The organism is Staphylococcus sp. HMSC14C01, assembly GCF_001808085.1.
GTDB classification, from domain to species: Bacteria; Bacillota; Bacilli; order Staphylococcales; family Staphylococcaceae; genus Staphylococcus; species Staphylococcus hominis.
In genome coordinates this window covers 1-57,671 of the sequence record NZ_KV792027.1, presented here as the reverse complement: position 1 = coordinate 57,671, position 57,671 = coordinate 1, and the positions used below count along the sequence as shown (strand labels likewise).

General features: G+C 29.6%; 54 protein-coding genes and 3 pseudogenes (1 of these 57 running past the window's edge). 45 read left to right on the top strand and 12 right to left on the bottom strand.

The window, feature by feature from the left end:
* Both HMPREF3131_RS04590 and HMPREF3131_RS04585 read left to right on the top strand, forming a co-directional pair.
* Positions 1 to 389: the 3' portion of a cation:proton antiporter gene (locus HMPREF3131_RS04590; RefSeq protein WP_017176020.1), read on the top strand. 1,651 nt of this gene lie to the left of the window's left edge; only the last 389 of its 2,040 coding nucleotides appear in the window; its start codon lies beyond the left edge, outside the window; its stop codon occupies positions 387 to 389.
* Between the two features lie 189 nt (positions 390 to 578).
* The gene (locus HMPREF3131_RS04585) at positions 579 to 1,226 is read left to right on the top strand and encodes a metal-dependent transcriptional regulator (RefSeq protein ID WP_049382098.1); all 648 of its coding nucleotides are present in this window, start codon (positions 579 to 581) and stop codon (positions 1,224 to 1,226) included.
* A 41-nt stretch (positions 1,227 to 1,267) separates the two neighbouring features.
* Here the strand turns inward: HMPREF3131_RS04585 and HMPREF3131_RS04580 are convergent, their stop codons facing one another.
* Positions 1,268 to 2,011 (bottom strand): M50 family metallopeptidase, encoded by a 744-nt coding sequence (locus HMPREF3131_RS04580; RefSeq protein ID WP_049413762.1) that lies wholly within the window; start codon positions 2,009 to 2,011, stop codon positions 1,268 to 1,270.
* Positions 2,012 to 2,189: 178 nt separating this feature from the next.
* Here HMPREF3131_RS04580 and tarA point away from each other — a divergent pair, with 178 nt between their 5' ends.
* Positions 2,190 to 2,948 (top strand): N-acetylglucosaminyldiphosphoundecaprenol N-acetyl-beta-D-mannosaminyltransferase TarA, encoded by a 759-nt coding sequence (gene tarA, locus HMPREF3131_RS04575; protein ID WP_017176017.1) that lies wholly within the window; start codon positions 2,190 to 2,192, stop codon positions 2,946 to 2,948.
* Between the two features lie 47 nt (positions 2,949 to 2,995).
* On the opposite strand, the gene tagH is transcribed toward tarA, so the two are convergent.
* Complete coding sequence (gene tagH / locus HMPREF3131_RS04570; RefSeq protein WP_017176016.1) at positions 2,996 to 3,790, bottom strand: teichoic acids export ABC transporter ATP-binding subunit TagH; 795 nt, start codon at positions 3,788 to 3,790, stop codon at positions 2,996 to 2,998.
* 314 nt (positions 3,791 to 4,104) lie between these two features.
* On the opposite strand from tagH, the gene HMPREF3131_RS04565 reads away from it, so the two are divergent.
* The 12 genes from HMPREF3131_RS04565 (at position 4,105) to HMPREF3131_RS04510 (ending at position 18,556) form a co-directional block, all read left to right on the top strand.
* Entirely contained in the window at positions 4,105 to 4,917 is an 813-nt protein-coding gene (locus HMPREF3131_RS04565) for an ABC transporter permease (RefSeq protein WP_070436494.1), read from the top strand.
* Between the two features lie 222 nt (positions 4,918 to 5,139).
* A complete protein-coding gene (gene tarB, locus HMPREF3131_RS04560; protein WP_070436493.1) occupies positions 5,140 to 6,234 on the top strand; it encodes a teichoic acid glycerol-phosphate primase TarB in 1,095 nt (364 codons plus the stop codon).
* Positions 6,231 to 7,295, top strand: coding sequence for a glycosyltransferase family 2 protein (locus HMPREF3131_RS04555; protein WP_017176013.1), 1,065 nt, complete (start codon positions 6,231 to 6,233; stop codon positions 7,293 to 7,295). The genes tarB and HMPREF3131_RS04555 overlap by 4 nt, the downstream gene beginning before the upstream one ends.
* 105 nt (positions 7,296 to 7,400) lie before the next feature.
* Positions 7,401 to 7,799, top strand: coding sequence for a glycerol-3-phosphate cytidylyltransferase (gene tagD / locus HMPREF3131_RS04550; protein ID WP_017176012.1), 399 nt, complete (start codon positions 7,401 to 7,403; stop codon positions 7,797 to 7,799).
* A gap of 306 nt (positions 7,800 to 8,105) precedes the next feature.
* A complete protein-coding gene (locus HMPREF3131_RS04545) occupies positions 8,106 to 9,833 on the top strand; it encodes an ABC transporter ATP-binding protein (protein ID WP_019834902.1) in 1,728 nt (575 codons plus the stop codon).
* A gap of 154 nt (positions 9,834 to 9,987) precedes the next feature.
* A complete protein-coding gene (locus HMPREF3131_RS10980) occupies positions 9,988 to 12,159 on the top strand; it encodes a bifunctional glycosyltransferase/CDP-glycerol:glycerophosphate glycerophosphotransferase (protein WP_019834903.1) in 2,172 nt (723 codons plus the stop codon).
* Positions 12,160 to 12,441: 282 nt separating this feature from the next.
* Positions 12,442 to 13,674 carry a NupC/NupG family nucleoside CNT transporter gene (locus HMPREF3131_RS04535; protein ID WP_048761273.1) on the top strand — a complete coding sequence of 411 codons (1,233 nt, stop codon included), beginning with the start codon at positions 12,442 to 12,444 and terminating at the stop codon, positions 13,672 to 13,674.
* Positions 13,675 to 14,188: 514 nt separating this feature from the next.
* Positions 14,189 to 15,022 carry a YitT family protein gene (locus HMPREF3131_RS04530; RefSeq protein WP_019834904.1) on the top strand — a complete coding sequence of 278 codons (834 nt, stop codon included), beginning with the start codon at positions 14,189 to 14,191 and terminating at the stop codon, positions 15,020 to 15,022.
* Positions 15,023 to 15,207: 185 nt separating this feature from the next.
* On the top strand, positions 15,208 to 15,999 hold the full coding sequence (locus tag HMPREF3131_RS04525) for an ABC transporter ATP-binding protein (RefSeq protein ID WP_017176007.1): 792 nt from the start codon (positions 15,208 to 15,210) through the stop codon (positions 15,997 to 15,999).
* 221 nt (positions 16,000 to 16,220) lie between these two features.
* On the top strand, positions 16,221 to 16,601 hold the full coding sequence (dhaM, locus tag HMPREF3131_RS04520; protein WP_017176006.1) for a dihydroxyacetone kinase phosphoryl donor subunit DhaM: 381 nt from the start codon (positions 16,221 to 16,223) through the stop codon (positions 16,599 to 16,601).
* Positions 16,602 to 16,716: 115 nt separating this feature from the next.
* Entirely contained in the window at positions 16,717 to 17,220 is a 504-nt protein-coding gene (locus HMPREF3131_RS04515; RefSeq protein ID WP_017176005.1) for a hypothetical protein, read from the top strand.
* Between the two features lie 268 nt (positions 17,221 to 17,488).
* On the top strand, positions 17,489 to 18,556 hold the full coding sequence (locus HMPREF3131_RS04510) for a YkvI family membrane protein (RefSeq protein ID WP_049379654.1): 1,068 nt from the start codon (positions 17,489 to 17,491) through the stop codon (positions 18,554 to 18,556).
* Between the two features lie 134 nt (positions 18,557 to 18,690).
* Here the strand turns inward: HMPREF3131_RS04510 and HMPREF3131_RS04505 are convergent, their stop codons facing one another.
* Complete coding sequence (locus HMPREF3131_RS04505; protein ID WP_017176003.1) at positions 18,691 to 19,197, bottom strand: GNAT family N-acetyltransferase; 507 nt, start codon at positions 19,195 to 19,197, stop codon at positions 18,691 to 18,693.
* Between the two features lie 93 nt (positions 19,198 to 19,290).
* On the opposite strand from HMPREF3131_RS04505, the gene HMPREF3131_RS04500 reads away from it, so the two are divergent.
* The 7 genes from HMPREF3131_RS04500 to HMPREF3131_RS04470 all read left to right on the top strand — a co-directional run bounded on the left by HMPREF3131_RS04500 (position 19,291) and on the right by HMPREF3131_RS04470 (position 26,728).
* The gene (locus tag HMPREF3131_RS04500; RefSeq protein ID WP_017176002.1) at positions 19,291 to 20,214 is read left to right on the top strand and encodes an NAD(P)H-binding protein; all 924 of its coding nucleotides are present in this window, start codon (positions 19,291 to 19,293) and stop codon (positions 20,212 to 20,214) included.
* A 14-nt stretch (positions 20,215 to 20,228) separates the two neighbouring features.
* The gene (gene graR, locus HMPREF3131_RS04495; protein WP_017176001.1) at positions 20,229 to 20,903 is read left to right on the top strand and encodes a response regulator transcription factor GraR/ApsR; all 675 of its coding nucleotides are present in this window, start codon (positions 20,229 to 20,231) and stop codon (positions 20,901 to 20,903) included.
* Complete coding sequence (locus tag HMPREF3131_RS04490; RefSeq protein ID WP_048683078.1) at positions 20,896 to 21,936, top strand: sensor histidine kinase; 1,041 nt, start codon at positions 20,896 to 20,898, stop codon at positions 21,934 to 21,936. Before graR ends, HMPREF3131_RS04490 begins: the two co-directional genes overlap by 8 nt.
* A 253-nt stretch (positions 21,937 to 22,189) precedes the next feature.
* Positions 22,190 to 22,951, top strand: a complete 762-nt coding sequence (locus tag HMPREF3131_RS04485) for an ABC transporter ATP-binding protein (protein ID WP_017175999.1) — start codon at positions 22,190 to 22,192, stop codon at positions 22,949 to 22,951.
* Entirely contained in the window at positions 22,941 to 24,830 is a 1,890-nt protein-coding gene (locus HMPREF3131_RS04480; RefSeq protein ID WP_070436492.1) for an FtsX-like permease family protein, read from the top strand. The genes HMPREF3131_RS04485 and HMPREF3131_RS04480 overlap by 11 nt, the downstream gene beginning before the upstream one ends.
* 261 nt (positions 24,831 to 25,091) lie before the next feature.
* Positions 25,092 to 25,709, top strand: a complete 618-nt coding sequence (locus HMPREF3131_RS04475; protein ID WP_002449132.1) for a DUF47 domain-containing protein — start codon at positions 25,092 to 25,094, stop codon at positions 25,707 to 25,709.
* A 14-nt stretch (positions 25,710 to 25,723) separates the two neighbouring features.
* Positions 25,724 to 26,728 carry an inorganic phosphate transporter gene (locus HMPREF3131_RS04470; RefSeq protein WP_017175997.1) on the top strand — a complete coding sequence of 335 codons (1,005 nt, stop codon included), beginning with the start codon at positions 25,724 to 25,726 and terminating at the stop codon, positions 26,726 to 26,728.
* Positions 26,729 to 26,797: 69 nt separating this feature from the next.
* On the opposite strand, the gene HMPREF3131_RS04465 is transcribed toward HMPREF3131_RS04470, so the two are convergent.
* A complete protein-coding gene (locus tag HMPREF3131_RS04465; protein ID WP_017175996.1) occupies positions 26,798 to 27,580 on the bottom strand; it encodes a CHAP domain-containing protein in 783 nt (260 codons plus the stop codon).
* 445 nt (positions 27,581 to 28,025) lie between these two features.
* Here HMPREF3131_RS04465 and HMPREF3131_RS04460 point away from each other — a divergent pair, with 445 nt between their 5' ends.
* From HMPREF3131_RS04460 to HMPREF3131_RS04440, 5 genes are all read left to right on the top strand, one after another.
* On the top strand, positions 28,026 to 28,694 hold the full coding sequence (locus tag HMPREF3131_RS04460) for a Bax inhibitor-1/YccA family protein (protein ID WP_017175995.1): 669 nt from the start codon (positions 28,026 to 28,028) through the stop codon (positions 28,692 to 28,694).
* 302 nt (positions 28,695 to 28,996) lie between these two features.
* Complete coding sequence (locus HMPREF3131_RS04455; protein WP_070436491.1) at positions 28,997 to 31,135, top strand: helix-turn-helix transcriptional regulator; 2,139 nt, start codon at positions 28,997 to 28,999, stop codon at positions 31,133 to 31,135.
* 149 nt (positions 31,136 to 31,284) lie between these two features.
* The gene (locus tag HMPREF3131_RS04450; protein ID WP_070436490.1) at positions 31,285 to 31,644 is read left to right on the top strand and encodes a transcriptional regulator, SarA/Rot family; all 360 of its coding nucleotides are present in this window, start codon (positions 31,285 to 31,287) and stop codon (positions 31,642 to 31,644) included.
* A 143-nt stretch (positions 31,645 to 31,787) separates the two neighbouring features.
* Positions 31,788 to 32,504: a YebC/PmpR family DNA-binding transcriptional regulator gene (locus HMPREF3131_RS04445; protein ID WP_017175992.1), complete on the top strand. Its 717-nt coding sequence runs from the start codon at positions 31,788 to 31,790 to the stop codon at positions 32,502 to 32,504.
* Positions 32,504 to 32,995, top strand: a complete 492-nt coding sequence (locus tag HMPREF3131_RS04440) for a cupin domain-containing protein (protein WP_017175991.1) — start codon at positions 32,504 to 32,506, stop codon at positions 32,993 to 32,995. Before HMPREF3131_RS04445 ends, HMPREF3131_RS04440 begins: the two co-directional genes overlap by 1 nt.
* A 93-nt stretch (positions 32,996 to 33,088) precedes the next feature.
* On the opposite strand, the pseudogene HMPREF3131_RS04435 reads toward HMPREF3131_RS04440, so the two are convergent.
* A pseudogene (locus HMPREF3131_RS04435) lies at positions 33,089 to 34,192 on the bottom strand (5-methyltetrahydropteroyltriglutamate--homocysteine S-methyltransferase).
* Between the two features lie 214 nt (positions 34,193 to 34,406).
* Between HMPREF3131_RS04435 and HMPREF3131_RS04430 the strand changes: the two are divergent.
* From HMPREF3131_RS04430 to HMPREF3131_RS04420, 3 genes are all read left to right on the top strand, one after another.
* Positions 34,407 to 34,964 carry a ribonuclease FAU-1 family protein gene (locus HMPREF3131_RS04430; protein ID WP_017175988.1) on the top strand — a complete coding sequence of 186 codons (558 nt, stop codon included), beginning with the start codon at positions 34,407 to 34,409 and terminating at the stop codon, positions 34,962 to 34,964.
* Positions 34,965 to 35,056: 92 nt separating this feature from the next.
* Complete coding sequence (locus tag HMPREF3131_RS04425; protein ID WP_017175987.1) at positions 35,057 to 35,911, top strand: LysR family transcriptional regulator; 855 nt, start codon at positions 35,057 to 35,059, stop codon at positions 35,909 to 35,911.
* Between the two features lie 46 nt (positions 35,912 to 35,957).
* The gene (locus tag HMPREF3131_RS04420) at positions 35,958 to 37,178 is read left to right on the top strand and encodes a sugar efflux transporter (RefSeq protein ID WP_017175986.1); all 1,221 of its coding nucleotides are present in this window, start codon (positions 35,958 to 35,960) and stop codon (positions 37,176 to 37,178) included.
* Between the two features lie 185 nt (positions 37,179 to 37,363).
* Here the strand turns inward: HMPREF3131_RS04420 and HMPREF3131_RS04415 are convergent, their stop codons facing one another.
* A complete protein-coding gene (locus HMPREF3131_RS04415) occupies positions 37,364 to 38,053 on the bottom strand; it encodes a DUF1129 family protein (RefSeq protein WP_017175985.1) in 690 nt (229 codons plus the stop codon).
* A 122-nt stretch (positions 38,054 to 38,175) separates the two neighbouring features.
* Between HMPREF3131_RS04415 and HMPREF3131_RS04410 the strand changes: the two genes are divergently transcribed.
* The 4 genes from HMPREF3131_RS04410 to HMPREF3131_RS04395 all read left to right on the top strand — a co-directional run bounded on the left by HMPREF3131_RS04410 (position 38,176) and on the right by HMPREF3131_RS04395 (position 40,170).
* Entirely contained in the window at positions 38,176 to 38,628 is a 453-nt protein-coding gene (locus HMPREF3131_RS04410; protein WP_019834911.1) for a GNAT family N-acetyltransferase, read from the top strand.
* 67 nt (positions 38,629 to 38,695) lie between these two features.
* The gene (locus tag HMPREF3131_RS04405) at positions 38,696 to 39,073 is read left to right on the top strand and encodes an SA0632 family lipoprotein (protein ID WP_017175983.1); all 378 of its coding nucleotides are present in this window, start codon (positions 38,696 to 38,698) and stop codon (positions 39,071 to 39,073) included.
* A 154-nt stretch (positions 39,074 to 39,227) separates the two neighbouring features.
* The gene (locus tag HMPREF3131_RS04400) at positions 39,228 to 39,524 is read left to right on the top strand and encodes a hypothetical protein (RefSeq protein ID WP_017175982.1); all 297 of its coding nucleotides are present in this window, start codon (positions 39,228 to 39,230) and stop codon (positions 39,522 to 39,524) included.
* Positions 39,525 to 39,624: 100 nt separating this feature from the next.
* Entirely contained in the window at positions 39,625 to 40,170 is a 546-nt protein-coding gene (locus tag HMPREF3131_RS04395) for a GNAT family N-acetyltransferase (RefSeq protein ID WP_017175981.1), read from the top strand.
* A 228-nt stretch (positions 40,171 to 40,398) separates the two neighbouring features.
* Here HMPREF3131_RS04395 and HMPREF3131_RS04390 read toward each other — a convergent pair whose 3' ends face one another.
* From HMPREF3131_RS04390 to HMPREF3131_RS04375, 4 genes and pseudogenes are all read right to left on the bottom strand, one after another.
* Entirely contained in the window at positions 40,399 to 40,965 is a 567-nt protein-coding gene (locus HMPREF3131_RS04390; RefSeq protein ID WP_017175980.1) for an LOG family protein, read from the bottom strand.
* Positions 40,962 to 41,417: a YaiI/YqxD family protein gene (locus HMPREF3131_RS04385; RefSeq protein WP_070436489.1), complete on the bottom strand. Its 456-nt coding sequence runs from the start codon at positions 41,415 to 41,417 to the stop codon at positions 40,962 to 40,964. The genes HMPREF3131_RS04390 and HMPREF3131_RS04385 overlap by 4 nt, the downstream gene beginning before the upstream one ends.
* A gap of 23 nt (positions 41,418 to 41,440) precedes the next feature.
* Positions 41,441 to 41,893, bottom strand: a pseudogene (locus tag HMPREF3131_RS04380) (hypothetical protein); the annotation flags it as partial.
* A gap of 141 nt (positions 41,894 to 42,034) precedes the next feature.
* Entirely contained in the window at positions 42,035 to 42,904 is an 870-nt protein-coding gene (locus HMPREF3131_RS04375) for an undecaprenyl-diphosphate phosphatase (RefSeq protein WP_019834913.1), read from the bottom strand.
* 286 nt (positions 42,905 to 43,190) lie between these two features.
* On the opposite strand from HMPREF3131_RS04375, the gene HMPREF3131_RS04370 reads away from it, so the two are divergent.
* Together HMPREF3131_RS04370 and HMPREF3131_RS04365 are read left to right on the top strand one after the other, a co-directional pair.
* A complete protein-coding gene (locus tag HMPREF3131_RS04370; protein WP_070436488.1) occupies positions 43,191 to 44,834 on the top strand; it encodes an ABC transporter ATP-binding protein/permease in 1,644 nt (547 codons plus the stop codon).
* Positions 44,818 to 46,485 carry an amino acid ABC transporter ATP-binding/permease protein gene (locus HMPREF3131_RS04365; RefSeq protein ID WP_019834915.1) on the top strand — a complete coding sequence of 556 codons (1,668 nt, stop codon included), beginning with the start codon at positions 44,818 to 44,820 and terminating at the stop codon, positions 46,483 to 46,485. The genes HMPREF3131_RS04370 and HMPREF3131_RS04365 overlap by 17 nt, the downstream gene beginning before the upstream one ends.
* 115 nt (positions 46,486 to 46,600) lie before the next feature.
* Here the strand turns inward: HMPREF3131_RS04365 and HMPREF3131_RS04360 are convergent, their stop codons facing one another.
* Complete coding sequence (locus HMPREF3131_RS04360) at positions 46,601 to 47,038, bottom strand: global transcriptional regulator MgrA (protein WP_002449577.1); 438 nt, start codon at positions 47,036 to 47,038, stop codon at positions 46,601 to 46,603.
* Between the two features lie 222 nt (positions 47,039 to 47,260).
* Between HMPREF3131_RS04360 and HMPREF3131_RS04355 the strand changes: the two genes are divergently transcribed.
* The 3 genes from HMPREF3131_RS04355 to HMPREF3131_RS04345 all read left to right on the top strand — a co-directional run bounded on the left by HMPREF3131_RS04355 (position 47,261) and on the right by HMPREF3131_RS04345 (position 50,121).
* The gene (locus HMPREF3131_RS04355) at positions 47,261 to 48,184 is read left to right on the top strand and encodes a CobW family GTP-binding protein (protein ID WP_019834916.1); all 924 of its coding nucleotides are present in this window, start codon (positions 47,261 to 47,263) and stop codon (positions 48,182 to 48,184) included.
* A gap of 122 nt (positions 48,185 to 48,306) precedes the next feature.
* Entirely contained in the window at positions 48,307 to 48,606 is a 300-nt protein-coding gene (locus HMPREF3131_RS04350; RefSeq protein ID WP_019834917.1) for a hypothetical protein, read from the top strand.
* Between the two features lie 141 nt (positions 48,607 to 48,747).
* Entirely contained in the window at positions 48,748 to 50,121 is a 1,374-nt protein-coding gene (locus HMPREF3131_RS04345) for a cryptochrome/photolyase family protein (protein ID WP_049379643.1), read from the top strand.
* A 129-nt stretch (positions 50,122 to 50,250) separates the two neighbouring features.
* On the opposite strand, the gene HMPREF3131_RS04340 is transcribed toward HMPREF3131_RS04345, so the two are convergent.
* On the bottom strand, positions 50,251 to 50,868 hold the full coding sequence (locus tag HMPREF3131_RS04340; RefSeq protein WP_019834919.1) for a DUF1361 domain-containing protein: 618 nt from the start codon (positions 50,866 to 50,868) through the stop codon (positions 50,251 to 50,253).
* 384 nt (positions 50,869 to 51,252) lie between these two features.
* On the opposite strand from HMPREF3131_RS04340, the gene norA reads away from it, so the two are divergent.
* The 6 genes and pseudogenes from norA (at position 51,253) to HMPREF3131_RS04310 (ending at position 57,472) form a co-directional block, all read left to right on the top strand.
* On the top strand, positions 51,253 to 52,416 hold the full coding sequence (norA, locus tag HMPREF3131_RS04335) for a multidrug efflux MFS transporter NorA (protein ID WP_061544168.1): 1,164 nt from the start codon (positions 51,253 to 51,255) through the stop codon (positions 52,414 to 52,416).
* 167 nt (positions 52,417 to 52,583) lie between these two features.
* Entirely contained in the window at positions 52,584 to 53,069 is a 486-nt protein-coding gene (locus HMPREF3131_RS04330) for a hypothetical protein (protein WP_049382110.1), read from the top strand.
* Positions 53,070 to 53,214: 145 nt separating this feature from the next.
* On the top strand, positions 53,215 to 53,670 hold the full coding sequence (ybaK, locus tag HMPREF3131_RS04325) for a Cys-tRNA(Pro) deacylase (RefSeq protein WP_172457931.1): 456 nt from the start codon (positions 53,215 to 53,217) through the stop codon (positions 53,668 to 53,670).
* Positions 53,671 to 53,817: 147 nt separating this feature from the next.
* Positions 53,818 to 54,573 (top strand): DeoR/GlpR family DNA-binding transcription regulator, encoded by a 756-nt coding sequence (locus HMPREF3131_RS04320; RefSeq protein WP_070436487.1) that lies wholly within the window; start codon positions 53,818 to 53,820, stop codon positions 54,571 to 54,573.
* Positions 54,574 to 54,575: 2 nt separating this feature from the next.
* Positions 54,576 to 55,496: a 1-phosphofructokinase gene (gene pfkB, locus HMPREF3131_RS04315; protein WP_002449570.1), complete on the top strand. Its 921-nt coding sequence runs from the start codon at positions 54,576 to 54,578 to the stop codon at positions 55,494 to 55,496.
* Between the two features lie 5 nt (positions 55,497 to 55,501).
* Positions 55,502 to 57,472: pseudogene (locus HMPREF3131_RS04310) on the top strand (fructose-specific PTS transporter subunit EIIC).
* Positions 57,473 to 57,671 lie beyond the last annotated feature (199 nt).

Sequence of the window (57,671 nt, the reverse complement as noted above, 5' to 3'; positions counted from 1 at the left end):
TTTTGAAACGTCATATTCGTACACGTACAAATGCAGCTTCATCATTAAGTGTTACTGAAAACTTAATGGAACTTTCTAAAATCAATAAAAGAGTCCATTATAATGTTGTAAGCCGACTTGTTAAAGAGGCAAATGAAGATAATAAATTAGAAGTGGGTATGATATGTGATGGATATTTAATGAGAATAGACAACTTATCACCATCTAACTTCTTTAACACACGTTCTGAAGATTCAATTACTAAAATTAAGTTGAATGCTTTAAGAGAGCAACGTCGTATTTTAACTGAACTTATTAGTGATGAAGAGATTACAGAAGCGACAGCTTTAAAATTACGTGAGGCAATTAACTATGATGAAATGGTTATTGTAGACAGTTTAACTGATTAATTTAATAATTCAATAATGATTAATACTAAACCTAAGACAACTCGCTATGTCTTAGGTTTTTTTAGTATAAATGGAAGGTTTAAAATTGAAATTTAAGATGTATTCCTCTTATTGTAAGATGATAGAAGACAACTACATTACTCAACCATTCGTGATACAATAAGATGAAACTGTTTATGAGGTGAAATCATGTTAACTGAAGAAAAAGAGGATTATCTCAAAGCAATTCTAACTAATGGTGGTGATAGCGCTTTTGTTTCAAATAAAATACTATCTCAATATTTAGATATAAAACCACCTTCTGTAAGTGAAATGGTAAATCGTTTAGAAAAAGCTGGATTTGTTGAAACTAAACATTATAAAGGGGTAAAACTCTCTAAAGAAGGTCTCTCTCATACACTCGATATTATAAAAAGACATCGTTTATTAGAACAATTTTTAATTGAAGTGTTAAATTATAATTGGGAAGAAGTACATCAAGAAGCGGAAATTTTAGAGCATAAAATTTCTGACTTATTTTTAGAAAGGATAGATAAACTGTTAAATTATCCTGAAACTTGTCCGCATGGAGGAGTTATTCCAAGAAATTATATTTATAAAGAAAAGTATAATGACTCATTACTTGAATATGATGAAGGAGACATAGTAAACATTAAACGTGTTCGCGATAGAACGGATTTACTTGTTTATCTATCCAGTAAGCATATTTCAATTGGAGATAACATTGAAATAGTATCCAAAGATAAAACCAATAAAGTCATGATTATAAATAATAATACAACTATGACGATTCTAAGTTATGATAATGCAATGAATATATTTGTGGAGAAAAATTAAACAAACCGTCATCTATTCAACTTGAATATGATGAGCCGTTTTTAAATCATAAATTTGTATATTAAATATAAAGAGAAAACGTTAATCATAATCCAAAATAGACTATAAAATAATGTTGGTAAATGTGTCAATTCAGCTAAAGTATTACCATCCCAATGTGTTTTTACTCTTTGGAAAGTCAATAATATAATTGTCCAACTAGATTGCAAAACTTCTCCTAATAGGACACCTAAGATAAGATGGCATAGGAGGACTACGATATAAAAAATCATAAATTGATTATTGTCTTGCAATAAAAAATACAATAATGAAATTAAAATGATTAAAACGATAATGGGAGACAATTTTCGAGATGTTAAATTAAGGTAATACACAAATATCAAACTATATAAGATTAAAAATAAGCTTGGATAGTTAAAATGAATGGTCCAAAAACCTATCATTAACATGATTGGTGGCATGACATATCCACCTAATGTCGTAATACATTGTCCAGTAACTGATTTAGATTGTGTTATTGCATAGCCTTGTTGTAACGTTTCTTTACGTTCACTAGGGCGTACAACAATGACAAGATCTTTAGCATGCCCCCCACTTAACTTATTAAATAGAATGTGACCCATTTCATGAGTCAGTACTGGAATATAATTTAAGTAAATATCTAAATATTGACTAAAAGAACAATGTCGATTTTGATGAATAATTATATAAAATATTGCTATAATAATGACTAAATAAATATTTAAGATAACAGTCGTAGTTAAAAATTGTTGCAAATAATCCATAATCAACCTCACGTTAATAGTATGACTTCTATTATAAATCATTAAGATAAACTGGACCTTTAGACTTTAGACGTATTTTTGAATACAATGATAAAAATAATATATGATGAATAAGTTGAGGTTATTATAAATTCATTACAACATATAAAGAGGGTAAGAAAGCAGGGAGTTAACGTAAATGTATAGTTCAAAAAAGAAAAAAAACGATAAAGTAGATATATTAGGCGTACAATTCGATAATGTGACAATGTTGGATATGGTTGAAAATATTAAACATTTTTTTGAAAATAATACAAATGATAACTTGTTTATTGTAACTGCTAATCCTGAAATCGTAGTGTATGCTTCTGAACATGTAACCTATAGAAAGCTTATAAATAGTGCAAGTTATATCATTGCGGATGGTACAGGTGTAGTTAAAGCTTCTAATAGATTAAAACAACCATTAAAGCGACGTGTACCAGGTATTGAACTTATGGAAGAATGTATTAAATTTGCACACGAGCAAAGTCAAAAGGTATACTTGTTAGGATCAAAAAATGAAATTGTTGCGCAAGCACAACATAAATTACAACAGAAATATCCTAATGTTACTTTTGAGTATCATCATGGGTATATTGATCTGTCAGATGAAACTGTAGTGAAAAGAATTCAACGTTTCAATCCTGACTATTTGTTTGTTGGAATGGGCTTTCCAAAACAAGAAGAATGGATTCAAAAAAATGAAAGTAATTTTAAGCATACAGTAATGATGGGGGTAGGTGGCTCGTTAGAAGTGTTTAGTGGTACTAAAAAAAGAGCGCCCCGTCTTTTTAGGAATTTAAATATTGAATGGGTATACCGATTACTTATTGACTGGAAGCGAATAGGTCGTATAAAAAGTATTCCTAAATTTATGTTTAAAGTTTGGAAATTGCAGAATAAGAAGAAAAAATAAAAGAGGATGAGACTTAAGCCTATGAATCGCTTAGGTCTCTACCTCTTTTACTTTACAACAAACCGTTTTTCATCAAGTTGTTGTCTAAATGCTTTTTGATCTTTTTTAGATTTTTTCTTAAAATCTTTTAAAAATTGCTCATATTTAGGTAACACTGTATCTAATTCACCAAATTCTTTTAGCTTTCCACCTTCAATCCAAGCGATTTTAGTACAGAATTCACGCACTTGTCTGATATTATGACTTACAAAGAAAATCGTTTTATTTGCTTCTTTAAACTCATATATTTTATCTAAACATTTTTGAGTAAATGTTTGATCGCCAACAGATAGTGCTTCATCGATAACTAAAATGTCAGGATTAATCGTTACATTGATAGAGAAACCAAGTTTCGCACGCATACCGCTTGAATAGTTTTTAACAGGTTGATAAATGAATTCGCCAAGCTCACTAAATTCAATAACTTGAGGCATAAGTCTTTTAATTTCTTTCTTTTTAAACCCCATACAAAGCATTTTAAATTCAATATTTTCAATGCCCGTCAGTCTCCCATTTAAACCGGCATTAATGGCGATGACACTTACTTCACCATGACGATCTATATTTCCAGAACTTGGAGATAATGAACCACCAATCATATTGCTTAACGTGGATTTTCCTGAACCATTTATACCTACTAAACCAATCACATCACCTTCATAAGCAGTAATAGACACATCATTTAAAGCAAAGAAGGTTTTGTTTTTATTTTTAGGAATTAACGCATCTTTGATACGTTCTTTATTATTGCGATATATTCGATATTCTTTTGTCACATGATTTATGTTAACAGATACGCTCATGATTTTTCCTTTCTTATGATTTATTATATAGATTATAATACATCACTCAATAGTTGTTAAATTTATTAACCTAGTGTAAAGTGTATATGAGATTTTGTATCTTTTTTGTAAACAATATATTAATTTTACTTTCTTTTCTGAATTAAGTCTATCCTAATAAAATTTTCGACGAATAAGTTGCGTAAATATATAATGGATTTATATGAATCATTTTAAACGTTGATTTAGAAATTTTATAATAAAACGATTTTAATCAGTAGTTAAAGAAATTAAAAGCCATTATGAATTTACAATTGAAAGTGTGGTTTATTTCAATGTCGGCAGTAGGAACTGTTTTTAAAGAACATATAAAAAACTTTTATTTAGTGCAACGACTTGCACAATTTCAAATTAAAATAACAAATACAAATAATTACTTAGGTATGGCTTGGGAATTACTTAACCCAGCACTTCAAATTATGGTGTATTGGTTTGTCTTCGGTATGGGAATTCGTAGTAATCAACCGATACATGACATTCCATTTATTTTATGGTTACTAGTAGGAATTAGCATGTGGTTCTTTGTTAACCAAGGTATTCTTGAAGGTACGAAATCAGTATCTATGAAGTTTAACCAAGTAGCGAAAATGAATTTTCCTTTATCAATTATTCCAACTTATATCGTAACAAGTAAATTTTATGGCCATATTGGCTTATTAGCACTTATTATTGCAATTTGTATGGGAAATGGTATTATGCCGTCTATCCATATTGTACAATTGTTAATTTACGTACCACTAACATTTTTCTTTGTGGCTTCTGTAGCACTTTTTACTTCAACACTTGGAATCATTGTTCGTGACACACAGATGATTATGCAAGCATTACTAAGAATTTTATTCTATATGTCTCCTATTTTATGGATACCAAAAGATACTGGAATTAGTAGCGTAATTAATGACATTATGAAATTTAACCCTGTATACTTTTTAGCTGAGTCTTACCGTGCAGCAATTTTATTCCATCAATGGTACTTTATTGAACATTGGAGATTACTTCTTTATAATATGATTATTATTTTAGTATTCTTTGTATTAGGGTCTATATTACATCGTAGATATCGAGATCATTTTGCAGATTTCTTATAAAATGTGTGCTAGATAAATCAATACTTACATTTATTAGTAGAGAGCCTGAAATGTATTAGATTGCATTTCAAGCTCTTTAGTATATATATCATGAATAAATATAAAATATCGACGATGTCGATAGAGATGTATGTGAAAAGGATAAGGAGTAGAGACAAAATCAATGTATTTCTGTCCTACTCTTTCTTTATAAATTATTTTATTAACGAGTAAGGGGATTAAATGATGACAAGAGTAGTGATAAAAAATATTTATATGACACTTATTACTATCGTAAACCAAATTTTTAGATTTAAACGACTAAAATCGAATCATATTGCGATTTTAATGACATTTCCCGAAGACGTTATGCCAATAATTGAGCAATTAAATCAGAAAGGTTATGAATTAACAGTCATTGCTAAAGAAAAAGAATGGGCTAAGCTAAAGCAATTTAAAAATGTATCTTTTGTTCCTGCAGGAAATAATCATATAGTGAGACATATCAAGACGATAAGTACAGCAAAAGTGATTGTGATTGATACATATTATCTTATGCTCGGAGGGTATCATAAGAAAAAAGGACAGACCATCATCCAAACATGGCATGCTTCAGGTGCTTTAAAAAATTTTGGTTTAACGGATCATCAAGTAGATTTAAATAATAAAAAAATGGTTCAACAATATAAAAGCGTTTATAAGGCTACTGATTATTATTTAGTCGGTGGAGAAGAGATGAGTAAATGTTTTGAAAGTGCTTTTGACGCTAAGCGCACTCAAATGCTTAAGTTGGGTCTACTTCGATTAACCAAATATTTTAAACTAGACCTTAAGACGGAGCAAAAAAAGTTAAAAAAATATTATAATATTCCTAATAAATTAGCATTATATGTGCCTACTTATCGTGAAAATCAAATGGATAATCGTCAAATTGATAAAGTATATTTTGAAAAGCAATTACCCAACTATACTCTCATTAATCAACTTCATCCATCAATCCCTAATAGTGAGCATATTGCGCCAACATCAGAACTAATAATGATGGCTGATATTATTATTAGTGATTATAGCTCTCTACCAATAGAAGCTAGTTTACTCAATAAGCCTACATTATTTTATGTATTTGACGAAGAAGAGTATGAAGAGGTACGTGGATTGAATCAATTTTATCGCGATATTCCAACATTTTATAAAGTGAAACATATAGATGAATTAGTGACTAAGATTAAATATAATGAAAAAGAAATAAAACCATTATTTAAAAATTGGCATAAATATAATAGTGAAAAAAGCTTAGAAAACGTATTGAAATTTATTGAAAAGTTGGTGAAAGAATGAAATTAGCGGTTATTATTCCAGTATACAATGCTGAAAATACAATTCGAAAAGCAGTTAAATCGATTGATACAACACATGACGTAGAAATTATTTGTATTAACGATGGATCAACAGATCGTACAAAACAAGTGTTAACTGAATTGCAAAAAGAAGTTAAACATCTCATTGTTTATCATCAAGACAATCAAGGAGCGGCAAAAAGTAGAAATATGGGTCTTTCTGCAATGTCAGATGATATCGATGCGTTTATGTTCTTAGATGCAGATGATCAATTTTTACCTGGAAAAATGGATCAAATGATTCAATATTATGAAAAAAATGAGCATCTAGATATTGTGATTGGGCAAATCGGTAGAGGATTGAATGGCGACTGGAAAGTTATTCCAACACACGAAGACATTCATCGTGAAGCAATAGTTTCTTTAGCAGAAGCGCCAGAAATACTTCAATCTATTGGACCAGGTGGCAAGTTATTCAAAGCTAAATTTAATACACTAAGATTCGATGAAGATGTAGTATTTTGTGAAGAACATACATTTGTCACTCGTGCTTATTTAATGGCAAGGGATATCCAACTAGTTCCTTTTATAGTATATGGATACAATGAGCGAGAAGGTTCTATTACAGATCAACGTGCAGATACGTTTATATCTTACTTAGAAGATGCTAGAAAAGTTCGATGTGAAGTCATGGATATGTTATTACTTGTCAACGAAAAAGCATATTATAGTTATCGAATGGATGACTTAATTGTCAGCTATCTCATTCAAGCATATTTAATAAAATACAGTAAAGTGACACTTCAAATTATAGACAAAATCACTCAATATATCAGAGATATGCAACATACAAATTATTCTGGAGAAGCGTTGTTTAGAATAGTACAAGCCGTAGAGCAAAGTGCGACTCATTGGACACGTGAGACATATGAGTTATGGAGACATACACTTATTGATGTAGGAATTGGGAGACCTGGTTTTTTACGTTTTCAAGCACAAGTAATGCCTAAAAAATTAGCATTCAGTGGAAAGCAATCATTGAAACGTATAATGAATAAGTAAATGAGAAAGGGTCTGGTCAATATAAAATTAATGGTATGTTAAATATATTTATGCTAAATTAAGATTATTAATTAATGTTAAATATTTGTAAAGGAGAAAGGAAATATGAGAAGAGTCATTACATATGGTACATATGATTTATTACATTATGGTCATATAGAATTACTAAGAAGAGCTCGTGAAATGGGTGATTATTTAATTGTAGCTTTATCTACAGATGAATTTAACCAAATTAAAAATAAAAAATCTTATTATGATTTTGAACAACGTAAAATGATGTTAGAATCTATTCGTTACGTTGATTTAGTGATTCCAGAAGATGGATGGGGTCAAAAAGAAACAGACGTTGATCGTTATGATGTTGATGTGTTTGTTATGGGCCATGACTGGGAAGGTCAATTTGACTTCCTAAAAGACAAATGTGAAGTTGTATACCTAAAACGCACGGAGGGTATTTCAACAACTAAAATTAAACAAGAGCTATACGGAAAAGATGCAAAATAATAATGTATTGAAGGCATATATAAACGCCTTAGAAGTTTAGCTATGTCTCAATCTTTGATTAAATCAAGTAGATAACAATAATTTGTTTGATTTGACTCATCCTTTTGGGAGTGAACAGTGAATTCAAAACGAATTCTAGGGCACTCCTATTTTTATGTAATAAAACATTTTAAATAAAATGCTATACTAAGAACAATCAATCAAATTACCAGTTAAAATACATTTTAATGTACATTTAAATTAGGATAAACACTAAATATAATATCAAAAATACAAATACAAATTGATGATTAAAGAGGTTTATTTATGAAACAACACAATCCATTATTTTTTCTATTTAAACGATTGTCTTGGCCTTATGGTTTAATAATAACTGCTGTTATCATTTCTTCGTTAGGAAGTCTTAGCGGATTATTGATTCCACTGTTTACAGGTCGCTTAGTAGATAAATTTTCTACTAATAATATTAATTGGAATATTGTCGTTCTATTTGCAAGTATATTTATCATTAATGCATTACTTAGCGGTTTAGGTATTTACCTCTTAAGTAAAATTGGAGAAAAAATGATTTATGGTATTCGTTCATTATTGTGGGAGCACATGATTAAACTGAAAATGCCATTTTTTGACAAAAATGAAAGTGGTCAGTTGATGAGTCGTTTAACTGATGATACTAAGGTCATTAACGATTTTATCTCTCAAAAATTACCACAATTACTACCAGCTATTATCACATTGATTGGTTCTATTATTATGCTGTTTATTATGGACTGGCAAATGACTTTACTGACTTTCATAGCTATTCCAATATTTATGGGTATTATGATTCCACTTGGAAGACGTATGCAAAAAATTTCAAAACATACCCAAGCAGAAATTGCCAATTTTAGTGGGTTATTAGGTCGTGTATTGACAGAAATGCGTTTAGTAAAAATTTCTAATACTGAACAAAAAGAATTAAATAATGCACATTATAACTTAAATGAAATATATAAATTAGGTTTAAGACAAGCAAAAATAGTAGCGATTATTCAACCTATTTCAAGTGTAATTATGTTATTAATGATAGCCATTATTTTAGGATTTGGTGCCATTAGAATTGCTACAGGTGCTATTACAGCAGGTGCTTTAATAGCTATGATTTTTTATGTGATGCAGTTATCTATGCCGCTTATGAACTTATCTACACTCGTTACTGATTACAAAAAAGCTGTAGGTGCAAGTCAACGTATTTATGAAATTATGCAAGAACCCGTTGAACCGATGGAACAGTTAAAACCCATTGCTAATATCAACATTGAGAATGGAGCACTTGAATTTAATAACGTAGAATTTAAATATGATGTAAAAACGATTCTTGATCATGTATCATTTCGTATACCTCAGGGTGACATTAGTGCTTTTGTTGGTCCTTCAGGTTCTGGGAAAAGTACTATTTTTAATTTAATTGAACGTATGTATGATATCGATAATGGTGATATTACATATGGCAATGAAAGTATTTATGATATTCCAATTACAAATTGGCGTAGCAAAATTGGATATGTCATGCAGTCAAACTCTATGATGACAGGAACAATTCGAGATAATATCTTATATGGTATTAACCGTAATGTCTCTGATGAAGAACTAATTAAATATGCAAAACTAGCAAACTGTCATGACTTTATTATGCAATTTGATGAAGGATACGATACATTAGTGGGCGAACGTGGATTAAAACTGTCCGGGGGGCAACGACAACGTATTGATATCGCTAGAAGTTTTGTGAAAAATCCAGACATATTGTTACTTGATGAAGCTACTGCAAATCTTGATAGTGAAAGTGAACAAAAAATTCAAGAAGCTTTAGAAGTATTGATGAAAGGTAGAACAACAATAGTGATTGCACACCGTCTGTCTACGATTAAAAAGGCAGGTCAAATTATTTTTATTGATCAAGGACGTGTGACAGGTGAAGGTACACATGACGAATTAATGAAATATCATGAGAAATATCATCAATTTGTGACTACACAAAATTTAAATAAATAATGGATGTCGAACATCCAAATATCACGATGATAAAGTAATCTATAATTTTACAGTGTAGATGAAAAAATCTTAGACTGATAAGATATAGTTAGTACACAAACACATTGCTTAAAAATTAATTGAATAAACATAAATAAAATTGGAGAGAATGATATTGAATAAACTATCAATAATTATTACATATTTTAATAGTGAAGAATATATTGAAGATTGTATTAATAGCTTAAAAACTCAAAGGAATCAAGATTTTGAGATCATTATTGTAGATGATGGTTCTACGGATCATTCAACACAAATCTTAAATAAAACGTTAGCATCTTATGATAAAGATGTGACGTTTATTCAACTTGAAACAAATACTGGTCATGCACATGCTAGAAATATCGCTTTAGACTTAGCAAAAGGTCAATACGTGATGTTTTTAGATGCGGATGATCAATTAGCCTCATATGCTATTGAATATTATTTAAATCATATTAATGGTTTAGATACATTAATTGCACCGGTACACAAATTTACAATGCAACGTCCTCAATATGTAGATAAAGATAAGATACGTTTGCAGTATCGATCACATCATTCATATCCTAATTCAATTTTACGAAAAGAAACTGCATGTAATATTTTATTTAGAAATGCAATTATTAAAGCACATGACATTAAATTTAATGAAGATTTAAGCATTTTTATTGATAATTCATTTGTATTAGATTATCTGAAATATGCTGAACATTTTGTTAGAATTGTTAATTTTCCGTTTTATTATCGTGGTGAAGTATATGATCCATTTAATGGTAATACATTAAGTGATCAAGATTTTATTGATAAATTTGAAGACTATACAAATAGTTTCTTTGATGCTATACAAAGAACTACAAATAAAGAAGTTAAGAAATTTTTAGTCCAAAGAATGAAAAATGAAATTAAAAAAGGTTTTGATCCTTCGCTTAGAGATATTAAAGCAAGATATATTGCTTTAGAACACACTCTAGTTAAAGTAGTAAAAGCACTAAAATGGAATATCATTAAAGATGGTAAGTTGTTATATAATCTTGAAATCATGTTTTTATCTATGGACGACATTGAGAATGCAAGATATGTGAATGAATTACGTAAAAAAACACGTTTATTTAAAAGTATTCTTACAAACAGTAAGATGAAAGAACGTGCTAAATATCAACTTACTGATAATGAAAATATGGTAGATCCACATACGATTGTATTTGAGTCATTTGGTGGTAAAAATTACAGTGATAGTCCAAAGTATATATATGAATATATGCAACAACACTATCCACAATATAAATATATTTGGGTCTTTTCTAAGCCTAATAACAATATTATTCCTGGAAATGCAACTAAAGTGAAAAAAGGATCCAAAGAATATTATGAGGCTTATGCTAAAGCGAAATACTGGATTTCGAATGCTCGATTACCATTGTATTTAAATAAAAAAGAGAATCAAATGTATATTCAAACTTGGCACGGTACACCGTTAAAACGTTTAGCAAATGATATGAAAGTGGTAAGAATGCCAGGAACAACAACAGCAAATTATAAAAAGAATTTTTATACAGAAGCATCTCGTTGGAATTATTTAGTATCTCCAAACCGTTATTCTACGGATATCTTTAAGTCTGCTTTTTGGATGAATGAAGAAAGAATTTGGGAAATTGGCTATCCAAGAAATGATGTATTAGTTACAAGACAAAATGATACTGAGTATATAGAACAAATTAAAAAAGATTTAAATTTACCAAAAGATAAAAAAGTCATTATGTATGCGCCAACTTGGAGAGATGATGAATTCGTTAAAAAAGGTCAATATTTATTTGATTTGAAAATAAATTTAGCTAATTTAAAAGAGCAAATTGGAGATGACTATGTCATTTTACTAAGAATGCATTATCTTATTGCAAATGCATTAGATCTAACTGGATACGATGACTTTGCTATTGATGTTTCAAATTATAATGATATTTCAGAATTATATTTAATATCTGATGCGCTTATTACTGACTACTCGTCAGTGATGTTTGATTATGGTATTTTAAAACGTCCTCAATTTTTCTTTGCTTATGATATCGAAAAATACGATAAAGGTCTTCGTGGCTTCTATATGAATTATATGGAAGATTTACCAGGAGAAATTATTACAGATGAATTTAAACTTGCTGAAGAATTAAAACATTTAGATACACATAAAGAAAAATATAAAGATAAAATTGAAGCGTTCTATAATGATTTTTGTTCAATTGAAAAAGGTCAATCTTCTAAATTTATAGCAGACTATATTCATAATGATATTCATGAAAATGAATCATAAAATCAAATGACATAAAGAATGGGAAAAATTTACTTTGAATTCGTTTTCCCATTCTTTTTCTATATAACCGTATTAAGTTTAAATGGTATTTATGATAAATAACATCAAAAAAGAAAAATAGACAATTATTTTATTAAATATGTTATTTTAACGAACATTTTCTCGTGGTATAATGTTAAATGTATTTTTTACAGAACATTAGTTGTTATTTTATGAAAATAGTACGGTTCTATTTAAGGGTAATGTGATACATATTAATTTTAAAATGTGGGTAGGTGTCTTATGTTTTTACTAATAAATATCATTGGATTACTTGTGTTTTTAGGAATAGCAGTTTTATTTTCTAGAGATCGCAAACATATTCAATGGAAGTCTATATTAATCTTAGTTCTTTTAAATGTATTCTTAGCATGGTTCTTTGTATATTTCCAAATTGGAAGATCGATTGTTGAAGGTTTAGCAGCTGCCATTGCTTGGATTATTCAATCAGCTCATACTGGAACAGGTTTTGCATTCAGTAGTTTTACAAGTGGTAAACAAATGGATATGGCAGTGAGTGCATTATTTCCAATTTTATTAGTTGTTCCACTATTTGATATTCTTATGTATTTTAATATTCTTCCTAAAATTATTGGAGGAATTGGTTTTGTACTTGCGAAAATTACACGTCAACCTAAATTTGAATCATTCTTTGGTATCGAAATGATGTTTTTAGGAAATACAGAGGCGCTTGCAGTCTCTAATGAACAACTTAAGCGTATGAACGAAATGCGTGTATTAACAGTTGCAATGATGTCAATGAGTTCTATTTCTGGAGCTATTGTAGGTGCCTATGTTCAAATGATTCCTGGTGAATTAGTGTTAACGGCGATTCCTTTAAATATTATTAATGCAATTATTGTCGCTTCTATTTTAAATCCTGTTACTGTTGAAGAAAAAGAAGATATTATCTATAGCATTAATAATGATGAAAAAATTGAACGTCAACCTTTCTTCTCATTTTTAGGAGATTCAGTATTAAATGCAGGTAAATTAGTATTAATTATTATCGCTTTTGTTATTAGTTTTGTCGCGTTGGCTGATTTTTTAGATCGTTTTATTAATTTGATTACTGGATTAGTAGGCAGTTGGATGGGTATGAAAGGTAGTTTTGGTTTAAACCAAATCTTAGGCGTCTTTATGTATCCATTTGCTTTATTGCTTGGCTTACCATGGGGTGAGGCATGGATAGTGGCACAACAGATGTCCAAAAAAATCGTTACAAACGAATTTGTAGTTATGGGTGAAATTACAAAAGTAATTGACACATATAGCGCACATCGTCGTGCAGTGATATCAACATTCTTAGTTTCATTTGCAAACTTCTCTACAATTGGGATGATTGTTGGTACATTAAAGGGTATAGTTGATAAGAAAACATCAGATTTTGTTTCAAAATATGTACCGATGATGTTATTATCAGGTATTTTAGTTTCACTACTTACTGCAGCATTTGTTGGTTTATTTGCATGGTAAGGTATTAAAATTTAAATCATTTTATAGTCAACCATTAGGAGTGAACATTGAATTCGAAAAGAATTCTATGTCACTCCTATTTTTATTATTCATTTTATTGCATGATAAAAACCAAGCATGCAAAGTGAGGAGACACTTTATATACTTGGTTTTTATGGGAAATGAATATTAATGTACTTGTAACGGTAAGGACTAGGTACTGTCACAGTACTTCGAGCAAAATTTGTTTTGTTACTATAAACAACACAAAGGAGATAACTTCTTGTAATTAAGAAGTTATACATAGTATAGCAAACTAATATTTATAAGTAAACGAAAAATTCAGAAAATTTCCACGTATTTTTTATTAGTACATTAGATTTAAAGATGAATATGTATCTTATTTAAATTAAATCTTTATATTTTAAGATATTTAAAATTTATTAATACATTTATTTTTAAAAAGCATATTGTAGGGAATGATGAGACTATGCTAACATTTTAATCGTTATAGTCGTAAAAGGAGTGAGTGTTTTTGAACAAAAATATAAAAAATATACTTTTAGTTATACTAGGCTCTTTTATCTTTTCAGCAGGAGTCAATGCATTTATTATATCAGGTAATTTAGGTGAAGGTGGCGTCACAGGTATTGCTATTGTATTATATTACGCTTTTCATATTTCACCAGCGCTCACTAACTTCGTTGCTAATGCAATATTGATTGTTATTGGGTATAAATTTTTAAGTAAAAAAAGTACGATATTAACAATTATTGCTACTGTACTTATTTCTGTTTTCTTAAGTCTTACAGAATCATGGCACGTAGAAACAGGTAATGTCATCATCAATGCAGTATTTGGCGGCACAAGTGTTGGACTAGGTATTGGAATAATCGTTTTAGCAGGTGGCACTACAGCTGGAACAACAATATTAGCAAGAATAGCTAATAAATACTTAGATGTTAGTACAGCATACGCATTATTATTTTTTGATTTAATCGTAGTAGTCATTTCTTTAACAGTACTACCGTTAAGTAAAGCATTGGTAACTGTGATTTCACTTTATATAGGCACGAAAGTAATGGATTATGTTATAGAAGGACTTAATACAAAAAAAGCAATGACAATTATTTCTAGCAAACCTGAAGAGGTAGCTAAGGCTATTGATGAACAAGTTGGTAGAGGCCTTACTATATTGAATGGACATGGTTATTATAGTAGAGAAGAAAAAGACGTTTTGTATGTTGTTGTAGCTAAAACTCAAGTAACTCGTGCCAAACGAATTATAAAAAAAATAGATAAGAATGCTTTCTTGGTTATTCATGACGTGCGTGATGTTTATGGAAATGGTTTTTTAATCGATGAATAAAAAAGGGCCCTAAAAATTTGAGGCGTTTTATGTATATCTCAGATTTTTAGGGTTATTTTTTATAATCGTCTCATAGTAAAAAGAATAGTCAAAAATGTGTATAAATGGTATAATAGCAATAATTAATTGAGAACGATTATCAATAGATGTCGTAAATATTTTTTGTACAAAGGTAGGGCCTATATATGAATCGTTTAAATGCATCTCAAGTAGATATAGGATATAGAAATACGACAATTATAAAAGAATTAGATGTTCAAATACGTGATGGTAAAGTCACATCAATTATTGGACCGAATGGTTGTGGGAAATCTACATTATTGAAAGCACTCTCAAGACTGATTGAAGTGAAAAAAGGAGAAGTATTACTTGATAATCAAAACATTCAACATCAATCTACAAAAGAAGTAGCTAAAAAAATTGCAATTTTACCTCAAACTCCAACAGTGACTGACAGTATAACAGTTGAAGAACTCGTTTCATATGGACGTTTTCCTCATCAAAAAGGATTTGGACGATTATCTAAAAAAGATAAAGATGAAATTGAATGGTCATTAAACGTAACAGGCATTACAGAATTTCGTCATCAATCGATTAATGATTTAAGTGGGGGACAAAGACAACGTGTATGGATAGCAATGGCTTTAGCACAAAAAACAGATATTATTTTTCTTGATGAACCTACAACGTACTTAGATATTTCTCATCAGTTAGAAATTTTAGAATTGGTGCAACATTTGAATAAAGAATTAGGGTGTACGATCGTTATGGTCTTACATGATATCAATCAGGCAATTCGATTTTCGGATTATTTGTTAATCATGAAAGAAGGACACATTATAGATAATGGACCTACTGACCAAGTATTATCTAAAGAGATATTAGAAAGTGTGTTTAATATAGATGCAGTATTAGGAAAAGATCCTAGAACAGGGAAACCACTTTTAGTCACTTACAATTTACTTGAAAAAAGATAAGATTGATTATAACTTCAGCAATATAGCTACAATTATTATGATGTTGGATACCTATCTCAGTCATTTTTAATGTATAGGCAGTCAATGACTAATATTTTGTCTAATACACAAATATTCGCGCTTTCAGATAAGTTATTTTATAATGAAAACACACGTTGATTAAGGTTCACTTTAATAAAAAATCAAATTCGTTATTTAATTGATTGACTGGAGTTGAAATGATGACAACTATAGTTATTATTAGTCATAGTGAAGAAATAGCTAAGGGAACTAAAAATTTATTAAATAAAATGACAAATGACATAAATGTGATTGCTTATGGTGGAGTAAATGGTGAAATTGGAACTTCATATGATGATATTGAACAATTGATTAATCAGTTAGATGATGATGCATTATGTTTTTATGATTTAGGATCATCAGAAATGAATATCGATTTAGCAATTGATATGTATAAAGGTAAGTATCATATTTACAAAGTAAATGCACCCATTGTAGAAGGAAGTTTTACAGCAGCAATGTCTTTAAGTGTTGGTAAAACTGCTAATGAAGCGATTCAAGAAGTGAATCGTTCTTCATTTAAGTCTACAGCATTTAAATAAGTAATGATAAATTTTGATGTTTTTTTTATATAAAAAAAAGGTTATAAAATGATTATCCAAAATGAATATGGTAAAATAAATAGCATGATATTGATGATGAAAGTAGGTGGACATTATGCTACAAGAAGATATTAAATTTTACGTTCTGAACGGTAAATTTGAAGAAATTAAAAATATAATGTCCAATATTGATTTTATGGAATTCGAAGAAGTATATATATCCTGTGCTCATGAACAAGAAAACATTATGTTTTATACTTGTATATTAGATATGATGAAGGCTAATGAAACAGCAGAATTACATGATTTAGCATTTTTATTATTAGTCTATCCTTTGAGTGAAGTGGAAGGTGCTTTAGAAGCGGCATATTATCATGCAGATGCTTCTATTCAGTTAACAAATGGTAAAGAAATAAAAAGTTTGCTTCAAATGCTATTATTATATGCTATACCTGATCCAATTATTTCAGATTCTGAAGCGTTTAAAGTAGCTAAACAAATTTTAAAATTAGATCCTAATAATCATGTAGCAAGAAATGTGTTAAAAGATTCAGCTAAACGCATGGATAATGTTATAGTAAATTTTGATGAATTAAAGAAATTTGGAAGTTCAAAATAATATAGTGAAATAAGAGAGTTAGATAATGAATAACCATAGTTATTCATTTTATCTAACTCTTTTTTAATAATATTTTACTTAGTAACTCAAATATAATTTTTTGTGACAAATTATTAAAAATATTAAATTTTTTAAATTGTTTGTAAGGGTATTAACACTAGTATTTAGAAGCGATAAGCGTTGTCTCGCAACGTTTATGCACTGTTGCATAATATTATTAGTACGTTATAATTTTGAATGTGTCAAAAATAAGGAGGTTAATTAATACATGGGGTTGAATAAAGAATCTATAAAAATAGGTTTTGCTTATGTGGGGATTGTAGTAGGCGCAGGATTCTCTACAGGGCAAGAAGTAATGCAATTCTTCACGCCTTATGGTTTATGGTCATATATTGGCGTGTTAATATCAGGATTAATTTTAGGATTTATAGGACGACAAGTCGCTAAAATTGGAACGGCTTTTGAAGCAACAAACCATGAATCAACATTACAATATTTATTTGGTGAAAAATTCAGTAAAATTTTTGATTATATTCTAGTCTTTTTCTTATTTGGGATTGCTGTAACAATGATTGCAGGTTCAGGCGCAACGTTCGAAGAGAGCTTTGGTATACCTACATGGCTTGGCGCGTTAATTATGACGGTCGTTATTTATTTAACACTATTATTAGACTTTAATAAGATCGTAAGAGCGTTAGGTTTCGTTACACCATTCTTGATTGTCATGGTAGTTCTTATTGCTATATATTATCTATTCGCTGGAAGTATCCCTATCAGTAAAGTTAATAGTACAGTAGATCATCCAAGTTTATTCTTAGGTATTATTAGAGGGTTAATGTACGGTGGATTAGCTTTTGCTGTAGGATTTAGTACGGTTGTGGCGATTGGTGGAGATGCATCTAAACGTCAAGTATCTGGTGCCGGTGCTTTATTTGGTGGTGTAGTGTATACTGTTTTACTTGCACTGATTAACTTTGCACTACAATCAGAATATCCACAAATTAAAAATGAACAAATTCCAACTTTAAAATTGGCGAACGAAATTCATCCATGGCTTGGATTAGTTTTAACAGTGATTATGTTAGCAGTAATGTATAATACTATTTTAGGATTGACTTATTCGTTTGCTGCACGTTTCACTGAGCCATACAGTAAAAAATATCATATATTTATTGTTATTATGATGATTGCAGCCTTTATTTTAAGTTTCGTTGGTTTTGCAGATTTAATCAACTTCTTATATAACATTATGGGCGTAGTTGGATTATTTATTGTGGTAGCAGTGCTTATTAAATATTATTTACGTAAAAGTGATAACAAAGACCACATTGCTTAAAATTAATAAAATAAATAATCCATAAAAAAACTGCCTACAAAGTTAAATAACTCATAGACAGTCTAAAGCAATTCGTGTAATTAACACGAATTGCTTTTTTGCATTTTGAACGTAGCGTATAATACATATTGTAATTAAAGTAGTAATTTAGCCATAATATATTTATTAAAATATTGATTGTTGATCAGTAATTTATTTTTAAGTTCGCCTTCAATATTAAATCCAGCGCCTTTAAGTAGCATGAGTGCGTGTGTATTTTCAGGAACGACTGAAGCTTGAAGACGTTTAATATTATGGTTAAGAGCCCAAGCTTCAACAGCATTAATTAAAGCAAGTCCAATACCTTTTTTTTGATAAAATTTAGTAACACCAAGTGTAATGATTGCTTCGTGTTGTGTACGTTCGTATTTTTCAGTAGTGACGAATATACATCCAACGAGTTGATCATCTTCTTCAGCTACATATATGGTATTTCTCGGAGAAGTGATAACACGCTCTAGAAGATTACTAATAGAAGAAACACTAGGGTTAAATTCTCCAGGATTATAAAGTGTATAATCAGATTCATCATATATTTTAGTTAATAATGTTGTCAAAGCTTCAGTATCTTTTATACTAATTTCACGAATAATATGAGCCATTCGGCTTCCTCCTGAGATAGTAATATAACATATATTATACCAATTATTTAAAAAATATACATATTTAGAATTTTAAAAAGGAGTAACAGAATAATGAAACCTAATGTATTATTAGCGGGTGGTAGTGGTTATATAGGTAAGAATATTAGCAGTGCGATAGAAAATGATGCAAATTTGTTTGCTTTATCTAAATATCCAAATACAAAAAAAGAGTTTAATCATAATATAAAATGGCTAAAAAAAGATATTTATAATTATGAAGATGTTAAATCAGCAATGTCAGGTATGAATATTGCAGTATTTTATTTAGATCCTAATAAAAATTCTGCCAAGCTTACTCAAGCAACTGCACGTGATTTAAATCTCATTGCAGCCGATAATTTTGCAAGAGCAGCAGCACAACAAAAAATAAATAAAATTTTGTACGTAAGCGGTAGTCGCTTTGATAATGAGACAATACAATGTTTAAAAAACTATGGTGTTCCTGTAGAAACGACTGAGACCTATATCAAACGCTCTCATATTAATGTTGAGTTACAAGTGTCTAAATATAATGATATACGGACAGCATTAAGAATGATATTACCTAGGAAATGGTCTTTAGAACAATTAGTCGCTTATTTTTTTAAATGGCTGAATGATACACGTGGTACATTTTTACACACGAAATATATAGAAAATCGATATATAATATATACTCGTAATGAGTTTAAGCCTCTATTAGTAATGAAGAAAGAAGTAAATGATAATAGTTTAATTACATTTAATTTAGTAGGCGGTTCAATTATAAAAAAACGTTCTAAAAAACAAGGAAAATTGGAATTTCGTCAAATTAAAGGAACGCGTTTAGTAATTGTTCAACTATATGATTATATTCCTAAATTGTTATGGCCACTCTATTATTTTTTTCAAGCTCCCGTACAAGGTTTAATTATGAGAGGGTTTGAAATTGATTGTCGTATTAGGCATTTCAATGGACGTGTGCAATCAGGAGAAAAAATGAAATATACAAAGTGATAGGATGAAAACACATGCAAATATTATTAGTAGAAGATGATCAGACGCTTTTTCAACAACTAAAGAAAGAATTAGAAAATTGGGATTTTTTTGTTTATGGTGTCAATGATTTTAGTAACGTAATGGAAACATATCATAATGTTCAACCAGAAATCGTTATAATGGATGTGCAATTACCTAAATATGACGGATTCTATTGGTGTCGTCAAATTAGACAAGTATCTAATGTGCCTATTTTATTTTTATCGTCACGTGATAATCCTATGGATCAAGTGATGAGTATGGAATTAGGTGCAGATGATTATATGCAAAAGCCTTTTCATACCAACGTACTAATTGCGAAGTTACAAGCAATTTATCGACGCGTATATCAATTTGGCGCAGAAGAAAGACGTACATTAAATTGGCAAGATGCACTAGTAGATCTTTCAAAAGATAGTATTCAAAAAGGCGATAAAATCATTTATTTATCTAAAACTGAAATGATTATTTTAGAAATGTTAATTCAAAAACAAAATCAAATTGTGACTAGAGATACATTAATTACAGCGTTATGGGATGATGAAGCGTTTGTGAGTGATAACACATTAACAGTCAATGTAAATCGATTACGAAAAAAATTATCTGAGATCGATATGGAAACAGAAATTGAAACAAAAGTAGGTAAAGGATATATGGCACATGAGTAATGTGAAATGGTTTTGGCTATTTCTTAAAACACGAAGTAATTGGATATTTTGGATTATATTTTTGCAGTTTGTGTTTTTAGGGATGGCATATATAGACTATGATATGGCAATTGAAAGTGTAGCGTACATTGTCTTATTAAATATAGGTTTAACTTGTATATTTCTTATTTTTACTTTTTTAAGAGAAGTAAAATTATATCAACATTTTTATAATAATAAGGAAATCGAAGAAATTAAACATAAAGAATTAGCTGAGAATCCATTTCAACAGGAAATGGTGGACTATTTATATCGTAAATTATTGTTTCAAAAAGAAAGAGCTACTGAACAACAAATTCATATACAAGCGTCTGAACAATCGTTAACTGAATTTGTTCACGATATTAAAACACCTGTTACAGCAATGAAATTATTAATTGATCAAGTTGAAGATATGGAACGTAAGAAAGCCTTACTTTATGAATGGTCAAGAGTGAATGAATTATTAGATAAGCAACTTTATTTAACACGTCTTGAATCTAAAAATAGAGATATGTATTTCGAAAAAGTACCATTAAAACGTTTAGTGATCGAAGAAATTCAACTTACGCGGCATATCAGTCAAGTTAAAGGTATTGGCTATGAATTAGAATTTGACACGAATCCAGAAGTATTTACAGATGTAAAATGGTGTCGCATGATGATTAGACAGATTTTATCTAATTCTTTGAAATATTCTCAAGGAAAAGATATTGTGATTCGGTCGTTTGCTAAAAAAGACCATATCGCTTTAGAAATTACTGATTATGGGCGTGGGATTAGTGCTAAAGATTTACCACGTATTTTTGAAAGAGGCTATACTTCTACCGCAAATCGTAATGAAACAACTTCTTCTGGAATTGGTTTATACTTAGTAGAAAGTGTAAGACATCCATTAGGTATTGAAGTAGAGGTCGAGTCGACGGTGGGTGAAGGAACAACATTTATTTTAACGTTCCCTATGCAAAACGAAGTCATAGAAAGAATGTCACAAGAGAAATTAAGTCTATCATAAAGACGTTGTTAAAATAGTATATAAGTGCAATTGTTCGCTTTATCGCAAGGAGATATTGGACTTTACTATAAAAAGTTTGGACTAAAACTTATATAATATTTAAAGTAAATACATAAATTAAGCTTATGGAAATATCATTTTAGTGTAATAAGTGAGTAGAACATTGAGTGAAACCTGGGACTTTATAGTGACGTCTCAGGTTCATCTATATCATTCAATCGTTAAAATATATGATAGTGAGGGACATTCTAAATTGACAATATTACAAGCAAAGCAAATTGTTAAAACATATGGGACAAAACAAACGATACAAGAAGTGTTAAGAGGCATTGATTTAAATATTGAAACTGGAGAGTTTGTTTCAATTATGGGACCTTCTGGATCTGGTAAAACAACATTACTTAATGTTTTAAGTTCAATTGATTATTTATCACAAGGATCTGTAATACTAAATGGAAAACAATTGGAAAAGTTATCAAATAAGGAACTATCAGAAATTAGAAAAAAAGATATTGGATTTATTTTTCAAGAATATAATTTATTACACACACTTACTGTAAAAGAAAATATTATGTTGCCTTTATCAGTACTTAAATTAAATAAGGAAGAAATGAATAAACGTTATAGACAAATTACTGAAGCGCTTAATATATATGATATTAGTGACAAATATCCGTCTGAAATTTCAGGGGGACAACGTCAACGAACATCTGCAGCGCGTGCATTTATTACATATCCTAAAATCATTTTTGCGGATGAACCAACAGGCGCTTTAGACTCTAAGAACACTAGGGATTTACTCACACGTTTTGAAAAAATAAATAAAATCTATGATGTAACTATTATTATGGTTACACACGATCCACTTGCAGCAAGTTTTTCTAATCGTGTTGTAATGTTGAAAGATGGCTTAATATTTACTGAAATTTATCAAGGACAAGATAATAAACAATTATTTTATGAAGAAATATTAAGAGCCCAAAGTATATTAGGTGGCAAGATTTATGAGTTTTAGCTATATTATTTGGAGAAATTTCCTAAGAAATATCAAGCACTATGCTATTTATATGTTTTCATTAGTCATTAGTACCGTTTTATATTTTAGTTTTATTACGATTAAATATGTTCATCATCTCCATATACATGAATCTTTATCTATGATTAGAGAGGGTTCTAAAATAGGAAGTTATTTTCTATTTATAATCATCGTTGTCTTTATTATGTATACCAATATTCTTTTTATTAAAAGACGAAGTTACGAATTGGGACTATTACAGATTATGGGGTTAAATAAAGTAAGTATTATTTATATGTTTATGTTAGAACAATTGTTTATTTTCTTAATCACTGCAGTTTTAGGTGTGATAATAGGGATTGTTGGGTCTAAAATTTTACTTATGATTATATTGAAATTATTAGGTATACATACCTCGGTTTCGCTTGTTTTTAGTGTAGACGCTATAATTCAAACCTTATTTATTTTAATCATTGCATATATTTTAATTATTCTTCAAGCTATCATTTTCTTAAATAAATATTCTGTTACGCAATTAATGGAGTCTGAAGAATATATAGATGAAACAGGTAAACATATTACATTTGGAGAAATTATTCTAGGAATTTTAGGTATTGTTTTCATTTTGGCAGGATATTATTTATCCACACGATTTGTTGAATTATTAGATGATATCGTATTACCTTTTATTATTTTATTTTTAACTGTGATCGGAGCTTATTTCTTTTTCAGAAGTTCAGTGTCTCTTATATTAAAAATAATTAAATCATTTAAAAGTGGAAATGTAACTGTAAATGATGTTATTTTCACTTCTTCATTAATGTTTAGGATTAGAAAGAATGCTTTCTCTTTAACAATCATTTCTATTATTTCTGCTATTACCGTATCGGTCCTATGTTTTGCAGCAATTAGTCGAGGATCTTTAAGTAAAGAAATTTCATTAGAATCACCTTATGAAGTAACAACGAACAACGACATCTTGTCTGAAAAGTTAAAATATCAATTAGAGCAACAGCATATTGCATATAACTATAATTATAAGCAAGTAGTGTACACGCATTTATATAAAGATTATCTATTTGATGTAAATGCAGCTAGACCTTATTCGGTGACTGTAACAAGTGAAGATTACTTTTCAAATGTTTCTTTGAAAAAAGGACAAGCAGATTTAATTATCCCAGAAGATGTTATTCCTGAATTAACTAAACATCGACCACACGGGACAACACTGATTGGTACGAAACGACATCATATTAAAGTTCAACTGCGAAAAGTGATTCATAAAGTTTATTTTAAAGAGAGTATAGATTTAGGTGGACCGACACTCGTGCTTAATAACGAGGATTATCAATTTATAAAACAACATGTTAAAAATAAGGACATCATTTCTCAACATGGTTTTGATTTAAAACATACAAAAGATATACCTAGATTAGAAAAGACTATCAATCACATGAATCAGAATTTAAAAACTAGAAGTCAGATAGCAAGCGAAATTTCAAGTTTAACAGGAATTTTATTATTTGTAAGTTCTTTTTTAGGTGTTGCATTTCTTATAGCAACTGGATGTATTATCTATATTAAACAAATTGATGAAACTGAAGATGAATTAGAAAATTATTCAATATTACGTAAATTAGGTTTTACTCAAAAAGATATGGATAGAGGTCTAAAATTGAAAGTGGCGTTTAACTTTGGACTACCTTTAGCTATTGCTTTACTTCATGCATATTTTGCAGCACTTGTATTTATGAAATTTATAGGATTCACAAATCAAACGTCCATTTTTATCGTTATGATTATTTATACAATCGTATATAGTATGTTTGCATTTATTGCTTATAATCATTCTAAGCGAACGATCAATCACTCAATTTAAGAGAGAATATTTCGAGTTTGTAAAGAATTTGTAAATTTATTGTAGAGATGAAAAATTTATGATATTTTCAATTAGAGACAACTTAGGCGTTAAGTAGAAGTGTATCGTAACTGGTATAACATTATATTTACATAAATTTTACAAAAGCTTTCTAAATAATGTTTTAAAATAAGCTATTGTAAATGTAGCTCATTTTTAAATTGTCTTAAATTAAATAATAAACGTGTGATTGATAGCAATCGCTAAAATGGAGGCATTATAATGTTCACTAAGAAAAAGGATAAGTTTATGGTTCAATTAGAAGAAATGGTATTTAATCTGGACCGTGCAGCTGTAGAATTCGGAAAAATGGATTTTAATACCCATTTAGATTTAAAAGCTTATTCTGATAACATTAAAACGTACGAGTCACATGGTGACGAACTTATGCACAAAGTCATTAGCGACTTAAATCAAACATTTATCACTCCTATTGAACGAGAAGACATTCTATCATTGTGTAATGCAATCGATGATGTACTTGATGCAATGGAAGAAACATCTGGAATGTTTGAAATGTATTCAATTGAATATACTGATGAATATATGGCTGAATTTGTTGACAATATTCAAAAAGCTGTCGCTGAAATGAAATTAGCAGTTGGTTTACTTGTTGATAAAAAATTATCTCACATGAGAATTCATTCAATTAATATTAAAGAATTTGAAACAAATTGTGATGGTATATTAAGACAATCAATTAAACATATCTTTAATAGTGAAACCGATCCAATCACTTTAATTAAAATTAAAGATATTTACGAAAGCTTAGAAAATATCGCTGATAAATGTCAAGCTGTTGCTAACAACTTTGAAACAATTATCATGAAAAATAGCTAAGGGAGTTTTAAATTATGGAATATGTATTAGTCATCACTATAGCTATCGTTGCATTTTCTTTAGTCTTTGACTTTATCAATGGCTTTCATGATACAGCAAATGCAATTGCTACTGCGGTTTCTACACGTGCATTGACACCAAGAACAGCTATTCTTCTAGCGGCAATTATGAACTTTATAGGTGCACTTACTTTTACAGGGGTAGCTGGAACAATTACTAAAGATATCGTAGATCCATTTAAATTACAAAATGGTCTAGTAGTAGTATTAGCGGCTATTATCGCTGCTATTGTTTGGAATTTGGTTACTTGGTTATATGGTATACCAAGTTCTTCATCTCATGCCTTAATCGGCGCTATTGCTGGAGCTGCAATAGCTGCACAGGGGTTTACAGTATTACATTACCAAGGTTTTACTAAGATTATCATTGTATTAATTATTTCACCAATTATCGCATTTTGTGTTGGTTTTATCATGTATACAATTGTTAAAATTATTTTTAAAAATGCGAATCTTACGAGAGCAAATCGTAATTTCCGCTTTTTCCAAATGTTTACTGCAGCGCTTCAATCGTTTTCACATGGTACAAATGATGCTCAAAAATCAATGGGTATTATTACTCTTGCTTTGATTGTAGCGAATTTACAAGATCCATCGAATGTGGAACCAGTATTATGGGTTAAAATTGCTTGTGCCACAGCAATGGGTCTAGGAACTGCAATTGGTGGTTGGAAAATTATTAAAACAGTAGGCGGAAATATAATGAAAATACGACCTGCTAATGGGGCAGCTGCTGATTTATCTTCAGCATTAACGATTTTCGTTGCTTCATCATTACACTTTCCATTATCTACAACACATGTTGTATCGTCATCAATTTTAGGTGTAGGTGCATCAAATCGTGCAAAAGGTGTAAAGTGGAATACAGCTCAACGTATGATTATTACATGGATTATTACATTGCCAATTTCTGCTATTTTAGCAGCAATTATATTTTGGATTTTAAATATTTTTCTTTAAGGTAAAATAACCACAAAATAAGCTTGAGACATGTTTATGTCTCAAGCTTATTTTGTGGTTTGAATCATATTAATGAATATAGTTATAGTTAGAAACTAATGAAGCAGGAATCACACGAGTATCTGTGTTATAAGGGCCATATGTATAATTCATTTCTGAAATTAGAATACTACCATCTGGATTCACACGCTCCACGTATGCTACATGGCCATAATACCCAGCAGTCGATTGCATAATTGCTCCAACAGTAGGAGTATGATTAACAATATAACCATCTGAGGCAGCATTATAAGTCCAATACTTAGCATCAGACCAATATGTACTAATGGGTAATCCAGCTTGGGCGCGACGATTAAACACATACCATGTACATTGCCCAGCAGTGTATAAATTTTGATGGTTAAAGGTTGGTGAAGCATTAGTAGATGATGAGTTTGTAGTACTCGAACTACTTGGAATTTTTAATACTTGACCAGGGTAAATTAAATAATTTTTCAAATTATTTGCATTCATTAAGTTAGTAACTGAAGTTCCATATTTATTAGCGATACGAGAAAGTGAATCACCAGATTGAACAGTATAAGTAGTAGAAGACTTACTTGATAAACTACTTGATGTAGTAGATGTTGTAGTTGACGATCCATTAATAGTTAGTACTTGTCCTGGAAAAATTAAATTACCATTTAATTGATTATTTCGTTTAAGCTCATCAATAGTGGTATTGTATTTGTTTGCAATACTCCATAAAGAATCTCCAGGTTGAACAGTATGTTGTGTTGATGCTTCAGCATGATGAGAGAAAAATGCTACAGCTCCTGACGCAATAGATAACGTAAAAGCTAACTTTTTCAAACTACGTACCCTCCTTGAATTTTAAAATTTATTTTTAGAATTTAATATTGTTAAATTTGTATAATTTACCTTTTTATATCACATGCATATACTATCAAAAAAATATAAGAATATGTGGATTGTTATTATCTTGTAATATGATTAAAAGTAATACGATTTTTTGTAAATAGATAAAAACCCTTGATACAGTAGTTTTTAACAGTTTTATTTAGATAAAATTAAATTGCTTTAAAAAGAAATTTGTAATATTTCTTACAGTAAAATTGAAGCAAGGACGTATCGTGTAAGAGGTAAGTTGAATTGTTTTTAATGATTTAAACTTGTAATAATTTTTGTATTTTCTTGATAAGATACCTACTTAAAAGTAAATAAATTATACTATTTTTTTATTCTCAACAAATATTGTACAATTAATGTAAGATACTATTTAAAAGAGGAGTATAAGATGCCGAGTTCTTCAAATTTAGTAAATCATCAACATCAAAACGCACGTTCAAAAGATAATACTCAACAAAACCATGCATATCGTAAAGTTTGGCTATTTTTTACATATTATTGGCTTATTTTTGGGATTGGCTGTTATTTAGGTCAATATTTGCCTGTAGAATGGCGACGTCCTTTATCAATCACATTATTTGTTATTGTATTAGCGACGTTATTTATTAAAAGAGCACGTAAATATGGTCTTATTATTTCGCATATCTATGCTATTATTATTGGCTTATTATCGTATGCAACATTTTCAATGTATATGCAAAATTTAGGCGCAGACGTTTTTTATAAAAATATATTGTTAGCCATTATAGCGTTCATTGTATTTGGAATATTGGGGTATTTTGTCATTAATGATGCTTCTAGCTTAGGTAAATATTTATTTGTAACATTAATTGCGCTTATTATTGCTAGTCTAGTTGGCTTATTTATTCGTAATTCAATATTCCATATCGTTATTACAATGGTTAGTTTAGTCTTGTTTTTACTATATACATTATTTGATTTTAATCGTATGAAACATGGTAGATTTACGCCAAGAGAAATGGGTTTTAATTTATTTCTTAATTTATTAAATATCATCAAAGATATATTGAATTTAGCAAATCGCTTTAAAAACTAGACATTCATATTTATAATAAGTTGAATATTTAGAAAAGATGTTCTCACATTGTTTTCAAAACATTTTAAATAAAGAGTAGTCTAAAGCTGTTTATTTTATTAAAGTAAGAAGGCAATTATAGAGCATCTTTTTTAAATAATTATGAAATGTATTTAATATAAAATTAAACTTAATTTAATTTTATACGTATTTTTGATTTAGTATTAATGTTGTGATAGATTTACATTTAAACACTTATAAATTAGCATTTTTATATAAACACATTAAAAGAAGGACTACCAAGATTAGAAAGAGGTTAGTATATGTCTAATGGGTATTTTCACGTACTTACTAAGCATGAATATCAAATGACACGTTGTCAAGATGGTATCATATTGCTGTTCCCAATAAAAGGTTCATTAGAAATTCAACATTTTGCCAAAAAAGTGACGATTAATAACGATATCTACGTTATAAACAATAAAGATATTTTTTCAATTAATAAGAATGAGAAAACAATAATGATTTATATTGCAAGTGATTGGTTTAAAGAAGAAGGATTTAATTTCTTTGATTATAAATATTCAATTAATTTAGTTAAATCTATTAATGCAATAAAAAAAGCATTATTACAGATAACAATGAATCATATTAATCATAAATCTGTTTCAGAAGATAACAAATACATAGTTGACATTGTTCAAATTATTGGAAGACAAGGTAGTGTTGAAATAGATATTGCTAATGATCAATATAATTATGCTTATTATGGGGAGTTAAGTGAAGTATTAGACTATATTAACGAAAATATTGAAAAGAAATTAACATTAAAAGACGTTTCATCTAATCTATTTACATCTAAATCTAATTTATCATCACAATTTACACAGTTGTTAAATATTAGTTTTAAAACTTATGTAGACACTTTGAAGATTGCAAATTCATTTGAATTATTATTGAAAACAAACGATACGATTAGTTTAATTAGTGAAAAAGTAGGGTTTAGTAATGCATCAAGTTATTCTAAAACGTTCAAAAGTTATATGGGAATGACACCAAATGAATATAGATCGTGTAATAAATATGAAAAAATGATTTTTATGGATTATGAAACTCATATTGATGATAGTTTACAAAATATAAGAGATATGATTCAGTCACAACAATATTATTATCAAAAGAAAACAGAACATAAAATATATATCGATTCAAAATTAGATACGTTTATTAAACCTTATCAATGTGTAGTACAGATCAATACGATTGAAGAAATAAAACTGTTATTTTTAGAGAAATATATCGATTATCTTGACGAGAGTCCGTCATTAATGATTTATGTAAGAGCGGATATGAAAGAAATAAAAGAACACTTCACTGTTAAAGAACTTCAGCGAATATTTGAATATATTATTAGAAAAAATCTAAATATAAGTTTTAAACTTGAGGATTTAAATCTAATTGACTTCCTTGAAATGACATATGAAAATGTATTAGATTATCTTGAAATAAACCAAGTTGAAGTAAATGTAAATCACGAATTGGGGATTGTTTTTGATTTAGAAAAGATTGATTTAAAAGCCATTTATCGTATGATATTAAAAATACAACATAAAACAAATCGGTTTTCTTTTGGATTAGAAATTAGTAACTTGCTAAATAATCCAGTTTTGTTTAAAACTTTAGAATCGCAAATTAAAAGAGTGAATTTCCAATTTCTGTTTATTGATAATTCAAAACTAAATCAACCCTATTTAATAGAAGATAATAATCGTTTATTAGTAAAGAATATATTACGATATCAAAATATACGTGAAATTTTAAATCACATTGATTTAGAAAATCAAAGAATCATATTTTTAAACGTTGAAAATCATGCGTTTTTAAATAGTGAATATAATGACTTAAATAGTAGTGCCCCGTTAATTGTAGAAACAAACATTAAATCAGCTCAACACTTTGATGGTATTGGTTTCAATTTTAGACAGGATAGTCATCAATTTAATGCTTTACATCTTTTTGATGAAAAAGGTTTTAAAACAATATTAGGGACAATGATGGCATATATCATGACGCTTAGTCAGGAACCAAAATACATTAAAGATCACTATATAGTGATTGAAAAAGAAAATAAATTCATACTATTTATATATGATTGGCGTGTTCTAGAAAGTGAATCACGAAATGCTAATTATGAAAAAACTGATATATATGTAGATTTTAAACATAAGACAAATAAAAATCATCTTATAAAAATTCAAAAGTTTGATGATTATAATGGCAATATTAATCATATTATTACTGAAGACATACGTAATCGTTATCAATGGTCTAAAACATTCTTGAAGAAAGTAAATCGTTTATTACATTCTTCTTTTAAAATTAGAGAACATGACTTTAATAAAGAGGCATTACAAATTAAACTTGATTATAACGGGCTTTATATAATTGAGATATATAAATAATAAATTTCATCTCAAAAAAGTTTTGCACAACAATATTTGAGTTTGTTGGTAAATTTAACAAAAAATTCAAAACAAATGCAAAAGACAGAACTCCAAAATTAAAGGATAATATATGTTGAATTGTTCGCTTTTATTGGAGGTGCAAATGCTTGAGTAACGATGAATTAAATCGCTTGCTGAAAATCTATAAACAATATAAAGCGTTGTCTGAATATATAGACAAAGAATACAAACTAACCTTAAATGATTTAGCTTTATTAAAATTAGCTTATGAATACACAGCAGACGATCAAATTTTAATGCAAACATTCTTAAAAGTTGCAATTGAAGAACTAGAATTAAGTAGAACAAAATTACTTGTTTCTATACGCAGACTAATAGAAAAAGAGAAATTAAGTAAGGTTCGATCAACAGAAGATGAACGTAAAATTTTTATCTATATGAACAAATCTAATATTGATCAATTTAATGCTTTATTTAATGATGTAGAAAGATTTTTAAGTAATTAACTAAATGAATTGGGAGAGTACTGACAGGGGGATGCTTTGTCAGTATTTTATTTTTTTTAAAGAAGTAACATTTTTTCAATTTAGACAATAAATTATTAATACTATATAATAAGTAGTATTGAGTAAGAAAGCGAGATGACAATATGGGACGTAAATGGAATAATATTAAAGAAAAAAAAGCCCAAAAAGATAAAAATACTAGTAGAATATATGCAAAATTTGGTAAAGAAATTTATGTAGCGGCTAAATCAGGGGAGCCAGATCCTGAATCAAATCAAGCATTAAGACTTGTGCTAGAAAGAGCAAAAACATATTCTGTTCCAAATCATATTATAGATAGAGCCATTGATAAAGCTAAAGGTGGTGGAGATGAAAATTATGACCATCTACGTTATGAAGGATTTGGTCCAAGTGGCTCCATGATTATTGTAGATGCCTTAACTAATAACGTGAATCGTACAGCATCAGATGTTAGAGCAGCATTTGGAAAAAATGGTGGTAATATGGGTGTATCTGGTTCAGTAGCTTATATGTTTGACCATACTGCAACGTTTGGTATCGAAGGGAAATCTGCCGATGACGTCCTAGAAACATTGATGGAACAAGATGTAGATGTAAGAGACGTTATTGAAGAAGATGGCTTGACGATTGTGTATGCAGAACCTGATCAATTTGCACAAGTACAAGATGCACTACGTCAATCAGGTGTAGAAGACTTTAAAATTGCAGAGTTTGAAATGTTACCTCAGACTGACATTGAACTTTCAGCAGATGATCAAGCAACACTTGAAAAACTTATTGATGCACTTGAAGATTTAGAAGATGTTCAAAATGTTTTCCATAATGTGGACTTAAAATAATGAAATACACGGCTTCGTTTTGGATACAATCGTTAGACTTGGAATCTCATCCAGAAGGTGGATATTATAAAGAAACTATTCGACCAGAGGGTATAAAGAAAGAAGAAAGGGCATCTTTTAGTAGTATACTTTTCTTATTAAAAGCAGATGATATCTCGCATTTTCATCGTATAGATGCTGATGAAGTATGGTATTATCATGCTGGTGTATCACTAGAGATACATATGTTAACTGAAGATGGCCAGTATCGTAGTGTCTTGTTAGGTCCAAATGTAGACCATGGAGAAGTGCTACAATATGTTGTTCCCAAAGGAACCATTTTTGCTTCGAGTGTACCTCATTCGGAAGGTTATAGTTTAGTAGGCTGTATGTGTCAACCTGCATTTGAATTTAAGTATTTTGAATTATTCACACAAGATGAGTTGATAGAAGTATATCCACAATATCGCCGAATGATTCAAAAATATGCATTGAAAAACATTGAGTATTAATAATTAGACACTTCATTCATCTAGTTAAGTATAACTACATGAATGAAGTGTCTTTTTTAAAAAGAGATAGAGGACACCATTGCTGACATGCTTCTATTCAGCAGTACCAAAAAGTTCATTAGCTAATTCTACAACATAAGCTAATTTGTTCCATTGCTCTTGTTCAGTTAGAGCATTCCCTTCTTCTGTAGAAGCAAAACCACATTGTGGACTAATACAGATATGGTCAATATTTACATATTGTTCTGCTTCTTTAATTCTTTTTTTAATTGTGTCTTTATTTTCCAATTCACCTGTTTTAGAGGTGATAAGTCCTAAAACTGCATAAGCATTGTCATTAAAGAAACGAAGCGGTTCGAAATCACCTGAACGTTCATCATCATACTCTAAAAAGAAACCATTTAAATTTTCTTTAAATAGGTAAGGGGCGATGGCTTCATATCCTCCAGAAATTGCCCAAGTTGATTTATAGTTACCACGACAAATATGAGTAGTCAGAATTAAATCATTTGGCAGTCCTTCGATCGCTTTATTAATCACTTTATAGGCCAAATCACGTGCTTTTAGTTTTTCATCTTCAGAACGTTGACGACCTCTCACTTTTTGAGTACCGTCAGTTAAACCAGCCCAGTATACGTCATCTAATTGAATATAGCGCGCTCCTAAGTCATAAAATGCTTGTAGCGTTTCATGATAAACTTTGGCAATATCATTTGCAAAATCTTCTATATTAGGGTAAATCGTTTCATTTAAAATATTAGGGTGGAATAATTGATTTGGACTAGGTATTGATACTTTAGCAGTTGCGCGACCAGCCACTTTTTTATATAAAAACTTAAAGTGTTCAAAGTGTGGATGATTTGAATTAAATGATACTTTGTCCACAATTCTCACATTATGTGCACGTGTTTCTACACCTTCAAATTCTAATCCGTGGTCAGGAGTATATCCTTATACGCCATTAATATTCTCTAGAAAATCAAAGTGCCACCAACTTCTACGAAATTCTCCATCTGTAATGCTATGTAAACCAATCTCAATTTGTTTTTCAATAATACGTTCGATTTCTTCATCTTCAATACGTGTTAATTCTTCTAAAGATAATTCGTTATTATTAAACTTAAATCTCGCTTCTTTTAGGCGTTTAGGACGTAATAAACTTCCCACGTGATCTGCTCGAAAAGGTCTAACTGTCATATATAAAACGCTCCTTTTATTTAGAATTTTCAGATAATATAGAATAAAACTATCAAATCTTAGTGTTTTTGTCAATTTTACCTAAAAATTTAATAGTTGTAGTAAAATGAAATTGAAAAATTAATAAATTTATATGCTAAAAGTAATAAAGCATGGCATAAGATGACATGGTTTACTTAGTTTAATATAATAATGACAAGGAGTTGGTGGCTTTATGAAAATTAAATACATAGATAAACGTCACTGGCGTCGCCTAATTGAACGTGATTACATAGAAGTTAAGGTAAATAATAATAGGTTTAAAGGTATTATTGGCTTGGTCACGATGAAAAAGGTGCGTGAGCCTTTAGAGGTGACGGTGGTCGATCAAAATGTAGTTGTAGTAGATAATAACTATAAATGGCTACAAATTTTGCCAGAAAAAAAACGCTATAGTATTACTGCAATGTTTGATGATAAGGGGAATCCATTAGAGTACTATTTTGATATTAACATTAAAAATATTACTCAAAAAGGGAACGCGAGAACATTAGATTTATTTTTAGATGTGTTGGTTTTACCATCCACTGGTGAATATGAGTTAGTAGATGAACATGATTTAGAACTAGCTTTGAAAAATGGACAAATTACGAAGAAACAATACCATGAAGCCTATATTATCGCTCATCAATTGATGATTGAGATTGAGGACAATTTTGCAGAGATACATCATCGAATTATGCATTGTTATAAAAAGATGATAGGTAAATTAAATAAGCATAAGAAAGCGTAATTATATTTCTTTAATACTAAAACAATAATGAAATAGTATCAATTTTATTTACCATCATAGCCGTATTCGTGGATAAACATAAGGGGGAAGCTATGAAAATTGAAGATTATCAATTACTAATTACATTAGATGAGACGAAAACGTTAAGAAAAGCTGCTGAAATTTTATATATATCACAACCAGCAGTCACGCAACGCTTAAAAGCAATTGAACATGCGTTTGGAGTAGAAATATTTATTCGTACTAAAAAACAATTAATTACTACTACAGAAGGTGCAATGATTATCGAACATGCACGTGATATGTTGAATCGAGAAAAAATGTTTTTCGATAAAATACAAGCACATATAGGGGAAGTAAATGGAACCATATCTATAGGATGTTCATCTTTAATTGGACAAACAATATTGCCCCGTGTATTGAGTTTGTATAATACACAATTTCCTAATGTAGAAATACAAGTTCAAGTGGGTTCAACAGAGCAAATTAGATCTAATCATAGAGATTATCACCTTTTAATTACCAGAGGGAATAAAGTAATGAATTTAAAAAATATCCATTTATTTGATGATGAACATTATTTTATTTATCCAAAAGAACGTCATGAAGATGTGTCAAAGTTACCATTTATTGAATTTCAAGCAGATCCAATATATATCAATCAAATTAATCATTGGTATAGTGAAAAATTTGGACAAGATTATCATGCTACCATTACAGTAGATCAAGTGGCAACATGTAAAGAAATGCTAATAAGTGGTGTAGGAGTAACTATTCTTCCAGAAATAATGATGAAGAATATTGATCATCACGTATTTGAATTTGAAAAAGTCAACATTGATGGTCTTCCGTTAATCCGCTCAACGTATATGAGTTATGATAGTAGTATATTGCAACTACCACAAGTTGATGCTTTTGTTTCTTTAATGCTTAATTTTACTAAATAATAGTTAATCAATATTGCAATTTAAAAGAAGAATAGAGGTATAATATATGTTTTCAGCACTATTGCATATTAAAAACTATAAATTATTTCTTATTAATATGATGCTCTTAGGAATGGGTATTGCCATTACAGTGCCATACTTTGTTTTATTCGCAACAAATGAACTAGGAATGTCGACAAATCAGTTTGGTGTTCTTTTAGCTTTGGCTGCAGTCAGTCAATTTACTGTAAATGCGATTGTTGCTAGATTTTCAGATACACATCATCTTAATCGGAAAATACTTATTATTTGTGCACTATTTATGGGAGCACTTAGTTTTTCTATATATTTTTACATCCATCATATATGGCTATTTATTATAGTATATGCGATATTTCAAGGATTATTCGCACCTGCAATGCCCCAATTATATGCATCCGCTAGAGAATCTATTAATGCGTCTTCATCCAGAAATAATGCAAAATTTGCTAATACTGTCTTAAGATCAATGTTCTCTTTTGGCTTTTTATTTGGTCCACTCATTGGTGCATATCTCATTCAATTTATGGGCTACGCAGGGCTATTTGGCGGCACAGTTATCATTTTATTATTTACACTGTTGTTACAAATATTCTTTTATAAAGATTTAAATCTGACTATAAACGAACAAGTTAAAGATACTGCTAGTATTGAAATAACTGCACCTAATATGTTAAAAGATAAAGCTTTATTTATTCCATTTATTGCTTTTATACTTCTACATATTGGTCAGTGGATGTATACAATGAATATGCCATTATTCGTTACAGAATATTTGAAAGAACGAGAAGGTTATGTAGGTACTTTAGCAAGTTTATGTGCTGGCTTAGAGGTGCCTTTTATGGTTATATTAGGGATTTTAGCATCCAAATTATCTACACGCACTTTGCTTATACTAGGAGCCATAAGTGGTGGTCTATTTTATTTTAGTATTGGTATATTTGAAAATATATATATGATGATGATAGGACAAGTATTTTTAGCATTTTATTTAGCGATTTTATTAGGACTGGGTATTAGTTATTTCCAAGATATACTACCTGACTTTCCTGGTTATGCGTCGACTTTATTTGCTAATGCAATGGTAATAGGACAATTATGTGGAAATTTATTAGGTGGCGTAATGAGTCATTGGGTTGGATTAGAAAACGTTTTTTATGTTTCTGCCTTATCTATTTTTATTGGTATGATTTTAATATTGTTCACTAAAGATCAAAAGTTTACATCCTCAACTATGAATATACAATAATTAAAAGAAATGATTATGTATGAAAATAAAAGTCTGGGACTTTAAATCCTTCGACAAATGAAAAAGACCACTTTTTCTATTGAAATAATAGAAAAAGGGTCTTTTTTATAATTATTTAATTTATATGTAGCTCAAAGAGTTGTTATGTTTTTGAGAATAATGTTCTAGGCTCTTATTTCATATTTTTATAACACAGTATTTGAATCTTCATCAACAAAATGATGTTCTATATAGAAAGCAATAGGTGTAATAATTATAGAAATGATAATAAATGCCCAATTATTAATTTGAATACTAGGTCCATATGCTAAAAATGACTGTGGAATAAAAAATACATAAAATAGTGCTACTACTAGTAATGCAATAATACAGTAATTAAACCACCAAATCCAATGCGAATTATTAAAACACTGTAATTGAACAGTTTTAAAAACGACTAAAATAAAGAGAAATATAATAGTTAAACCAATGATGAGCGTAATAGGAAAGGTATATAAATATACTTCATTATGATTATCAGGAACAAAAAAACCGATAAACCCCTTAAAGAAAAAGAATATACCCATTAAAAAGATAAAATTTCTAAAAATAGATTTAACAATATTTTTAAATGTTTCATTTGGTAGGGATTTAAGTTGTTTTTTAGCGTGTGCTTTTGGGTCATGATCGAAAAATTCAAGAGCTAAAGTTCCATCATTTTCTGCGGCAAGTAACTCCTTCAAAATACGATTGAGCATGAGTTCACTATCATGCGGATTTACACGTAAATCTGATCTAATATAAGTCATATAGTTTTCAAAGATTTCTCGATCCGTATTATTTAAACGCATGGATTTCACGTTGTTTTCGCGGGCTAATGTTGCAGTCGATTTCATTTATTATCCCCTTAAAAATAAAAATGTTTAAAAGTTTTAAAAGTTGATTATTATATATTAAATATGAATAATCATATCATAGTTATGTAAAGAATATAATGTATAAATAGGAAGAATATAAAATGAGAAGTCTTTCAATTACTGATGATCAATTAATTGAGAATATTGCAAGTATTCATGAATATTACTTAGAAAAAAGTGGATTAAATTATCATGCTACAACGCTCTCTATAGCTTTAAGACAAGAAATGATTGAGAGAAGATTAAACATGAACCAAGATATTATTTATGTTATTGAGTCAAAACATGATTTTAGAGAACCTTCTGCTTTCATTTGGGGTCATTTTGAAACGAGTACGAAAGTGGTAACGATTGAAATGTTATATACACACCCTCATTGTCGAAACAGTGGGATAGCTACTAATTTAAAATTGGCATTAGAACAATGGGCGATAGAAAAAGATGCACATTCTATCGAAAGCACAGTGGATGCGAATAATGAACAAATGATTCATATCAATCGTGAACAAGGATATGATATAACTCATGTTAAAATGCGAAAAGACTTAAAATAATAAAATGAATCATGCCACATTTCATGTTAAAATAAGTGTTATTGATATATATTTAAAGGAGAAATATATGAAGAAGTGGATTGTACTTTTACTATTAGCGACTTTAATATTGTCAGCATGTGGTAAAAGTGAAGAAAAAGTATCTTTAGAAAATGATATTAAACAGCTAGAAAAAGAAAATAAAGATTTAAAAAATGAAAAAAATAATCTAGAGAAACAAAAAGAAAAGCTCAATGCGCAACGAGAAAAGTTACAAAAAGAAGTAGATAGTTCTGTTGCCAAAGAATCAGTTAAACAAGAAACTGAAAAATCCAAAAAGGATAACTCAAGTCAAACGAATTTATCAAATGAAAGTTCTAGTAGTACTGAAGAACAAAGTAGTGACTCAAATAGTGAACAATCAAGTAATAATACAAGCTCTAGTTCGTCTACAGAGAACAACTAATATCGGTTTTAAAAGGCTGCAGGTTTGGCGATAGAATAAGAAGGGTAATAGTATTTAAATACATTTTGAATATAATATCCATATATTTGAAAATAAAGTTTAAAAATATAATAATAAAATTCAGCACATAATTTATAGTATTGGAGAGATAACTATGCATGAACATGATTTTCAAATTCTAGAGGGACGTGACCTTACACTTCCAGAATTAGGTAAAGAGATTGAAAATATTACTGGACGTACAGTAACTCATTCAACTGGAGACATTAAACGTGTTGTAGCACACTTGCCAAATTTTGAATCAGAAAGTGATACTTTTGTAGCTACTTTTAAACTTAATCATCGTAATGATTATATCGATGCAACATTTGTAGCACCTAAAAATCAACGTGATAAGTTAAAAGAAATTCCAGTACATATCGAATTAATAAGTTATATTTCAAAAAATTAATAATTTTTTAATCAAAATGAACGAAACGAAGTGTGTTATGGTTATATACTCCATGTCACACTTTTTTCATAATTGTATTTGGGTAATGGAGTGTGGATAAATGGTTGTTTATATAGAAACAGAAAGATTGAGATTGCGTGATTGGGAAGAAAAAGATTTATTATCTTTTCAAAAAATGAATGCAAATCCTCAGGTAAGACGCTATTTTCCAAGTCTATTAAGTTATAGACGTTCAGAATTAGATATGCAACGAATGGATGATATTTTAAAAGAAAAAGGAATTGGGCTGTTTGCTGTTGAGCTTAAAGAGACAGGAGCATGGCTAGGATATATAGGGTTAAACTACTTACCAAAAGATAGTAAATATCCTTTTGAAAATTTACCTATATATGAAATTGGATGGCGACTTATCCCTGAAGTATGGGGGAATGGTATTGCTACTGAAGGTGCTATGGCTGTTTTAGAGTATGCAAAAGAAAAAGGCATAGAAGAAGTATTTAGTCTTACTGCTGAGGGGAATTTGGCCTCTCGAAAAGTAATGGAAAAAATTGGGATGTCATTATTTGATTATTTTGAACTACCTGACCTAAGTAAATATCATCCACTTAAAAGACATGTAAGATATCAAAAAAAGTTAAACATATAAATATTAATAAATAAATACTAGAAGATAAATAGAAACCCTAGAGGCTTTTAGCATATTAAAAGTTATGGACTACATTAAAAATGTGACGATAAAAAACAAATTTATTTCTAGTCCTAGACGCAAATATAGAAACACTCAACACGAAAGTCTCTACATTTGGTGCCGAAATTAGGATGGGCCAACGAATTCTTTCTGAATTCGTTGGCCCATCTTTTTTTATAATATTAATCAATCATAGGTTCTAACACCAAGAGGTTTATAATTAAGTAATCCATCAATTAGAGCCTCTTTAGTATCATATAAAGGTGCTAACTCTTTATATTTTTTATCGATAAAACCTTCTTCAATCATATGATCAATCAAAATTTGAAGCGGATTAAAGAATCCATTTAAATTAAAGATACCGATTGGTTTTTGATGTATACCAATTTGTGCCCAGCTATACATTTCGAAAAATTCTTCAAGAGAACCAGCTCCTCCTGGTGCCATAACAAAAGCATCTGCTAATTCAGTCATTTTTTCTTTGCGTTCGTGCATTGAGTCTACAAGAATGAGCTCACTTACTTTTTGACTTGTAATTTCACGTTCATCTAACATTTTAGGCATCACTCCAATTGCACGGCCTCCGTAATCTAGTACGCCATCTTGAATAGCGCCCATGATACCTACTGAACCCGCTCCAAAAATGAGTTCATAACCTTGTTCAGCCATATATTTTCCTAATTGATATGCTTCTTTAACATAAATAGGATTATTCCCTTTACTTGCTCCACAATATACTGCTATACGTTTCATTTTGTATCCTCCATTAATTGATTAAGTAAGGTTTGAAAAACATCACAAAAATGCTGTCGGTCTGCTTTTGAAAAAGGGGAGGGTCCTTTATGACGTCCACCTTGTTTTCTAATTTGTGCATTATTATAACGCTGTTGAAGTAATATATCTATATTATTTTCGTTATAGATAAATCCTTTATGATGCATTATAATTCTAGCTTTCTTTAGTAACAAACTAGCTAATCCATAATCTTGAGTAATCACAATATCGCTAGTTGTTACAAGTTGTATAATTTTGTAATCCACTGCATCTGGTCCATCATCAACGTATAATATATTTACATGACTTGGATAATGAGAAATATGACTAAAGCTCCGTAAAATCGTAACAAAAAAGCCTGTCTCAGCTGTTAAATCAATAATTTCATTAACGACTGGACAAGCATCACCATCAACAAATATGGTTGTCATTATTTATTTGTAGCCTTTTCTGAATGTAACACTTTATCTTGAGTGATAATACTGTCGGCATTATAGTTATCATATTTCTTCATTTCTTTAATTCGCTGTTTTTCATTATGTTTTTGAATTTTTTCTTCTTCTTTATGACGTTTATCAATATTTTTTTGAAGCTTTTTCTCTAATTTAGAAGATTGTTTATGGTTCTTTTTAGCTAATTTTGATCCTTTTTTCTTAATATATTTAGGGTCATTTTCTTTAGCAATTTTTTTGAGTTCGCGCTTATTATCGAACTCTTGTTTTTTATCACCAAAGTAATCTTTAACATCAGATGCCTTATTTGCTACTGTATGTGTAGCATGTGAAGTTGCATGCGAAGCTTTTTGAACATCTGGATGAGACTTGATTTTTTTACGTTCTACAACTAGTGGTACGATAAATATCGGTAACACGTTAATTACTGTTTTAATAACTTGTTTTTTGTCCATACTCGTTGCCTCCATAAAATTTTCTTTCTCTTTCATTACCCTATGATACAGGAATTCAAACGATTGCACTGGATTAAAATAGTGATTTAAAATTTTTATAAAAAAACACTAAAATTCAAAAAGAATTTTAGTGTCATATCATTAAATTCCTTTACCAATACCGAATCCGAAATAAAGAATAGCAATGAAAATAACTAATACGATTCGATAAATCGCAAATGGTACTAACTTCACTTTATTAATTAAATGTAAGAACGTTTTAATAGCGATTAAACCGACAATAAATGCTGCTAAGAATCCAATGATATAAAATGGGACATGTGCAAGATCAATATATTGATAATTTTTAAGTAATGATAATGCACTTGCTGCTAACATAATTGGGACTGCCATAATAAATGTGAAATCAGAAGCAGATTTATGATTGAGTTTCATTAATACCCCAGTAGAAATTGTTGATCCAGATCTACTGAAACCAGGCCACATTGCGACTGCTTGAGAAATACCAATGACAAATGCTTGTAAATAATTAATTTGATCGACTGTTTGCGGATGTTTTACTTTAGTACTGTATTTATCAGCAATAATCATATAAATAGCGCCAATGAATAAACCAATCATTACAGTAGGTACACTAAATAAATGCGCTTCAATAAAGTCATCAAAAAGAACACCTAAAATTCCAGCTGGAATCATACCTATTAATACATGAAGTAAGTTCAATCGGCGAGGTTTAGAACGCATTCCCTCACTATGAGCAACGTGTTTGTATTTTCCAATATGTAACATTTCGAAGTAACGTTCACGGAACACCCATGCAGCAGCAAAAACAGAACCTAGTTGAATGACAATTTTAAAAGTAAAAGCTGAATGAGAACCTAAAAATTGAGACGATTTTAACCACATATCATCTACAAGAATCATATGTCCAGTAGATGAAACAGGAGCAAATTCAGTAAGACCTTCTACAATACCTAAAATTAACGCCTTAATAAATTCAATAATTATCATAAGTAACCTCTTTCTTTTATGTAAAAAATGAACTTTTATTTATGCTAAATATTTTATTTTAAAAAATTCACTTTATTATCATAGCATATTGAAATAATAATTTACTAATAATTACTGGTGTATATGACAATAATGTCATGTTGTTTTGAAATAAAATATTATTTTGTTGTATTGTGTGGAAGATGATGAATTCAAAGAAATGACATAATATTGTCACTTAACTTTGAAATCAATTAAATGATTATTTGTGATCAAGCTTCTATAATAAAGCATTAGGTGAAGAAAGTTGAAAAATTTAATGAGTTTAGTCTTTAAATATAAATTATTTCCAATTTTTATGGGAATGACTAGTGTATTGTTAGCCATATGTGTAGTGATTCAAAATATTGGAATTGCTGAGTTTTTGAATCAAGTCTTGTACCACAAGCTTTCATCTATCTATTCATTGTTATTTATTATTTTAATTGTATTAATTTTGAGAGTAACGTTTAATATGTTGAATCAACGATTAGGGGATATTTTAGCTTACAAAGTTAAACATGACCTTCGTCAAAAAATAATAACAAGTAAGTCTAAAGCTTCAATTGGCGTACAAACAAACATTTTAACTGAAGTTATAGATGGAATTACACCCTTTTTTAATAATTACTTGCCGCAAGTGTTTAAATCTATGTTCATACCACTCGTCATTATTAGTGTAATGTGTTTTATACATCTTAATACTGCTATTATTATGGCGGTTACTGCACCATTTATTCCATTGTTTTATATTATTTTTGGCTTGAAAACACGAGACGAATCTAAAGAACAAATGATGTATTTAAATCAATTCAGCCAACGCTTTTTAAATATAGCTAAAGGTTTGATTACTTTAAGACTATTTAGACGAACAACGGAGACGGAAAATCGTATTTATAGAGAGAGCACACACTTTAGGGATTTAACGATGAAAATTTTGAAAAGTGCATTTCTATCTGGTCTTATGCTTGAGTTTATAAGTATGTTAGGTATTGGTTTAATTGCACTAGAAGCGACGTTAAGTTTAGTCGTGTTTCACCATATCAATTTTAAAATTGCTGTAATTGCGATTATTTTAGCACCAGAATTTTACAATGCAATTAAAGATTTAGGTCAAGCCTTCCATACTGGTAAACAAAGTGAAGGAGCAAGTGATATTATTTTTGATTTTTTAAATAATATTGAAGAATCAAATATTAACACGCCTACCATAAATCAGAATCAGCAAAATCAAATTTACTTCGATAAAGTAAGTTATCAATACCCTAATACGACCCTATATGCATTAAAAGATATAACTTTTTCAATCAATCAAGGAGAAAACATTGCAATTGTTGGTCCCAGTGGTGCTGGAAAATCCACACTAGCGAATCTGATTAAGCAAATGATAACACCTACAAAAGGTCGTATTATATTTAATTCTGAAGTTACAGATATAGGTATGTTAAACCAACATCCATATATTTTTTCGGCGTCTGTTAAAGATAATATTACAATGTTTAATGAGGTTTCAGATGAAAAAATTTTACAAACTTTAGAAACAGTAGGACTAAAAGAAAAGATTTTAAGCTTAAATAAAGGAATTCACACTGTAATTGGTGAAGGTGGGGAAATGTTATCTGGAGGTCAAATGAGAAGAATAGAACTTTGTAGAGTACTATTACTACGTCCAAGTATTCTAATATTTGACGAGCCTACTACAGGTTTAGATATTGAAACTGAACGTATTGTTCAACAAACATTAGAGCATAACTTTAAGCATGCTACTACAATTACAATCGCGCATCGTAATTCGACTATACGTCGTGCAACACGACGTTTATATGTAAAAGAAGGTCATCTTATTAAAGATGATAATCAAATTTCTACGCAATTAAATAAGGTGGTGAATAAAGATGAAACCACATATTAAATTTCATTTAGATAAAGATTTATTTTTAGCTATATTAGTCAGCATTACTGGAAGCCTAATAGCACTTACAATGTTCTTCCTAAGTGGATATATGGTAACTCAAAGTGCACTAGGCATGCCTATTTACGCATTGATGATACTTGTCGTTTCTGTAAAATTATTTGGATTTTTACGTGCTATTACGCGATATGTTGAAAGATTATTATCCCATCGAACTACATTTACAATGTTAAGGAATATAAGAGTACAGTTTGTAAAGCAACTTTTTCCAAGAGTGCCTAATATTTATCGTAAATTTAGATCGAGCGATTTAATCTCAAGAATGGTTAATAAGGTGGAGTCACTGCAAAATATATATTTACGTGTATATTATCCCCCTTTTGTAATAGGTTTAACTGCGCTAATTGCTGCTGTTGCATTAATTTATTTTAGTATTGCTCATGCTATATTAATTGTCATAAGTATGCTATTTTATTTATGGATTATACCATGGTTAAGTGCTAAGCGTGTACGTATACTTAAACAACAAGTTACTACTCATGAACAAAAAATGTTGGCTGAGTTTTATGATTATAAAGCGGGTTATCAAGAGTTAATTACTTTTAATCAACAAGATGCATATAAAAAGAAAGTCGTTAAATCATTAGAATATTATGATAGGTTACAAGCTAAAGAAAATCGATTTTTAACATTTTATGATTATATATTGAATCTCATTTCTATTGTAACGATTTTTTTAAGTTTAGCTTTAGTCGTGATACAAATTGAACATGGATATTTAGATGTTATATATGTAACGAGTATGATATTAATGATTTTAACTTTGTTCGAACAGGCTATTCCAATGAGTAATTTTGCTTATTATAAGGCAGATACAGATCAAGCATTAACGGATATTAATGAGGTGTTTAATTCTTCGATAACTACACCTAAGTTAAATGTACAGACAAAACAAGAACCTGTATTTAGTATTTCTAATCTAAACTTTAAATATTTTAATCAAGAAACATTAGTATTAAACGATATTAATTTAACCATCCATAAAGGTGAAAAAGTAGCTATCATTGGACCTTCTGGTTCAGGAAAAAGTACGTTAATGCAACTGCTATGTGGTTTATATGAAACAGAAGAAGGTAGTGTTGAGTTGTATGGTCAACCTATTACTCAAATTAATGAAAACGATAGATATAATGAAATCAATGCGTTATTACAATCTCAACAAATATTTGATGGTACTGTCAGAGAAAATTTATTATCTAATCAAAAAGATGAAAACTTAATCGATGTCTTAAATATGTTGAATTTAAGTTACTTAAATTTGAACACTCAATTGACTTTAGATGGAACTTCTTTATCTGGCGGTGAAATTCAACGTTTATCTTTAGCACGTTTATTTTTAAAATCGTCTAACATTTGGCTATTAGATGAGCCAACTACAGCGCTTGATGAAGATAATACGAACAATGTAATGAAAGAAATTAACAAGCGAGCAGAAACATTAGTTGTTGCTACACATGATTTAGACTTACTTCCATATTTCGATACCATTATCGTAATGGTTGAAGGTGAGGTTGTTGAGTACGGAGATTATGTATCATTAAGTCAAAATAAGGGGTATTTAAATCGCATGATTCATATTAATACATTATAAAATAAAAAACCTGAGATAGCTTTAAAGAATGATCTCAGGTTTTTCACTATTGATAAATATATAAATTACATTTTGAAATGAATAACTTTAATTAGTTTAGTACTAGCATGTCACATTATTTGTTTTCGGTAAAAGCAGTAATAATTTTACCTAATAGACGATTAAGTTCATGGACTTCATCGTTACTCAAAGAAGAAGCAATGGCAACTTTTTGAGATGCATCACTTAGTTCAGGTTTAATATTTTCACTTTTTTCAGTAAGATGAATAAATACTTCACGTTGGTCAATTTCAGAACGTTCCCGTTTAATTAAATCAACGTTTTCCATTCTTTTTAGTAAGGGTGATACTGTACCTGTATCTAAAGCTAATTCAGTGACTACTTTCTTAACATTTACAGGCGATTCTTCCCATAAAATGCTTAAAACTAAGAATTGTGGGTAGGTAAGATTGTACTTTTTAAAGACTTTGTTTGAATAGTAGCGATTTACTTGTCTTTGTGCATTGTACAAACTAAAACAAAGTTGCTCTTTTAAATTGTGTTGTTCAGACATTAAAGTTCTCCTCCAGACATTTATCCGTTTCTCTTTATTTCGGATTAAAGTTCGTCTATGTTGTGTAAAATATAAATTATCACACACTTCATTTCAATGCCATGCTAAAATTAAAGTATGCTTAAATTTTAGAAGAAAACGATATTTTAATCAAGTGTAATCTAACGTACATTTTTATAATATTAATTTCAAATACATTTTATATAGAAATGAGTTTTTAAAATGATAAATAATAAAAATAAAAAAATATCTATTACAATTATTAATGGCTTTTTAGGAAGTGGTAAAACTACATTTTTGAATAATTATATACACCAATTATTAAAAAAAGATAAGAAAATAACAATTATTATGAATGAATTCGGTTCTTTTGACGTTGATAGTTTACTTATCGAAGAAGATATTACTGTAAAATCATTAATCAATGGATGCGTATGTTGTGACTTAAATAATGATTTAGTATTACAGTTACAATCACTGATTAAAGAAGGTGTAAGTCAACACATTCTTATTGAATCGACTGGAATTGCACATCCTTTAGAAGTCTTTGCAGCGTGTCAAGATCCAACAATAGTTAATGACGTGGAAATTCCTAAAATAATAGGCCTTGTTGATGCGTTAAGATTTAATAATAGAATGAAATATACGGCAGAAACGAATGAGTTAATGGAAGAACAAATTAAATATAGTGATGTAATTATTCTTAATAAAATGGATTTAGTGACACAAGTAGAATTAGAAAATATAAAAAAACAATTGGCTTCTATTAATAATAAAGCAACGATTTACGTGACTACATATAGTAAATTAGATGACGTAGTAGTGAAAAATAAATCTACTGATATTAATAGGCATGTTCATGTCCACCATCATAATGTACAATCTATGAAATATACGTTTAGCGCTCCTATTGATCGACAATTATTTTACCAATTTATAATGCGTTTGCCAGATGAAGTATTCAGATTAAAAGGATTTGTAAAATTTAAAGATCAATTGGATGCAATATACGAATTCCAATTTTCAATGGGATTACCTACTTATGGAATAACTGATAGAGAAGTGCCATTAACGATTGTTATTATTGGTGAAATGCTTGATACAACACGTTTGAAAAACCAATTAGAAATGATTCAATTTACTTAAAATGACTCCTTAATTTTTATGTGAGTGGTTATGAGTATTCTAAATTTCTAATAAATATGTCACAGTCTTGTCATGAGAATAAAAAAATAAATCATTTATAATAGAATAAGGAGGATATATTAATGAATCATAATGAAGATAAACGTACTAAACAAATTCGCTTTGAGTTTAAGTGGATTACAATCCCATATTTAATTTTTGCAATTATTATTCTATTGTTAAATATCTTTTTTACAAATATAAAAATCACAATGACACTATTTGGATTGTTCTTTGCTTATAATTTAGGAATATTATTTATCGCATTTATTAATAAGTACAAACGTACACTCATATTAACGCTAATTTTAACTATTTTAAGTGCAGCAACTTTCTTTACTTTATTATACGTTTTTGGACTTAATCGAGAAATATTTGGTTAATAAAAGTATGAATCACCTCATATAAATCAAGTAAAAGGAGTCACTTTAGAATTTGTATTGAATTCTGTAGTCACTCCTTTTAATTTTAAGATAAATAGGGTAGTTAAATTATTAACAAATCCTCAGGCTAGGAGTGAAAGTATGAATATTGGCGTCATTCTCAATAGAGTATTTAGAATAAATAATAATCCATTATTCGAATATATTAATCAACAAAAAGATGACATTGATAAATGTTATCTTATAATTCCTAAGGAAACATTTGAAGAGGAAGGTACAGATAAAAAAGCAAACTATTATTATGGCACTTTAGAAAAATTTTTATATCAGTTGAAAGAACATCATATAGAGCCATATGTCATCAATTACAGTGAACTAGGTATGTTTTGTACTGAACATGATATTAAAGAAATAGTTATGGCGGGCGATATCATGAGTTATCATCAAGAAAGATATGATATTCGACACTTAAAACAAGCGTTTAAAAAGCACGATATATCCGTAATAACTATTAACGTTAATCATTATTTTAAGCCAAGTAACACGATGAATCAGCAAGGACAACCATATAAAGTATTTACAAGTTTTTATAAAGCACACCGTTCAAAACTTAGACAGCATTCTTCGTATCAATATCATTTAAGTGATATCGCTAATAAATGTAGCCAATCACAACAAACTATAACTAATGATTATCATCATGATGGACAATCAGAAGATCAAGCGTTAAACAATTGGCAGGATTATTTAAATCATAGTATTCAAAACTATAAAAAGGATAGAGAGTATCTTCCAGAAGTACTCACTAGTCAATTGAGTATTGCTCTAGCATATGGTCTGATAGATATTAAACAAATTATTACAGATTTATTAGAACGATATGAGGAAAATGAAAATAATTACGAAAGTTTTATTAGAGAAGTAATGTTTCGTGAGTTTTATTATGTTCTTATGGCTCAATATCCTCATAGTGCACATGAAGCATTTAATGAAAAATACCGTACTATACAATGGTCTTATAACAAAGAAGAGTTTAATCGCTGGTGTGAAGGTAAAACTGGTTTTCCTATTATTGATGCTGCTATGAATGAATTAAATGAGACAGGATTTATGCATAATCGCATGCGGATGGTAGTCTCTCAATTTTTAACTAAAGATTTGTTTATTGATTGGGCTTGGGGCGAAGATTATTTTAGAAAAAAATTAATCGATTATGATGCAGCTTCAAATGTACATGGTTGGCAATGGTCAGCTTCAACTGGGACAGATGCTGTGCCGTATTTTAGGATGTTTAATCCTACTAGACAAAGTGAACGTTTTGATAAAGACGCTTTATATATCAAAAAATATATTCCTATATTCGATAATGTGCCCGCAAAATTCTTACATCACCCATTTCAATATCAAACACAATTAGTAAAAAAAGGAATACAATTAGGTGAAGATTATCCTAAACCAATTGTAGATCATAAAGTTGCGCGCGAATATGTGATGACAATATTTAAAAATATATAAAAAAAGAGCTAGGGGAAGGAAACAGAGTTCACATTGAGTTCATGTTTCAACCCCTAGCTTTTTTAAATACATAACTAAACGTCTTATAAAATTTTTCTACATGAATAAACTGTATTAAATAGAAATATATCAATGTGCCATTCTTATCCCTTTAATGAATAATAAAATGACAAATTGAAGTAGCATCATTAATGAAATAAATATTAAACTACTACCATTTAAGGCACGAATGACTTCTGTGATAATAGTAAAGGGACGGGTAATTAAATGAACAGTATGAAATCTCAAAAATCTACCCATAAATATTCCTAAACCATTTAAAAACATAAGTGTTATTAATAAACATCGATTTAACCATAGCTTTGAAGTGAAATGAGATAAATGAACAAATATGAGAGCCATGCAATAAATCGCAAAAAATACACTTAACAGTAAGAAAGTAAAGTATAACCATTCTGTTAAATTAAGTTGAACGTAAAAATCAAATGTAAACTGATTAAGATGAATAAGATCAGTAACCATATAAAATGTATTGGGTACTAATAAAATAAAAATAAGAGCAAAAATAATAAATATAGGCCATTCAAATTTTTTTCTAGGTTTAAATAAATCTAATAAGAAACATAATTCAAGTGGAATGTAAGCTAAAAATAAATTCAAGCTTACAAAGTTAAATACACGTGTTTCAAATAAAGATATTACAAAAAGAATAATAAAATAGATTCTTGCAATATAACGTGAAGTCATAATATGCACTACTTTCTAACGATTTAGTTGAATTATTATAGTAAAGGTTAAAGGCGAAGTAATCAAGAAAAAAGAAGGTAGAATAATTAAAGTTAGAGAAGCATTAATAATTGTAAAATGGATGTGTAATCTGTAAGAAAAGAATCTCAATAATTTTAAATACGTGATGTCATATGTATCATTAAGATAATTTGATTATACATAACATAAATGTAAAATACTTTGAATAACTATTAAGTAAGTAAGATGGTATATTTTAAAATAAAAAATAATATATAATAGTATCTAAATGAAAAATTTAGAATTTTTAACTTTTCTCAGAATATGAATTAGATGAATTTCATTAAGAGTATTTAATTATAGATAAAAGAGAGGTGGTCTTATATGAAAAAGCAATTATTTACATTATATTTTAATATATTTTTAATATTCGTTGGAATTGGCCTTGTTATTCCTGTTCTTCCAGTATATTTGAAAGATTTAGGATTAAAAGGAAGCGATTTAGGAATTTTAGTAGCCATTTTCTCATTGTCCCAAATGATTATTTCTCCTTTTGGAGGAAGTTTAGCTGATAAATTGGGTAAAAAATTAATTATTTGTTTAGGATTAGTATTTTTTACGATCTCTGAGTTCTTATTTGCTATGAGTCATTCTTTTATACTTCTAATAGTATCAAGAATACTTGGAGGTTTTAGTGCAGGGATGGTAATGCCTGGTGTAACAGGAATGATTGCAGATATTTCTAAAGCTAAAGATAAAGCGAAAAATTTTGGTTATATGTCTGCAATTATTAACTCTGGTTTTATTTTAGGACCAGGAATTGGTGGTTTTTTAGCAGAAGTATCACATCGTCTTCCATTTTATTTTGCAGGTGCACTAGGTGTTATGGCGTTTGTTATATCTGTAATATTGATTCGACAACCACAAAATACAGTGGAAAGTCATCATATTCACTTTGAAACAAAAGAACTTTCTAAAATTCAATGGGGTGTTTTTATTACTCCAATTATCTTAACGTTTGTACTTGCTTTTGGTTTGTCTTCTTTTGAGACGTTATTTTCTCTATATACTTCAGCGAAAGCAAACTACGCACCTGGCGATATTTCAATTGCTATTGTAGGTGGTGGTGTTGCAGGAGCAGTATTCCAAATTTTCTTTTTTGATAAATTTATGAGATATACCACTGAACTTACATTTATTACTTGGGCATTATTATATTCTGTCATTGTTATATTTAGTCTTATAATCGCTCATAGTTACTGGTCAATTATGTTAATTAGTTTTATTGTCTTTATTGGATTTGATTTAATTCGACCAGCGCTAACTAATTATTATTCAAATATAGCGGGTAATCGACAAGGTTTTGCTGGAGGACTTAATTCTACATTTACAAGTATGGGTAATTTTGTAGGCCCATTGGTAGCAGGTTCATTATTTGATGTTAATATTGAATTTCCTTTATATATGTCTATTATTGTAATGTTATTTGGGATAGTAATTATTTTCATAGAGAAAAATTTAAAGTTAAATCGTAGCGGATGTGATTAAATAAGTTTTATATATTTTATATAATAGAAATGTAACAATAAAAAGTCGTTAGGTAATATAACTGTTACAAAGATTACAATTATTTTAAATTGCCTTCTATTGAATTATTTTATCTATATTTGTATGTTAAGATATAAAAAAATTCAAAGAGAAGTGTGGGTAAGGAGATGAATTTAAAAAATATATTGTTAAGTGTGGTAGCTATCATTTTATCAATTTGTTTGGCATTTCTATTATTTATCGCAACGAATCAAAATGCCTTAGCTAAGGTACATCGAACAATTTCTACTTTTTCAAAAGTTGGAAGTATTGTCGAAACTGAAAATATATTAAATATAAACAGCAATCACACCGCCGAAGCTTCTGAGAAAGATCAAACACAACGCAAAGCAGACATTCGTCAAAATCAAAACGTTAACTATAGGTTAAATGAGAAAGCTCAAGAAAAATATTTATATTCAACAGAGGAATGTAAAACGATAGCTGAAAATTATATGCAACAAAATTATAAAGAGCCTGTAAAGTTAGAGCGTTTGAATGAAACTAATCAATCCATCACTTTTGAAGCGTATCCAAAAAACAAAAAAGCTGAAGATATAACAATTAATAAAATGGGTAAAGTTGAGATCATTTCTGTAAATAATGTTAAATAAAAATGTAAAGTAAGATTAGAGTAGGAAAGTGAAATCTAAAGATTTCTATCTTACTCTATTTTTTATTAGTCAAAAAGAGTAGTAAAATGGGATATATAAAGAAGATAAATGAGGTGTTACATTGAAACATAAGAAAACTAATGCAATGAGAATGCTTGATAGAGCCAAGATTAATTATTCAGTAAATACATTTGAAATAGGTGAAGAACATTTAGATGGAGAAACAATTGCGGAATTAGTGCATGCGAATGTGAAAGACGTTTATAAAACATTAGTATTAGAAAATGCTAATCATGATCATTTTGTATGTGTTATACCAGTCAGTGAAACATTAGACTTAAAAGAAGCGGCACATGTCATAGGTGAAAAGAAACTTAATTTGATGCCGATGGATGATTTAAAAAAAGTTACTGGTTATATAAGAGGAGGGTGTTCTCCAATAGGAATGAAACATTCGTTTCCAACGATTATTGATGAGTCAGCTTTATCACGAGACAAAATCAATGTGAGTGGTGGTCAACGAGGCATGCAAATTATACTTGAACCTAATGATTTAATTGCAGTTACACAGGCACAAACAGCGCGTATTACTCAACATTAAATGTATTAGCAGAGTGAGCAATGATATACATTGTGAACACTCTGTTAATTTTTCGATTTTTTGAACGTTTTTGAACGTTTTTGATAATTTTTGATTGAAATATGTAAGCGCGAACACTATAATAAAAGTTGTAAAGGAGTGTTAAAGATGATCTCTGAAAAACGACAAAGTTTAATTTTACAAGAACTTAAGAAAAAAGATTTTTTATCACTCCAAGAGTTAATTGAACGAACAGGTTGTAGTGCTTCAACTATAAGAAGAGATTTATCAAAGTTACAACAACTTGGACGTCTTCAACGTGTTCATGGTGGTGCGACACTTAATAGTCATAGAAATCAAGAACCCATTTTATCTGAAAAACTGTCTACAAATCTAAAAGAAAAAAAAGAAATTGGAAGAAAGGCAGCTTTGCTCATTGAAGATAATGATTGTATTTTTATGGATGCAGGTTCTTCTACAATTGAGATGATTCCATTTATAAAAGCACAAGATATCGTAGTGGTTACAAACGGATTGTCTCACGTTGAAAGATTACTTCATCGAGGTATTAAAACCTTGATGATTGGTGGAGAAGTAAAAGCTACCACTTTTGCTACTGTCGGAGCAAGTGCCCTTGAAGTTTTAAGACGTTATTGTTTTGATAAAGCTTTCATAGGTATGAATGGCTTAGATTTGAATCATGGATTAACCACACCCGATGAAAAAGAAGCATTAATTAAAGAAAGAGCAATACATCAAGCAACCACATCTTATGTTTTATTAGACCATTCAAAATTAGATGAAACATATTTTGCGCATGTCTCAACCAAAACTTGCCATGTTGAGTACATCGTATCTGAGCAATTACGAAATCATAATCGCTACAACGAATACAAAGAGAAATACCACTTTTTAGGAGGTTAATTATGATATATACAGTGACATTTAATCCATCTATTGATTACATCATGTTTACTGATGGATTTGAGCTAAAAGGGCTTAATAGAGCTAGAGAAACATACAAATTTGCTGGTGGAAAAGGTATTAATGTTTCTCGCGTGTTGAAAACTTTAGATGTTTCATCTACGGCATTAGGATTTGCTGGAGGTTTTCCTGGGGAATTTATTTCTAGCATTTTGGAACAAAGCGATATTAATACGGAGTTTATTAAAGTAAATGAAGATACTCGTATTAATGTTAAATTAAAATCCGGCGATGAAACTGAAATTAATGCACCTGGTCCGAATGTGACGTCTGAGCAGTTTGAAGCATTATTAAATCAGATCAGACATACTTCTAAGGAGGACACTGTCATTGTAGCAGGAAGTGTTCCAAAAAGTATTCCGAGTGATGCTTATGCTCAAATTGCAAAAATCACTCAAGAAACAGGTGCAAAATTAGTAGTGGATGCTGAAAGAGATTTAGTTAATACAGTGTTAGAATATCATCCTTTATTTATTAAACCGAATAAAGATGAATTAGAAGAAATGTTTGATGTCACAATTAAATCAGATCAAGATGTCGTTAAGTATGGTAGAGAAATAGTAAAAAATGGAGCTCAATCTGTCATTATTTCTTTAGGTGGAGATGGTGCCATATATGTTGACGAGACAAGAAGTATTAAAGCCCAAAATCCTAAAGGTGAAGTTGTAAATACAGTAGGATCTGGTGACAGTACAGTTGCAGGTATGGTAGCGGGTCTTGAGTTGGGACTATCACTTGAAGAAGCATTTTGCCAAGCAGTAGCTTCAGGTACGGCTACGGCATTTAATGATGACTTAGCATTAAGAGAAGATATAGAAAAAATCAAGTCACAAGTTACAATTTCTGTACTTGATGGGGAGTGATAGAGTTGAGAATAACAGAATTACTTACAAAAGAAACTATTGCTATGGATTTATCAGCTAGTGATAAAAATGGCGTCATTGATGAATTAGTTAATCAATTAGATTCAGCTGGTAAATTAAGCGATATAGCTCAATTTAAGGAAGCGATTCATAATCGTGAGTCACAAAGTACAACGGGAATTGGTGAAGGAATAGCCATTCCACATGCTAAAGTAGCAGCAGTGACATCACCTGCGATTGCTTTTGGTAAATCAAAAGAAGGTGTGGACTATCAAAGTTTAGATGGTCAACCTGCGCATTTATTCTTTATGATTGCAGCACCAGAGGGTGGCGCACAAACACATTTAGATGCATTAGCTAAATTGTCAGGCATTTTAATGGACGATACAGTAAGAGAAAATCTATTACAGGCTAATTCGAAAGAAGAAATACTTCGTATTATTGATGATGCTGATGATGAAGCAACTAAAGAAGAAGAAAAAGAAGCTCAAGAACAAGAGGATGAAGCACAAGCAACAACTGGCGCATCAGCGAATGATAATGCTAACGAACCTTACGTTTTAGCTGTAACAGCGTGTCCAACAGGTATTGCACATACGTATATGGCCCGTGATGCTTTGAAAAAACAAGCAGAAAAAATGGGAGTGAAAATAAAAGTTGAAACAAATGGTTCAAGTGGTATTAAAAACCATTTAACTCAACAAGATATTGAACGTGCAACTGGGATTATTGTAGCTGCCGATGTTCATGTAGAAACAGATCGTTTCGATGGTAAAAATGTAGTTGAGGTTCCAGTAGCAGACGGAATTAAACGTCCTGAAGAGTTAATTAATACAGCACTTGATACAAGTAGAAAACCATTTAAAGCACATGGTGGACAAAAAAATACAGATAAAGATAGTAATGATGAAAAATTAAGTCCAGGTAAAGCATTTTATAAACACTTAATGAATGGTGTTTCTAATATGTTACCACTTGTTATTGCTGGTGGTATCTTAATGGCGATTGTATTCTTATTTGGCGCCAACTCATTTGATCCAAAAAGTCCTGAACACAATGCGTTTGCAGAACAATTGTGGAATATTGGTAATAAGAGTGCCTTTGCATTAATTATTCCAATCTTAGCTGGTTTCATTTCTCGTAGTATTGCAGATAAACCAGGTTTTGCAGCTGGCCTAGTTGGCGGTATGTTAGCAATTTCTGGTGGCTCTGGGTTTATCGGTGGTATTATTGCTGGTTTCTTAGCGGGTTATTTAACACAAGGTATCAAATATATTACTCGTAATTTACCTCAAGCAGTTGAAGGTTTAAAACCAACATTAATTTATCCACTATTAAGTGTGACAATTACTGGATTATTAATGATTTATGTATTTAATCCACCTGCAGCATGGTTAAACAATCTATTATTAAATGGTTTAAATAGTTTATCTGGTTCTAACATTATGCTATTAGGATTAGTTATTGGAGCTATGATGGCAATTGATATGTGAGGTCCATTCAATAAAGCAGCTTATGTATTTGCGACAGCTGCTTTAACTGAAGGTAATGCTGCACCAATAACAGCAGCAATGGTTGGTGGTATGATTCCACCATTAGCAATTGCCACAGCAATGTTTATCTTTAAACGTAAATTTACAAAAGAGCAACGTGGCTCAATCGTACCTAACTATGTTATGGGTCTATCATTCATCACAGAAGGTGCCATACCTTTTGCAGCTGCTGACCCATTACGTGTGATTCCATCAATGATGGTCGGTTCAGGTGTTGCTGGAGCGATTGCATTAGGACTTGGTTCAAGAATTAATGCACCTCATGGTGGTATCATCGTTATAGCAGCCACAGACTTTAGTCATATTATCCAAACTATCATTGCTTTAATTATAGGTACACTTGTTTCAGCAGTACTTTATGGTTTACTGAAACCAAAATTAACAGAACAAGAAATTAAAGCTTCAGAATCTATGGATGAATAATCAACATTGGTTTAATGAGCCTGAGACATAATGAGTTGTCTCAGGCATTTTTTATATATTAATATTTGTTAATTGAATCGAAAACGTGTTGCCTCAAAGCTATTTTAAGGAATACTAGCATCGAGATCTTTGTAAAAAAGGCAATATTCAAAGAAATTTGGATTGGAGCCTCAGCAAAAAGGGTTTCCTGAGAAACCCA

What these genes read in the sequence shown, in the direction of transcription:
- HMPREF3131_RS04585 (WP_049382098.1), top strand. Translation starts at nt 579, where the DNA reads ATGTTAACTGAAGAAAAAGAGGATTATCTCAAAGCAATTCTAACTAAT.
- HMPREF3131_RS04580 (WP_049413762.1), bottom strand. Translation starts at nt 2,011, where the DNA reads ATGGATTATTTGCAACAATTTTTAACTACGACTGTTATCTTAAATATT.
- tarA (WP_017176017.1), top strand. Translation starts at nt 2,190, where the DNA reads ATGTATAGTTCAAAAAAGAAAAAAAACGATAAAGTAGATATATTAGGC.
- tagH (WP_017176016.1), bottom strand. Translation starts at nt 3,790, where the DNA reads ATGAGCGTATCTGTTAACATAAATCATGTGACAAAAGAATATCGAATA.
- HMPREF3131_RS04565 (WP_070436494.1), top strand. Translation starts at nt 4,105, where the DNA reads ATGTCGGCAGTAGGAACTGTTTTTAAAGAACATATAAAAAACTTTTAT.
- tarB (WP_070436493.1), top strand. Translation starts at nt 5,140, where the DNA reads ATGATGACAAGAGTAGTGATAAAAAATATTTATATGACACTTATTACT.
- HMPREF3131_RS04555 (WP_017176013.1), top strand. Translation starts at nt 6,231, where the DNA reads ATGAAATTAGCGGTTATTATTCCAGTATACAATGCTGAAAATACAATT.
- tagD (WP_017176012.1), top strand. Translation starts at nt 7,401, where the DNA reads ATGAGAAGAGTCATTACATATGGTACATATGATTTATTACATTATGGT.
- HMPREF3131_RS04545 (WP_019834902.1), top strand. Translation starts at nt 8,106, where the DNA reads ATGAAACAACACAATCCATTATTTTTTCTATTTAAACGATTGTCTTGG.
- HMPREF3131_RS04535 (WP_048761273.1), top strand. Translation starts at nt 12,442, where the DNA reads ATGTTTTTACTAATAAATATCATTGGATTACTTGTGTTTTTAGGAATA.
- HMPREF3131_RS04525 (WP_017176007.1), top strand. Translation starts at nt 15,208, where the DNA reads ATGAATCGTTTAAATGCATCTCAAGTAGATATAGGATATAGAAATACG.
- dhaM (WP_017176006.1), top strand. Translation starts at nt 16,221, where the DNA reads ATGACAACTATAGTTATTATTAGTCATAGTGAAGAAATAGCTAAGGGA.
- HMPREF3131_RS04515 (WP_017176005.1), top strand. Translation starts at nt 16,717, where the DNA reads ATGCTACAAGAAGATATTAAATTTTACGTTCTGAACGGTAAATTTGAA.
- HMPREF3131_RS04510 (WP_049379654.1), top strand. Translation starts at nt 17,489, where the DNA reads ATGGGGTTGAATAAAGAATCTATAAAAATAGGTTTTGCTTATGTGGGG.
- HMPREF3131_RS04505 (WP_017176003.1), bottom strand. Translation starts at nt 19,197, where the DNA reads ATGGCTCATATTATTCGTGAAATTAGTATAAAAGATACTGAAGCTTTG.
- HMPREF3131_RS04500 (WP_017176002.1), top strand. Translation starts at nt 19,291, where the DNA reads ATGAAACCTAATGTATTATTAGCGGGTGGTAGTGGTTATATAGGTAAG.
- graR (WP_017176001.1), top strand. Translation starts at nt 20,229, where the DNA reads ATGCAAATATTATTAGTAGAAGATGATCAGACGCTTTTTCAACAACTA.
- HMPREF3131_RS04490 (WP_048683078.1), top strand. Translation starts at nt 20,896, where the DNA reads ATGAGTAATGTGAAATGGTTTTGGCTATTTCTTAAAACACGAAGTAAT.
- HMPREF3131_RS04480 (WP_070436492.1), top strand. Translation starts at nt 22,941, where the DNA reads ATGAGTTTTAGCTATATTATTTGGAGAAATTTCCTAAGAAATATCAAG.
- HMPREF3131_RS04475 (WP_002449132.1), top strand. Translation starts at nt 25,092, where the DNA reads ATGTTCACTAAGAAAAAGGATAAGTTTATGGTTCAATTAGAAGAAATG.
- HMPREF3131_RS04470 (WP_017175997.1), top strand. Translation starts at nt 25,724, where the DNA reads ATGGAATATGTATTAGTCATCACTATAGCTATCGTTGCATTTTCTTTA.
- HMPREF3131_RS04460 (WP_017175995.1), top strand. Translation starts at nt 28,026, where the DNA reads ATGCCGAGTTCTTCAAATTTAGTAAATCATCAACATCAAAACGCACGT.
- HMPREF3131_RS04455 (WP_070436491.1), top strand. Translation starts at nt 28,997, where the DNA reads ATGTCTAATGGGTATTTTCACGTACTTACTAAGCATGAATATCAAATG.
- HMPREF3131_RS04445 (WP_017175992.1), top strand. Translation starts at nt 31,788, where the DNA reads ATGGGACGTAAATGGAATAATATTAAAGAAAAAAAAGCCCAAAAAGAT.
- HMPREF3131_RS04440 (WP_017175991.1), top strand. Translation starts at nt 32,504, where the DNA reads ATGAAATACACGGCTTCGTTTTGGATACAATCGTTAGACTTGGAATCT.
- HMPREF3131_RS04430 (WP_017175988.1), top strand. Translation starts at nt 34,407, where the DNA reads ATGAAAATTAAATACATAGATAAACGTCACTGGCGTCGCCTAATTGAA.
- HMPREF3131_RS04425 (WP_017175987.1), top strand. Translation starts at nt 35,057, where the DNA reads ATGAAAATTGAAGATTATCAATTACTAATTACATTAGATGAGACGAAA.
- HMPREF3131_RS04420 (WP_017175986.1), top strand. Translation starts at nt 35,958, where the DNA reads ATGTTTTCAGCACTATTGCATATTAAAAACTATAAATTATTTCTTATT.
- HMPREF3131_RS04415 (WP_017175985.1), bottom strand. Translation starts at nt 38,053, where the DNA reads ATGAAATCGACTGCAACATTAGCCCGCGAAAACAACGTGAAATCCATG.
- HMPREF3131_RS04410 (WP_019834911.1), top strand. Translation starts at nt 38,176, where the DNA reads ATGAGAAGTCTTTCAATTACTGATGATCAATTAATTGAGAATATTGCA.
- HMPREF3131_RS04405 (WP_017175983.1), top strand. Translation starts at nt 38,696, where the DNA reads ATGAAGAAGTGGATTGTACTTTTACTATTAGCGACTTTAATATTGTCA.
- HMPREF3131_RS04400 (WP_017175982.1), top strand. Translation starts at nt 39,228, where the DNA reads ATGCATGAACATGATTTTCAAATTCTAGAGGGACGTGACCTTACACTT.
- HMPREF3131_RS04395 (WP_017175981.1), top strand. Translation starts at nt 39,625, where the DNA reads ATGGTTGTTTATATAGAAACAGAAAGATTGAGATTGCGTGATTGGGAA.
- HMPREF3131_RS04390 (WP_017175980.1), bottom strand. Translation starts at nt 40,965, where the DNA reads ATGAAACGTATAGCAGTATATTGTGGAGCAAGTAAAGGGAATAATCCT.
- HMPREF3131_RS04385 (WP_070436489.1), bottom strand. Translation starts at nt 41,417, where the DNA reads ATGACAACCATATTTGTTGATGGTGATGCTTGTCCAGTCGTTAATGAA.
- HMPREF3131_RS04375 (WP_019834913.1), bottom strand. Translation starts at nt 42,904, where the DNA reads ATGATAATTATTGAATTTATTAAGGCGTTAATTTTAGGTATTGTAGAA.
- HMPREF3131_RS04365 (WP_019834915.1), top strand. Translation starts at nt 44,818, where the DNA reads ATGAAACCACATATTAAATTTCATTTAGATAAAGATTTATTTTTAGCT.
- HMPREF3131_RS04360 (WP_002449577.1), bottom strand. Translation starts at nt 47,038, where the DNA reads ATGTCTGAACAACACAATTTAAAAGAGCAACTTTGTTTTAGTTTGTAC.
- HMPREF3131_RS04355 (WP_019834916.1), top strand. Translation starts at nt 47,261, where the DNA reads ATGATAAATAATAAAAATAAAAAAATATCTATTACAATTATTAATGGC.
- HMPREF3131_RS04350 (WP_019834917.1), top strand. Translation starts at nt 48,307, where the DNA reads ATGAATCATAATGAAGATAAACGTACTAAACAAATTCGCTTTGAGTTT.
- HMPREF3131_RS04345 (WP_049379643.1), top strand. Translation starts at nt 48,748, where the DNA reads ATGAATATTGGCGTCATTCTCAATAGAGTATTTAGAATAAATAATAAT.
- HMPREF3131_RS04340 (WP_019834919.1), bottom strand. Translation starts at nt 50,868, where the DNA reads ATGACTTCACGTTATATTGCAAGAATCTATTTTATTATTCTTTTTGTA.
- norA (WP_061544168.1), top strand. Translation starts at nt 51,253, where the DNA reads ATGAAAAAGCAATTATTTACATTATATTTTAATATATTTTTAATATTC.
- HMPREF3131_RS04330 (WP_049382110.1), top strand. Translation starts at nt 52,584, where the DNA reads ATGAATTTAAAAAATATATTGTTAAGTGTGGTAGCTATCATTTTATCA.
- ybaK (WP_172457931.1), top strand. Translation starts at nt 53,215, where the DNA reads ATGAGAATGCTTGATAGAGCCAAGATTAATTATTCAGTAAATACATTT.
- HMPREF3131_RS04320 (WP_070436487.1), top strand. Translation starts at nt 53,818, where the DNA reads ATGATCTCTGAAAAACGACAAAGTTTAATTTTACAAGAACTTAAGAAA.
- pfkB (WP_002449570.1), top strand. Translation starts at nt 54,576, where the DNA reads ATGATATATACAGTGACATTTAATCCATCTATTGATTACATCATGTTT.